The organism is Micromonospora sp. NPDC049301 (genome assembly GCF_040678715.1).
Lineage (GTDB): Bacteria > Actinomycetota > Actinomycetes > Mycobacteriales > Micromonosporaceae > Micromonospora.
Map to the genome: position 1 here is coordinate 539,994 of NZ_JBFAQO010000006.1, position 56,929 is coordinate 596,922.

General features: G+C 71.9%; 49 protein-coding genes and 1 tRNA gene (2 of these 50 only partly in view). 34 read left to right on the top strand and 16 right to left on the bottom strand.

Going from position 1 to position 56,929, the window contains the following annotated elements; translation table 11 throughout:
* The 3 genes from AB0K07_RS21245 to AB0K07_RS21255 form a co-directional block, all read right to left on the bottom strand.
* A protein-coding gene (locus AB0K07_RS21245) for an MMPL family transporter (RefSeq protein WP_363757113.1) crosses the window boundary here: on the bottom strand, positions 1–839 show its 5' end (the start). The gene continues 1,381 nt to the left of window position 1, outside the view; 839 of the gene's 2,220 nt are visible here — the first part of the coding sequence; it begins with the start codon at positions 837–839; the stop codon falls past the left edge of the window.
* Positions 839–1,426, bottom strand: coding sequence for a helix-turn-helix domain-containing protein (locus AB0K07_RS21250; RefSeq protein ID WP_363757114.1), 588 nt, complete (start codon positions 1,424–1,426; stop codon positions 839–841). Before AB0K07_RS21250 ends, AB0K07_RS21245 begins: the two co-directional genes overlap by 1 nt.
* A 101-nt stretch (positions 1,427–1,527) precedes the next feature.
* A complete protein-coding gene (locus tag AB0K07_RS21255) occupies positions 1,528–1,959 on the bottom strand; it encodes a helix-turn-helix domain-containing protein (protein WP_363757115.1) in 432 nt (143 codons plus the stop codon).
* Positions 1,960–2,038: 79 nt separating this feature from the next.
* Between AB0K07_RS21255 and AB0K07_RS21260 the strand changes: the two genes are divergently transcribed.
* Complete coding sequence (locus AB0K07_RS21260) at positions 2,039–3,487, top strand: MFS transporter (protein WP_363757116.1); 1,449 nt, start codon at positions 2,039–2,041, stop codon at positions 3,485–3,487.
* A gap of 31 nt (positions 3,488–3,518) precedes the next feature.
* The gene (locus AB0K07_RS21265) at positions 3,519–4,478 is read left to right on the top strand and encodes an ATP-dependent DNA ligase (RefSeq protein ID WP_363757117.1); all 960 of its coding nucleotides are present in this window, start codon (positions 3,519–3,521) and stop codon (positions 4,476–4,478) included.
* A gap of 73 nt (positions 4,479–4,551) precedes the next feature.
* Here AB0K07_RS21265 and AB0K07_RS21270 read toward each other — a convergent pair whose 3' ends face one another.
* Positions 4,552–5,892, bottom strand: coding sequence for a glycosyl hydrolase family 18 protein (locus AB0K07_RS21270; RefSeq protein ID WP_363757118.1), 1,341 nt, complete (start codon positions 5,890–5,892; stop codon positions 4,552–4,554).
* A gap of 421 nt (positions 5,893–6,313) precedes the next feature.
* On the opposite strand from AB0K07_RS21270, the gene AB0K07_RS21275 reads away from it, so the two are divergent.
* Positions 6,314–6,898 carry a dihydrofolate reductase family protein gene (locus tag AB0K07_RS21275; protein WP_363757119.1) on the top strand — a complete coding sequence of 195 codons (585 nt, stop codon included), beginning with the start codon at positions 6,314–6,316 and terminating at the stop codon, positions 6,896–6,898.
* 139 nt (positions 6,899–7,037) lie between these two features.
* Here the strand turns inward: AB0K07_RS21275 and AB0K07_RS21280 are convergent, their stop codons facing one another.
* The 5 genes from AB0K07_RS21280 to AB0K07_RS21300 all read right to left on the bottom strand — a co-directional run bounded on the left by AB0K07_RS21280 (position 7,038) and on the right by AB0K07_RS21300 (position 11,005).
* Entirely contained in the window at positions 7,038–8,213 is a 1,176-nt protein-coding gene (locus tag AB0K07_RS21280) for an RNA polymerase subunit sigma-70 (protein WP_363757120.1), read from the bottom strand.
* Between the two features lie 126 nt (positions 8,214–8,339).
* Positions 8,340–8,411, bottom strand: a tRNA-Arg gene (locus tag AB0K07_RS21285).
* 197 nt (positions 8,412–8,608) lie between these two features.
* Positions 8,609–9,301: a winged helix-turn-helix domain-containing protein gene (locus AB0K07_RS21290; RefSeq protein WP_279519737.1), complete on the bottom strand. Its 693-nt coding sequence runs from the start codon at positions 9,299–9,301 to the stop codon at positions 8,609–8,611.
* A 229-nt stretch (positions 9,302–9,530) separates the two neighbouring features.
* Positions 9,531–10,199 (bottom strand): DUF305 domain-containing protein, encoded by a 669-nt coding sequence (locus AB0K07_RS21295; protein ID WP_363757121.1) that lies wholly within the window; start codon positions 10,197–10,199, stop codon positions 9,531–9,533.
* A gap of 8 nt (positions 10,200–10,207) precedes the next feature.
* Positions 10,208–11,005, bottom strand: coding sequence for a DUF3105 domain-containing protein (locus AB0K07_RS21300; protein WP_363757122.1), 798 nt, complete (start codon positions 11,003–11,005; stop codon positions 10,208–10,210).
* A gap of 98 nt (positions 11,006–11,103) precedes the next feature.
* Between AB0K07_RS21300 and argS the strand changes: the two genes are divergently transcribed.
* The 9 genes from argS to AB0K07_RS21345 all read left to right on the top strand — a co-directional run bounded on the left by argS (position 11,104) and on the right by AB0K07_RS21345 (position 28,668).
* Positions 11,104–12,771: an arginine--tRNA ligase gene (gene argS, locus AB0K07_RS21305; protein WP_363757123.1), complete on the top strand. Its 1,668-nt coding sequence runs from the start codon at positions 11,104–11,106 to the stop codon at positions 12,769–12,771.
* Between the two features lie 6 nt (positions 12,772–12,777).
* Positions 12,778–14,163 (top strand): diaminopimelate decarboxylase, encoded by a 1,386-nt coding sequence (gene lysA / locus AB0K07_RS21310; RefSeq protein ID WP_363757124.1) that lies wholly within the window; start codon positions 12,778–12,780, stop codon positions 14,161–14,163.
* 8 nt (positions 14,164–14,171) lie between these two features.
* Positions 14,172–15,482 carry a homoserine dehydrogenase gene (locus tag AB0K07_RS21315; RefSeq protein ID WP_363757185.1) on the top strand — a complete coding sequence of 437 codons (1,311 nt, stop codon included), beginning with the start codon at positions 14,172–14,174 and terminating at the stop codon, positions 15,480–15,482.
* Positions 15,483–15,620: 138 nt separating this feature from the next.
* On the top strand, positions 15,621–16,670 hold the full coding sequence (gene thrC, locus AB0K07_RS21320; protein ID WP_363757125.1) for a threonine synthase: 1,050 nt from the start codon (positions 15,621–15,623) through the stop codon (positions 16,668–16,670).
* A gap of 160 nt (positions 16,671–16,830) precedes the next feature.
* Positions 16,831–20,121, top strand: coding sequence for an efflux RND transporter permease subunit (locus AB0K07_RS21325; RefSeq protein ID WP_363757126.1), 3,291 nt, complete (start codon positions 16,831–16,833; stop codon positions 20,119–20,121).
* Positions 20,122–20,275: 154 nt separating this feature from the next.
* Positions 20,276–21,520: an MFS transporter gene (locus AB0K07_RS21330; RefSeq protein WP_363757127.1), complete on the top strand. Its 1,245-nt coding sequence runs from the start codon at positions 20,276–20,278 to the stop codon at positions 21,518–21,520.
* 70 nt (positions 21,521–21,590) lie between these two features.
* On the top strand, positions 21,591–22,529 hold the full coding sequence (thrB, locus tag AB0K07_RS21335; RefSeq protein WP_363757186.1) for a homoserine kinase: 939 nt from the start codon (positions 21,591–21,593) through the stop codon (positions 22,527–22,529).
* 294 nt (positions 22,530–22,823) lie between these two features.
* Positions 22,824–24,887 (top strand): transcription termination factor Rho, encoded by a 2,064-nt coding sequence (gene rho, locus AB0K07_RS21340; protein WP_363757128.1) that lies wholly within the window; start codon positions 22,824–22,826, stop codon positions 24,885–24,887.
* A 298-nt stretch (positions 24,888–25,185) separates the two neighbouring features.
* Positions 25,186–28,668 (top strand): phosphodiester glycosidase family protein, encoded by a 3,483-nt coding sequence (locus AB0K07_RS21345; RefSeq protein WP_363757129.1) that lies wholly within the window; start codon positions 25,186–25,188, stop codon positions 28,666–28,668.
* 51 nt (positions 28,669–28,719) lie between these two features.
* Here the strand turns inward: AB0K07_RS21345 and AB0K07_RS21350 are convergent, their stop codons facing one another.
* A complete protein-coding gene (locus AB0K07_RS21350) occupies positions 28,720–29,616 on the bottom strand; it encodes an AAA family ATPase (protein ID WP_363757130.1) in 897 nt (298 codons plus the stop codon).
* Positions 29,617–29,891: 275 nt separating this feature from the next.
* On the opposite strand from AB0K07_RS21350, the gene rpmE reads away from it, so the two are divergent.
* Positions 29,892–30,116 (top strand): 50S ribosomal protein L31, encoded by a 225-nt coding sequence (gene rpmE, locus AB0K07_RS21355; RefSeq protein ID WP_007464546.1) that lies wholly within the window; start codon positions 29,892–29,894, stop codon positions 30,114–30,116.
* A gap of 115 nt (positions 30,117–30,231) precedes the next feature.
* Positions 30,232–31,320 (top strand): peptide chain release factor 1, encoded by a 1,089-nt coding sequence (gene prfA / locus AB0K07_RS21360; protein WP_363757131.1) that lies wholly within the window; start codon positions 30,232–30,234, stop codon positions 31,318–31,320.
* Between the two features lie 6 nt (positions 31,321–31,326).
* On the opposite strand, the gene AB0K07_RS21365 is transcribed toward prfA, so the two are convergent.
* Complete coding sequence (locus tag AB0K07_RS21365) at positions 31,327–32,874, bottom strand: GGDEF domain-containing protein (protein ID WP_363757132.1); 1,548 nt, start codon at positions 32,872–32,874, stop codon at positions 31,327–31,329.
* Between the two features lie 72 nt (positions 32,875–32,946).
* On the opposite strand from AB0K07_RS21365, the gene prmC reads away from it, so the two are divergent.
* From prmC to AB0K07_RS21385, 4 genes are all read left to right on the top strand, one after another.
* Complete coding sequence (gene prmC / locus AB0K07_RS21370; RefSeq protein WP_363757133.1) at positions 32,947–33,894, top strand: peptide chain release factor N(5)-glutamine methyltransferase; 948 nt, start codon at positions 32,947–32,949, stop codon at positions 33,892–33,894.
* Positions 33,894–34,541: an L-threonylcarbamoyladenylate synthase gene (locus tag AB0K07_RS21375; RefSeq protein ID WP_363757187.1), complete on the top strand. Its 648-nt coding sequence runs from the start codon at positions 33,894–33,896 to the stop codon at positions 34,539–34,541. The genes prmC and AB0K07_RS21375 overlap by 1 nt, the downstream gene beginning before the upstream one ends.
* A complete protein-coding gene (locus AB0K07_RS21380) occupies positions 34,542–35,153 on the top strand; it encodes a phosphotyrosine protein phosphatase (RefSeq protein ID WP_363757134.1) in 612 nt (203 codons plus the stop codon).
* Positions 35,154–35,259: 106 nt separating this feature from the next.
* On the top strand, positions 35,260–37,374 hold the full coding sequence (locus AB0K07_RS21385; RefSeq protein WP_363757135.1) for a transglycosylase domain-containing protein: 2,115 nt from the start codon (positions 35,260–35,262) through the stop codon (positions 37,372–37,374).
* A gap of 12 nt (positions 37,375–37,386) precedes the next feature.
* Here AB0K07_RS21385 and AB0K07_RS21390 read toward each other — a convergent pair whose 3' ends face one another.
* Positions 37,387–38,871, bottom strand: coding sequence for an SDR family oxidoreductase (locus AB0K07_RS21390; RefSeq protein ID WP_363757136.1), 1,485 nt, complete (start codon positions 38,869–38,871; stop codon positions 37,387–37,389).
* Positions 38,872–38,906: 35 nt separating this feature from the next.
* Between AB0K07_RS21390 and glyA the strand changes: the two genes are divergently transcribed.
* From glyA to AB0K07_RS21455, 13 genes are all read left to right on the top strand, one after another.
* On the top strand, positions 38,907–40,196 hold the full coding sequence (glyA, locus tag AB0K07_RS21395) for a serine hydroxymethyltransferase (protein WP_363757137.1): 1,290 nt from the start codon (positions 38,907–38,909) through the stop codon (positions 40,194–40,196).
* Complete coding sequence (locus AB0K07_RS21400; RefSeq protein WP_363757138.1) at positions 40,189–40,614, top strand: hypothetical protein; 426 nt, start codon at positions 40,189–40,191, stop codon at positions 40,612–40,614. The genes glyA and AB0K07_RS21400 overlap by 8 nt, the downstream gene beginning before the upstream one ends.
* A 192-nt stretch (positions 40,615–40,806) precedes the next feature.
* On the top strand, positions 40,807–41,043 hold the full coding sequence (locus AB0K07_RS21405; RefSeq protein ID WP_030488045.1) for an AtpZ/AtpI family protein: 237 nt from the start codon (positions 40,807–40,809) through the stop codon (positions 41,041–41,043).
* Positions 41,044–41,054: 11 nt separating this feature from the next.
* On the top strand, positions 41,055–41,852 hold the full coding sequence (gene atpB, locus AB0K07_RS21410) for a F0F1 ATP synthase subunit A (RefSeq protein WP_363757139.1): 798 nt from the start codon (positions 41,055–41,057) through the stop codon (positions 41,850–41,852).
* Between the two features lie 66 nt (positions 41,853–41,918).
* A complete protein-coding gene (locus tag AB0K07_RS21415; RefSeq protein WP_130404096.1) occupies positions 41,919–42,161 on the top strand; it encodes a F0F1 ATP synthase subunit C in 243 nt (80 codons plus the stop codon).
* A 28-nt stretch (positions 42,162–42,189) separates the two neighbouring features.
* Positions 42,190–42,729, top strand: coding sequence for a F0F1 ATP synthase subunit B (locus tag AB0K07_RS21420; protein WP_328419842.1), 540 nt, complete (start codon positions 42,190–42,192; stop codon positions 42,727–42,729).
* Positions 42,729–43,550, top strand: a complete 822-nt coding sequence (locus AB0K07_RS21425; RefSeq protein ID WP_363757140.1) for a F0F1 ATP synthase subunit delta — start codon at positions 42,729–42,731, stop codon at positions 43,548–43,550. The genes AB0K07_RS21420 and AB0K07_RS21425 overlap by 1 nt, the downstream gene beginning before the upstream one ends.
* A 117-nt stretch (positions 43,551–43,667) precedes the next feature.
* The gene (gene atpA / locus AB0K07_RS21430) at positions 43,668–45,320 is read left to right on the top strand and encodes a F0F1 ATP synthase subunit alpha (RefSeq protein ID WP_363757141.1); all 1,653 of its coding nucleotides are present in this window, start codon (positions 43,668–43,670) and stop codon (positions 45,318–45,320) included.
* 4 nt (positions 45,321–45,324) lie between these two features.
* Positions 45,325–46,254, top strand: coding sequence for a F0F1 ATP synthase subunit gamma (locus tag AB0K07_RS21435; RefSeq protein WP_363757142.1), 930 nt, complete (start codon positions 45,325–45,327; stop codon positions 46,252–46,254).
* Entirely contained in the window at positions 46,254–47,690 is a 1,437-nt protein-coding gene (atpD, locus tag AB0K07_RS21440; protein ID WP_210909711.1) for a F0F1 ATP synthase subunit beta, read from the top strand. Before AB0K07_RS21435 ends, atpD begins: the two co-directional genes overlap by 1 nt.
* Before the next feature lie 219 nt (positions 47,691–47,909).
* Entirely contained in the window at positions 47,910–49,052 is a 1,143-nt protein-coding gene (locus AB0K07_RS21445) for an LCP family protein (protein ID WP_363757143.1), read from the top strand.
* 89 nt (positions 49,053–49,141) lie between these two features.
* The gene (locus AB0K07_RS21450) at positions 49,142–49,423 is read left to right on the top strand and encodes a F0F1 ATP synthase subunit epsilon (RefSeq protein WP_363757144.1); all 282 of its coding nucleotides are present in this window, start codon (positions 49,142–49,144) and stop codon (positions 49,421–49,423) included.
* Positions 49,424–49,435: 12 nt separating this feature from the next.
* Complete coding sequence (locus tag AB0K07_RS21455; RefSeq protein WP_363757145.1) at positions 49,436–49,891, top strand: DUF2550 domain-containing protein; 456 nt, start codon at positions 49,436–49,438, stop codon at positions 49,889–49,891.
* A 145-nt stretch (positions 49,892–50,036) separates the two neighbouring features.
* Here the strand turns inward: AB0K07_RS21455 and AB0K07_RS21460 are convergent, their stop codons facing one another.
* Positions 50,037–50,453, bottom strand: coding sequence for a VOC family protein (locus AB0K07_RS21460; protein WP_363757146.1), 417 nt, complete (start codon positions 50,451–50,453; stop codon positions 50,037–50,039).
* A complete protein-coding gene (locus tag AB0K07_RS21465; RefSeq protein ID WP_363757147.1) occupies positions 50,429–51,001 on the bottom strand; it encodes a cob(I)yrinic acid a,c-diamide adenosyltransferase in 573 nt (190 codons plus the stop codon). Before AB0K07_RS21465 ends, AB0K07_RS21460 begins: the two co-directional genes overlap by 25 nt.
* On the opposite strand from AB0K07_RS21465, the gene murA reads away from it, so the two are divergent.
* Both murA and AB0K07_RS21475 read left to right on the top strand, forming a co-directional pair.
* Entirely contained in the window at positions 51,000–52,433 is a 1,434-nt protein-coding gene (gene murA, locus AB0K07_RS21470; RefSeq protein WP_363757148.1) for a UDP-N-acetylglucosamine 1-carboxyvinyltransferase, read from the top strand. The genes AB0K07_RS21465 and murA overlap by 2 nt on opposite strands.
* Before the next feature lie 79 nt (positions 52,434–52,512).
* The gene (locus AB0K07_RS21475) at positions 52,513–53,361 is read left to right on the top strand and encodes a 3-hydroxyacyl-CoA dehydrogenase family protein (RefSeq protein ID WP_363757149.1); all 849 of its coding nucleotides are present in this window, start codon (positions 52,513–52,515) and stop codon (positions 53,359–53,361) included.
* A gap of 51 nt (positions 53,362–53,412) precedes the next feature.
* Here the strand turns inward: AB0K07_RS21475 and AB0K07_RS21480 are convergent, their stop codons facing one another.
* Both AB0K07_RS21480 and AB0K07_RS21485 read right to left on the bottom strand, forming a co-directional pair.
* Positions 53,413–54,258, bottom strand: a complete 846-nt coding sequence (locus AB0K07_RS21480; protein ID WP_363757150.1) for an ABC transporter permease — start codon at positions 54,256–54,258, stop codon at positions 53,413–53,415.
* Positions 54,255–55,106: an ABC transporter ATP-binding protein gene (locus tag AB0K07_RS21485; RefSeq protein WP_363757151.1), complete on the bottom strand. Its 852-nt coding sequence runs from the start codon at positions 55,104–55,106 to the stop codon at positions 54,255–54,257. Before AB0K07_RS21485 ends, AB0K07_RS21480 begins: the two co-directional genes overlap by 4 nt.
* 151 nt (positions 55,107–55,257) lie before the next feature.
* Between AB0K07_RS21485 and AB0K07_RS21490 the strand changes: the two genes are divergently transcribed.
* Positions 55,258–56,929, top strand: partial view of a protein meaA gene (locus AB0K07_RS21490; RefSeq protein ID WP_363757152.1) — the 5' portion only. 335 nt of this gene lie beyond the right edge of the window; the window shows 1,672 of its 2,007 coding nt (coding positions 1–1,672); its start codon is at positions 55,258–55,260; the stop codon falls past the right edge of the window.

Consider the following 56,929-nt stretch of genomic DNA (forward strand, 5'->3'; position numbering starts at 1 on the left):
CCCGCGAAGACCACGGCGGAGCCGGCCGTGCCCACCGCCCGGCCCACCGCCTCCTCCGGGGACAGACCGTCCATGAGGTTCTGGCGGTGCCGGGAGGTGATGAACAGCGAGTAGTCGATGCCGACCGCGAGCCCGAGCATCAGCGCCAGGATCGGCGCGGTGCTGGTCAACTCGACGACGCTGCTCAGCGCGAACAGGCCGGCCATTCCGGCGCCCACGCCGATCAGCGCGTTGAGCATGGTCATGCCGGCGGCCACCAGCGAGCCGAAGGTGATGATCAGGACGATCGCGGCGACCAGTACGCCGAGCGCCTCGGTGGAGCCGATCTCCGGCTCACCACCCAGCACCTCGCCGCCCGGTGCGACCTGCCAGCCCTGCGCCTCGGCCGCCGCGCCGACCTTTTCGTACGCGGTCTTCTGCTCGTCGGTCACCTCGTCCGCGCCGGTGGAGAACTGGACCTGGACCAGCGCGTACCGGCCGTCCGGCGAGACCGCGCCGACCTGGAACGGGTCGACCGCCCCGACCACGCCGGGCAGCGTCGAGGCCTGCTGGACGATCTCCTGCACCACACCGCGACCCTGCGGGCTGGCCAGTTGGCCGTCACCCGGTGCCTTGACCGCGATGGTCCCCGTGGCGCCACTGGCCGCGGGGAACTGCTGCGCGAGCAGGTCGAGGGCACGCTGGCTCTCGGTGCCGGGCATGGTGAAGTTGCTCGCCGTCGGGCCGCGCAGGGTCGCCGCGGCCAGGCCGGCGACGACGAGTACGACGAGCCAGAGCGCGACGACGAGCCGTCGCCGACGCAGCGCGCCCCGGCCGAGCCGGTAGAGCAGGGTGGCCATCAGGATTCCTTGTCCTCGGTCGTGGGTGGTTGGGGCAGGGGGGACTCGACGGGCTCGACGGCCCGCCGGACGAGGGCGAGCAGGGCGGGGCGCAGCTCGTCGTCGGGAACGTCGACGAACTCGGCGCACGCCTCGGAGATGCCGGCGAGCAGCACCAGCGCGGCGATCCGGGCGCCCGGCCGGTCGGAGTGCCCGGCGAAGGCGTCCCGCAGGCGCTCGGAGATCTGCTGGATGTGCGCGAAGGCCGGCTGGGCCAGCAGCTCCGGGAACTCGCCGCGAAGCAGCGCGATCTCCCGCCGGAAGCGCACCGCGAGGTCGACGAAGCCCACGGCGGCGACCTGCTGGGCGGCCCCGCCGGTGAGGCCGGCGAGCCGGTCGTCGAGCTCCTGCAGGACGGCGATGGCCGGGGCCATCAGCGCGGCGAGCAGCGCTTCCTTGTTGGCGAAGTGGTAGAGCACGGTGGCCTTGGAGCAGCCGACCTCGCGGGCGATGTCCTGCAACGAGGTGCCCCGGTAGCCGGTCACCGCGAACCGCCGCCCAGCGGCGGCGAGGATCTCACCGTGCGTCTCGGACACCGCTCTGGCCATCACCGGTCCACCTCCCGCAGACCAGCATGCCTGACCGATCGGTCAGATCCTGACCGATCGGTCAGATTGCCACGGTGGCGTTCCCCACACCCCGGCCCGGTTTAACCGGCGTGCTCCGCGTCGTACCTGGTCCGCGCCTCGGCGATGCCCCGGCGGTGCCGCTCGGCCCAGTTGGTCAGCGCCATCAGCGACTCGTACAGCTCCAGCGCCATCGGGGTGGCGGTGTACTCCACCTTGGGCGGGACGGTGGGATAGACCGTGCGGTGCAGCAGGCCGTCGCGTTCCAGATTGCGCAGGGTCAGCGTGAGCATCCGGCGGCTGATCCCCTCGATGTGCCGCTCCAGCTCGGTGAAGCGCACCGGGCCGTTCGAGGCGGCCACCAGGATGCCGATGCTCCACTTGCCGCCGACCCGGTCGAGGACCTCGCGGACGGTGCACGCCCGGGCCTGGCCGGGGGTGAACGGCACGTTCCCGGGCGCGCAGGCCAGCTCGGCCTGGACCAGCGCGGACACATCGCTGTTCCTCTGGGACATGACAGTGCCTCCTTCCGCTCCCGCTCATGGTCACAGACGATGACGTCGGTAACAAACCATGCACCAAGGAGGCGTTCCGATGGACCGTGCCGTCCCGTCCCGCTGGCCGGCGCTGCTCGTGCTCTGCGCCGGCAGTCTGATGATCATCCTGGACGGCAGCGTCGTCGCGGTGGCGCTGCCCGCCGTGCAACGCGACCTGGGCTTCACCGCCGCCGGCCTGGCCTGGGTGGTCAACGCGTACCTGGTCGCGTTCGGCGGGCTGCTGCTGCTCTCCGGCCGCCTCGGCGACCTGCTCGGCCGGCGGCGGGTCTTCCTGGCCGGCATCGCGCTGTTCACCCTGGCCTCGGTGGCCTGCGCACTGGCCACCGGGCCGGCCCTGCTGGTCGGCGCCCGCTTCGGCCAGGGCGTCGGTGGCGCGTTGGCCATGGCCGTCAGCCTCGGCATGATCGTCCGGCTCTACCCCGAGCCGGCCGAGCGGGCCCGCGCGATCGCCGTCTTCAGCTTCACCGGGGCGGCGGGCGCGTCGGTCGGCACGGTGGCCGGTGGGGTGCTCACCGAGCTGGCCGGCTGGCGGTCGATCTTCCTGATCAACCTGCCGATCGGGGCGGCCATCCTGCTCGCCGCCGTCCGCCGGCTCCCCGCCGAGCGGGGAATCGGACTGCGGGCGGGCCTGGACCTGCCCGGCGCGCTGCTCGCCACCGCCGGACTGATGGCCGCCGTGCTGGGCATCGTGGGGACCGGCGAGCACGGCTGGACCAGCCCGCGGACCCTCGGTGCGGCGGCGCTCGCCGCGCTGCTGCTCGGTGGGTTCGCGGTCCGGCAGCGGGTGGCGCCCACCCCGCTGCTGCCGGCCCGCGTGCTGCGCGTCCCCGGCCTGGTCGCGGCGAACGCCGTGCAGTTCCTCATGGTCTCCGCGTACTTCGGGTTCCAGTTCCTGCTCGCCGTGGAGCTGCAACTGGTCCTCGGGCTGGACGCGGCGGCGACCGGCTGGGCCTTCCTGCCCACACCGGTGGTGATCGCGGTGGTGTCGCTCGGCCTGGCCGGCCGGCTGATCGCCCGGTGGGGCGCCCGGGCCGTGCTGCTGGCCGGGCTCGGCCTGGCCACCGTCGGCTTCCTGCTGCTCGGCCGGCTGCCCGCCGACGGCGGCTACCTCGCCGACGTGCTTCCCGCGATGCTGATCTTCGGGGTGGCCGGTGGCCTGACCCTGCCGGCGGTCACCACGCTCGCCATGGCCGGCGCGACCGACGCGGACGCCGGGCTCGCGTCCGGGCTGGCCAACACCACCCAGCAGGTCGGCGGTGCGGTCGGTCTGGCCGCGCTGGCCACCCTGGCCGCCACCCGCACCGAGGGTCTGCGGGCCGCCGGCTGGGCCGATGCGGCGGCGCTGGCCGGCGGCTACCGGCTCGCGTTCACCGTCGCCGCCGCCCTGGTGGTCGCCGCGCTGGTGGTCACGCTGACCACGCTGCCCGGCGGCCGGCCCGCGCTGCGCGGAGAAACTGAGCGGCAGCGAAGCGCCGCGTCCAGTTGACCGAGGGCACCGGGGCCGGGAGGGTGAGCGGGTGAGCGAGGCTGACGAAACCCGGGACGGGGTGGCCCTGACCAACCTCGACCAGCCGCTGTCCGACCGCGACGACGCGACCAAGCGGGACCTGGTCGACTACCTGGACGCGGTCCGGGCCCGGATCCTCCCGCAGTTGCGGGACCGCCCGCTGTCGGTGATCCGGGTCCGCCCCGGCCAGCCGCCGTTCATGCAGAAGAACCTGCCCCGGTACACCCCGGACTGGGTTCGCCGGGTGCCGGTCTGGGCGGAGGCGTCGCACCGGGAGGTGTCGTACGCCCTCTGCGACGACCGGCGCACCCTGCTCTGGTTCGCCAACCAGCGGGCGGTGGAGTACCACCCCACGCTGTCCACCACGGCGGACCTGCACCGCCCGACCCACCTGGTGCTCGACCTCGACCCGCCGGAGGGGAACGGGTTCGGCGCGGCGGTCGGCGCCGCGCTGCTGGTCCGCCAGGCGCTCGCCGACGCCGGCCTGGCCGGGGCGGTCAAGACCAGCGGCGCCAAGGGCGTGCACGTCTTCGTTCCGATCGCCGGCGAGCCCACGGCGGAGGAGTTGGCCGCCGCCACCCGGGCGGTCGCCGTCCGCGCCGAGCGGCTGGACCCGGCACTGGCCACGACCGCGTACATCAAGGAGGACCGGGGCGGCCGGGTCTTCGTGGACGCCACCCGGGCCGGCGGGGCGACCGTGGTGGCCGCGTACAGCCCGCGTCTGCGCCCCGGGATGCCGGTCTCCTTCCCGGTCGACTGGGCCGACCTGACCGAGGTGACCCCGGCCGACTTCACCATCCGGACCGTGCCGCCGCTGGTGGCCGAGGCGGATCCGTGGGCCGCGTCGATGCCGGCGCCGCAGCCGCTGCCCGCCGACCTCGTGGCCGAGGGACGGACCATCCCGGTGGCCCGGGTGCAGGCCATGCACGAGGGCAAGCGCCGGGCCCGCGCCCGCCGCGAAGCCGGCTGACGGTACGCCCCGGGGCCCAGCGACCAGCCGTGGTCTCCGCGCTCCCGCGGAGACCACGGCTGTGGTGACCCTGTCAGCGTCCCTGCAGACGCTTCACGTTGTCGCCGAAGGTCCAGCCCTTCGACCCGTCCCAGTTCGCTGACCAGGTCATCAGGCCCTTGAGGCCGGGTACGGAGTTCCACGCCTGCGTGACCAGCGACGTCGACATGTAGCCGCCACCCGCGCCGGTCTGCGCGGGCAGGCCCGGAACCTGCTTGTCGTACGGCACGCGGATGGTGGTGCCCTGGATGGTCAGGCCGTTGTTCAGGCACTGCGTCTGCACCGTGAAGCCCTGCACGGTGCCGGCGGGGTAGGAGTCGCCCGCGCACCCGTACATGCTGCCGTTGTAGTACTGCATGTTCAGCCACCAGAGCCGGCCGTTGTCCGCGTACTTCTTGATGATCGGCAGGTAGGAACCCCAGATCGAGCCGTAGACCACGCTGCCGCCGGTGACGTAGGCCGTCTCCGGCGCCATGGTCAGGCCGAAGTTCGACGGCATCCGGGCCAGCACTCCGTCGATGATCCGGATCAGGTTGGCCTGCGACGTGGACAACGTGTTGATGTTGCCACTACCGGTCAGGCCGGTCTCGATGTCGATGTCGATGCCGTCGAAGTGGTAGGCCGTCAGGATCGGCACGATCGTCGCGATGAAGCGGTCGGCGACGGCGCTGGAGCTCAGGTCGATGCCCGCCGCGGCTCCGCCGATCGACATCAGGATGGTGGCTCCGGCGGCCTTGGCCTGGCACATCTCGGCCGGGGTGGCCACCTTCACGCCAGCGTCCATGCCGTTCTCCCAGAGCACGGTGCCGTCCGCGCGGATCACCGGGAAGGCCGCGTTGATCACGTTGTAGCCGTGCTGGCTCAGCCGGCTGTCGGTGATCGGGATCCAACCGAGGCCGGGATGCACGCCGTTGGAGGCGCCGTCCCAGTTCTCCCAGTAGCCCTGCAGCACCTTGCCGGCGGGCCGCGACTTCACCCCGCAGGTCCCGCCGGTCGGCGGCGGCGTGGTGGGTGGTGGCGTGGTGGGCGGCGGCGTGGTCGGGGGAGGCGTGGTGGGCGGCGGCGTGGTCGGCGGCGGGGTGCCTCCCGAGCACGCGCCCAGGTCACGCCAGAGCGACGGGGTCGCGGCCGGGTTCCAGCCGGCGCCGGGGTGTGCGGTGTGGGTGACCAGAGCCTGGTAGAGCCGGCCGTTGTAGGTGACCTGCGCGCCCGCCTGGTAGGTGTTGCCCTCGGCCCAGGCCGGCGCGGTGCACGCGACCATCAGGGTGGCGTCCGCCGAGGACACGGCGGCCATGCTGCTGGGGACGAAGGCGACGGCCGCCGCGACGGTCATGGCCGCCCCGGCTACCACTGCGAAAATCCGACGGCTTCTCATGGCTCACTCCCCAGGCATCGACGACCCGCGACCTCCACATATTGACGTTCGTGACGTTTAATATCAAGGGTTGTTAACAGATCCGAGGAAGTCGGCGGGGTGGTCCGCGTCGTCGCCGAACCTCCCGCCACCGCTCCCCTTCCGCCATCGGGAAGATCGCGCTCGATCCATGGAACAGTGGGGTCATCGACGCGGCGACGCCACTACTTCCGGCATCAAGCACGATCTTGGGGCCCGGCTGGGAGGGTTGTCGGAATGTCCCGCATGTCGGATCTGCGTACGTCTCATGACCGTCTTCGCCGATGCGGTTGGCTGGCCATGTCTACGCGGTGACCTTGTGTCTGCCAGCAGCGCGCACCGATGAGGGTTTCGCGCAGCGCCCGTCTGTACGTATGAGATCGACTTACGAGAGGCTGGCCTGATGCGGAAACTGACCTTCGGCATGAATGTGACCCTGGACGGCTACATCGCCGCGCCCGGCGACGACCTCGGCTGGAGTGGCGGTGATGGACCGGACTCGTCGCCGAGCGACGAGCTGTTCCAGTGGTGGTCCGACCGGGTGGGGGCGACGGGCCTGGCGCTGTATGGGCGCAAGCTGTGGGAGGCGATGAGTTCCCACTGGCCGACCGCCGACCAGCAGCCCGGCGCCACACAGGCGGAAATCGAGTTCGCCCGCCGCTGGCGGGACATGCCGAAGGTGGTGTTCTCCTCGACGACCAGCACGGTCGACTGGAACACCCGCCTGGTCACCGGCGACGCGGTCACCGAGATCACCCGGCTCAAGACAGAGGACGCCGGCCCGATGGACATCGGCGGCGCGACGCTCGCCGGGGCGGCCATGCGGGCCGGGCTGATCGACGAGTACATGCTGGTCACCGTGCCGGTCCTGGTGGGCGGCGGCACGCCGTTCTTCACCGCGCTGGACAGCTGGGTGAACCTGAACCTCGTGGAGACGCGGACGTTTCCCGGCGGCGTCGTGCTGACCCGATACGAGACGAGGCGATGAGCACGGGCCAGTTGCTCGGTTCGTGAGGCCGGGTCGAAATCCTTCCTGACGTTCTTCGGGCATCAAGATGCCCCGCCGGCAACGCCGGCGGGGCGGTGGTGTTCGCGTTGTCGCGTTGGTGTTCAGCTGGTCGGGGTGCTCATTCCGCGGTGACTTCCGTGACGCCGGCCCGTGGCGCTGCGCTCGGCGACGACGGGGACTTGTCTGATCGCAGTGTCGGGGGCAGGTCCAGCCATGGTTTGTCGGTGGCGTCGAATCCGGTGAGCTCGGCGATCTTCCCGCCGACGATGTGCAGGACCGCGATGTTGAACAACCGGTACTCCGGGTCGTCAGGGGTGCGGAGGTACAGCGCGGCGGCGGGCATGCGGTTGACCGTCGTGGCGATACAGCGCCAGTCGTCGTAGCCGGGCTGGAAGAGCCCACCGGAGACCCAGCCGTCCACCGCGTCCTTGGCCGTGATGACCGAGGTGCCCGCCTCGGGCAGCATCACGAAGCGCAGGTCGTCGCGCAGCAGGGACATCAGCCCGGCGAGGTCGTTGCGCTCATGGGCGTCGATGTACGACTTCACCACGCCGCGCTCGTCATTCGACAGCTCGTGGGCGGCGGGGCTCCGCCAGTCGAGGCGGCGGTCGGGCAGCTGCTCGCGCATCGTCACGCGCGCCCGCTGCAGCGCGCTGGTCACCGATGCGATGGTCAGATCGAGGGCGTCGGCGGCCTTCGACGCCGGCCAGCCGACGACGTCGCGCAGGATGAACACCGCCCGCTGCCGCGGCGGCAGGTGCTGGACGGCGACGATGAACGCCAGCTCGATCGTCTCCCGCGCCACCACCGATTCCTGCGGGTCCTCGGGGAGCATCCGGTCGGGGTACGGCTGCAGGTACAGCACCTCGGAGCCGGAGTCCGACAGCCCGGACGGTACGGGTGTGCGGTTGTTGCGCTTCTTCAGGAAGTCAAGGCAGACGTTCGTCGCGATCCGGTACAGCCAGGTCCGCAGCGCAGCGTGGCCCTTGAACGACTCCCGCTTGTTCCACGCTCGCAGGAACGTCTCCTGCGTCATGTCCTGGGCGTCCTCGTAGTTCGCAAGCATCCGGTAGCAGTGCACCTGCAGCTCACGCCGGTGGCGCTCCGTGATGAGCGCAAACCGCGCCGTATCGCCTGAGCGAACCACCGCGATGAACGAGGCCTCGTCAGCGCCCAGCGGTCCAGCGTCGGTCATGGTCACCAATCCTTCCACCGGCGCGACGGGGCTACCAGAACCGACGACGTGGCGGAAGAATTCTGATCGGTGAAGCCGCTGACACATCAGCCCGTACATCGAGCCAACGCGAGGATGCCCCCAGCCGCTCGGCCGGGGGCATCCTTGGACGTCTACTCGAACGCGAAACTGGCCTCTACGATCAGTGATCGGCCGGTCGCGATGCGCGTTTGCAGTTCTGTGACGTGCCCCCGGCAGGATTCGAACCTGCGCCCCCGCCTCCGGAGGGCGGTGCTCTATCCCCTGAGCTACGGGGGCTCAGCGACTGGAGAAGACTAGCAAACCTCCTCCGCGAACGCCGAATCGGTATCGGTGCCCCGATCGTGTCGCCGATCGCCCGATGCCCCTGGTGGTTGGCACGCGTCCGGCGCGGGCCAGGCTGCGCGCCAGCGCGCAGCGGTCGGCGGTCCGGCGCGTGCGGACCCGAAGCGGTTGGCCCGCCCGGCCCGAGGCGGTCAGGCCGCTACCGCCCGGCCGCAGCTGGGCAGTGGGTGCAGCACGATCCGCCGGGGGAGCCGGCGGGGCCACTCGTTGCGCGGCCACGAGCCGTCCACGATCAGGTGGACGGTGCGCTGCTCCTCGCCGCTGAGGCGCAGCACGAAGTCGCGGGGGAGTGGCGGGTCGACCGTCGGCGTGGTGATCATGAAGCGCACCCGACCGCGGGACGACACGGCGGAGATCACGTCAGCGGCCGGCATGGTGCCGCGCAGCCGTACCCGGCCGATCCAGTAGACCTCGGCGAGGTGCTCCTGGGCCGCCCGGGTGATCGCCGGGTACTCGCTGCGGACCCAGCGCTCGACGGCGCTGACGCAGAGGCCGCAGGCCCGCTCCCGCGGCTCCCGCGGACCCAACCCCCAGGCCCGCAGGTACGCCCCGACCGCGCCCGCGTCCAGCGGCAGGTCGAACCGGCGCTGGATGAGCGTGGTGAGGCTCTGCCGCGTCCACAGCTCCTCGTCCAGGCCGAACTCGTCGGGGTGGACGCCCCGCAGCGTGTCGATCAGTTCGAGTTCCTGTTCGCGGCTGAGCATTCCCGGCTCGCCCTGCCGCTGTCCGCGACGGACGGCTGCCACCGCCCCGTCACCGCCGATGGTGTGGCGTCGGCACCAGCTGGTGACCGAACGCCGTGCGTCTCTGAGTGCAACCCCCACGTCTTGGGCAACGAGCCCGAATCGCAACTGGTCACGATATGTGCGGAGAAAACTCCCGAAGCAACGTAATCGGTTGGACCGGTCAAACCGCCTATAGGGAGCTTTCCCGGACAAAGGCCGCAGACGCTGGCCTGCCATGACGAAGTCGATCAAGCGCGGGCAGCGAAACCGGGCCCGCGCCCCGCCGGCGTGCGGCGGTGACGCGGGCCCGGTGCGCCCGTCCGGTGGATCAGCCCTTGGCCTGCGCCTGGAGCTGCCGGAGGTTGTTCAGCTCGGTCTGCTGGGTGGCCTTCATGGTCCGTGCCACCCGCAGCACCTCGGCGTTGTCGGTCTCGCCGAGCGCTGCGTCGATCATGTGGATGCCACCCAGGTGATGGTTGTACATCAGAGCCAGGAACTGCCGGTCGACCTCGATGCCACGAGCGTCGCGCAGGGCGGCCATCTGCTGCGGCGTGGCCATCCCCGGCATCAGCCCGTCCTTGACGGCGGCGCCGTCGGACATCCACGACATCGGCGGCTGCGACCCGGTCGGGCTCAGTTCCCATTCGCGCAGCCAGGTCTGCATGGCGCCGATCTCGCCCTGCTGCCCGGTGGCGATGTCGACGGCGATCTGCCGCACCTCGGGAAGGGTCGCCGACCGGTACGCGATCAGGCTCATCTCCACCGCCTGCGCGTGGTGGGTCGTCATGTCGCGTGCGAAGCCCGCCTCGACCGACGCGTCACCCGGCCGGGTGAGCCGCGGGGTGAGCAGACCGCCGGCGTAGCCGAGGAGCAGCCCCACCACCAGCATGATGGCGAGCGCCAGCACGCCGTAGCGCGACGCCGGGGCCCGGCCGCCCTCATCCGGGGCGGCCGGGACGTCGTCGTGCTCGGTGTCGGTCGTGGCGGGAGCAGTCATCGCCGTCCTTACTGGGTGGGCTGCTGCGGGAGCTCACGCGGCGTGGTGCCGGTGGCGGTGATGCCCGTGTTGCACAGCGCCGTCGGGCCCTCGGCGGAGGCGTTCACCCGCAGGTCCTTGATGAACTCGTCGATGCGCGAGTCGTCGGCGTTGTCGACCTTGAGCTGGTAGCCCCACGCCTGGAGCGAGATCGGCTTGTCCAGGCCCTCGTACGGGCTCATCAGCGTCTTCTCGACGCCGCGCACCTTGCCGGCGAGCTTGTCGACCTGGTCCTTCGGCAGGTCCGGCCGGTAGGTGACCCACACGGCGCCGTGCTCCAGGCTGTGCACCGCGTGCTCGTTGGCGATCGGGGCGTCGTACACGTCGCCCATGCAGTTCTGCCAGGCGGCGTTGTGCACGCCACCCACCGGCGGCGAGTACTTCCAGGTCAGCGGGCCGGACTTGTGCGACTCGTACTTCAGGCTCTCCGGGTCGGACTTGCGGATGTTGACGATGCCGTCGATGGCGTTGGCCCGCTTGTCCCACGGCTTGGAGCCCTGGAACGACGCCCAGGCGCCGTAGCCGATGATGCCGGCCGCGAGCACGCCCACGGCGACGAAGAGCGCGATCGGGCCCCAGGCCCGACCCTGGCTCACCTTGACCGGGGCGATCGGCTTGCGGGGACCCTTGCCACCTGCCCGCGGAGTGCCCGCCGGCTTGCCGGAACCGGCCTTGGCGCCGGACGCCGGCCGGCCCGCGGCCGGCTTCTTGCCGGTGCTGACCACGGTCGGGCGGCGCTCAGGGCCGCCCGGGGTGCTGATGCTCATCGTGCCTCGTCAGGTCGGTCGGTCAGGGGAGGTGGCGGGCCGGATGACGCGCAGGGTCGCCGCCGAGTGCCCGAGTCTACCCCCGATAACATGGTTCGGTGACTCCTGCAGAACTAGCCTCGGTCGTCCTCACCGCTGCCCACGCCGTCTTCAGCGAGCGTGGCCTGGACCACGCCGCGCTGCCGGAGCGTACGGCGGTGGAGCGACCCCGCAACCCCGAGCACGGCGACTACGCCTCCACGCTCGCCCTGCAGTTGAGCAAGAAGGTGGGCGTCCCGCCGCGCGAGCTGGCCGCCGCGCTTGCCGACGAGCTGAGCCGGGCACCCGGGGTCAAGTCGGTGGAAATCGCCGGGCCGGGCTTTCTGAACATCCGGCTGGACGCGGCCGCCGCCGGCCAGCTCGCCCGGGTGATCGTCGAGGCCGGAGCGGAGTACGGCCGCAGCGACCGGCTCGCCGGCGAGAAGATCAACCTGGAGTTCGTCTCGGCCAACCCGACCGGCCCGGTGCACATCGGTGGCGTCCGCTGGGCGGCCGTCGGTGACGCGCTCAGCCGGCTGCTGCGGGCCACCGGCGCCGAGGTCGGCACGGAGTACTACTTCAACGACGCCGGGTCGCAGATCGACCGGTTCGCCCGGTCGCTGCTCGCCGCCGCCAAGGGTGAGCCCGCGCCGGAGGACGGCTACGGCGGGGCGTACATCGCCGAGATCGCCGCCGAGGTCCAGGCCCGCCGGCCGGACGTGCTGACCATGGACGACGCCGCCGCCCAGGAGGTCTTCCGAATCGAGGGCGTCGCGTTGATGTTCGACGAGATCCGCTCCTCGCTGCGCGACTTCGGGGTGGAGTTCGACACCTACTTCAACGAGAAGGACCTGCACGACCGGGGTGAACTGGACCTCGCCCTGGCCCGGCTGCGCCAGCAGGGGCACCTCTACGAGTCCGAGGGCGCCACCTGGCTGCGCACCACCGACTTCGGCGACGACAAGGACCGGGTGCTGCGCAAGTCCAACGGCGAGTGGACGTACTTCGCCGCGGACTGCGCCTACTACCTGGACAAGCGGGAGCGCGGCTTCGAGCGGGTCGTGATCATGCTGGGCGCCGACCACCACGGCTACATCGGCCGGATGAAGGCGATGGCCGCCTGCTTCGGCGACGACCCGGAGCGCAACCTGGAGATCCTCATCGGCCAGCTGGTCAACCTGCTGCGCGACGGTGCCCCGGTGCGGATGAGCAAGCGGGCCGGCACCGTGGTCACCCTGGAGGACCTGGTCGACGCGATCGGTGTGGACGCCTCCCGGTACGCGCTCGCCCGCTACTCCAGCGACTCCCCGATCGACATCGACGTGGAGCTGTGGACCCGGGCGACCCGCGACAACCCGGTCTACTACGTGCAGTACGTGGCGGCCCGGACGGCGGGTGTCGCCCGCAACGCCGCCGAGATGGGGCTGGTCCAGGGTGACGCGGACGCCTTCCGTCCCGAGCTGCTCGGGCACGAGAAGGAGAACGAGCTGCTCAAGGCGCTCGCCGAGTTCCCGGCGGTGGTGGCCACCGCCGCCGAGCTGCGGGAGCCGCACCGGGTGGCCCGCTACCTGGAGGAGAGCGTCGCCGCCTCCTTCCACCGGTTCTACGACAACTGCCGGGTGCTGCCGTTGGGTGACGAGGAGGTCACCGACCTGCACCGTGCCCGGCTCTGGCTCAACAACGCCACCCGCACGGTGATCGCCAACGGGCTGCACCTGCTGGGCGTCTCCGCTCCCGAGAGGATGTAGTCCCTGATGCGTGCTCACGAGGCTGGTGCGCTGCACGGCGACATCGGCAGCCGGGGGCCGGCCTGGCTGCGTACCCCGGACGACGTCAACGCCCTGATGCCGGCGCTGTGGCCGCGGACCGTGACGCGCGGCGCCGACGGCGCGCTCGCCGTCGCGGGCCTCAGCGTCCGCGACCTCGCGGCCGAGTTCGGCACCCCGGTGTACGTGCTGGACGAGGACGACCTGCGCTCACGCTGCCGGGACTTCCGGGCCGCCTTCCCGAACGAGGACGTGTACTACGCCGGCAAGGCGTTCCTCTGCCGGGCGGTGGTCCGGATGATCGCGGAGGAGGGGCTGCACCTCGACGTCTGCACCGGTGGCGAGCTGGCCACCGCGCTGGCGGCCGGGATGCCGCCGGAGCGGATCGGCTTCCACGGCAACAACAAGTCGGTGGTCGAGCTGGCCCGCGCGCTGGACGCCGGGGTGGGCCGGATCATCGTCGACTCCTTCACCGAGATCGACCGGCTCACCGCGCTGGCCCGCGAGCGGGGGGTCCGTCCCCGGGTGCTGATCCGGGTCACGGTCGGGGTCGAGGCGCACACCCACGAGTTCATCGCCACCGCCCACGAGGACCAGAAGTTCGGTTTCTCGCTGGCCGGCGGTGCGGCCGCCGCGGCCGCGTTCAAGGTCCTCGACGAGGACGTGCTGGAGCTGCGCGGCCTGCACTCGCACATCGGCTCGCAGATCTTCGACGCGAGCGGCTTCGAGGTCTCCGCCCGCCGGGTGCTCGCCCTGCAGGGGCAGATCCGCGACGCGCGCGGGGTGGAGCTGCCCGAGCTGGACCTGGGCGGTGGCTTCGGCATCGCGTACACCACCCAGGACGACCCGGCCGCCCCACAGGACCTGGCCAAGCGGCTCCGTAAGATCGTCGACTCGGAGTGCGCCGCCGAGCGGCTGGCCGTGCCGAGGCTCTCCATCGAGCCGGGGCGGGCCATCGTCGGGCCGGCCGTGTTCACCCTCTACGAGGTCGGCACGGTCAAGGACCTCGACGGCATCCGCACGTACGTCAGCGTGGACGGCGGGATGAGCGACAACATCCGTACCGCGCTCTACGACGCCTCGTACTCGGCGACGCTGGCCTCCCGAGCCTCGACGGCCGAGCCGTTGCTCGCCCGCGTGGTGGGAAAGCACTGTGAGTCCGGGGACATCGTGGTGAAGGATGAATTCCTGCCCGCCGACGTGCAGCCCGGAGATCTTGTCGCGGTGCCCGGCACCGGTGCCTACTGCCGCAGCATGGCCAGCAACTACAACCATGTGCCGCGGCCGCCCGTGGTCGCGGTGCGCGACGGCCAGGCGCGTCTGATCGTCCGGCGGGAAACCGAAGAGGACCTGCTCGCTTTGGATGTGGGATGACGTCACCTGTGCGCTTGGCGCTGCTCGGTTGCGGCACGGTCGGCCAGGAGGTGGTCCGGCTGCTGCACGAGCAGGGGGCGGACCTGGCCGCCCGGATCGGCGCTCCGCTGGAGATCGCCGGCATCGCCGTCCGCCGGCTCGGCCGCGACCGCGGTGACCTGCCGATCGACCCGGCCCTGTTCACCACCGACGCGCTCGGCCTGATCAAGCGCGACGACGTGGACGTGGTGATCGAGGTGGTCGGCGGCATCGAGCCGGCCCGGACCTGGCTGGTCGAGGCGCTGCGCGCCGGCAAGAGCGTGGTCACCGCCAACAAGGCGCTGCTCGCCGAGGACGGCGTGGCGCTGCACGACGCGGCGGCGGAGGGCGGTGGCGACCTCTACTACGAGGCGTCCGTGGCCGGGGCCATCCCGCTGCTGCGCCCGCTGCGCGAGTCCCTGCACGGGGACCGGATCAACCGGGTCACCGGCATCGTCAACGGCACCACCAACTTCATCCTCTCCGCCATGGACGCCACCGGCGCCGGCTTCGCCGAGGCCCTGGAGGAGGCCACCGAGCTGGGGTACGCGGAGGCCGACCCGACCGCCGACGTGGAGGGCTTCGACGCGGCGGCCAAGGCGGCGATCCTCGCCTCGCTGGCGTTCCACACCCGGGTCGGCGCCGCCGACGTGCACCGGGAGGGGATCACCGAGGTGACCGCCGCGGACGTGGCGAGCGCCCAGGCGATGGGCTGCACGATCAAGCTGCTCTGCATCGCGGCCCGGGGTGTCGACCCGGCCGGCCGGGAGACCGTCAGCGTCCGGGTGCACCCGGCGATGATCCCGCGCAGCCACCCGCTGGCCAGCGTCGGCGACGCGTTCAACGCGGTCTTCGTGGAGGCGGACGCGGCCGGCGAGCTGATGTTCTACGGCCGGGGCGCCGGTGGCGCGCCGACCGCCAGCGCGGTGCTCGGCGACGTGGTGGCGGTGGCCCGCAACCGGCTCGCCGGGGTGCGCGCGGCCAGCGAGAGCGCGTACGCCGACCTGGCGGTCCGGCCGATGGGCGAGGCGCTGACCCGCTACCACGTCAGCCTGGACGTGTCCGACCGTCCGGGTGTGCTGGCCGCGGTGGCCGGCGTGTTCGCCCGGCACGACGTGTCGATCGCGACCGTGCGGCAGGGCTCGGCGGGCGGCTCGCCCGGCCGGGACGGCGACGCCGAGCTGGTGATCGTCACCCACGTGGCGCCGGACGCGGCGCTCGCCGCGACCGTGGGCGAGCTGCGCGGCCTGGACATCGTCCGGTCGGTGACCAGCGTGCTGAGGGTCGAGGGCGGGGTGTGAGTCGTTGACCCGGTGGTGGGCCGGTCCGCCCGTCCCGCCAGGTGGGTAATCCGGGGTCCGCCGCCGGCCACTCCGGCAGGCTGGTCCAGGGTGGCCTGATCCCCAGGTCGGCGCGACGCTAGAGGCGAGGAGAGCGACATGTGGCGGGGTCTGATCGAGGCGTACCGGGACCGACTGCCGGTCACCGAGGCCACGCCCGTCGTCACGCTGCACGAGGGGAACACCCCGCTGCTGCCCGCGCCGGTGCTCTCCGCCCGGATCGGGTGCGACGTGCACCTCAAGGTCGAGGGTGCCAACCCGACCGGCTCGTTCAAGGACCGCGGGATGACCCTGGCGGTGTCCAAGGCGGTCGAGGCCGGCAACAAGGCGATCATCTGCGCCTCCACCGGCAACACCAGCGCCTCCGCCGCGGCGTACGCGGCGCGCGCCGGCCTGACCTGCGCGGTGCTGGTGCCACAGGGCAAGATCGCGCTGGGCAAGCTGGCGCAGGCGCTGGTGCACGGCGCGAAGCTGCTCCAGGTCAACGGCAACTTCGACGACTGCCTGGCCACCGCCGCCAAGCTCGCCCAGGACTACCCGGTCGCGTTGGTCAACTCGGTCAACATCGACCGCCTGCACGGGCAGAAGACCGCCGCCTTCGAGATCGTCGAGGCGCTCGGTGACGCGCCCGACATCCACTGCCTGCCGGTCGGCAACGCCGGCAACATCTCCGCCTACTGGATGGGATATTCGGAGGAGCACGCCGCCGGCGCCACCACCCGGGCGCCGAAGATGTACGGCTTCCAGGCCGCAGGCGCCGCTCCGATCGTCACCGGGCAGGTGGTGCCGGAGCCGTCGACCATCGCCACCGCGATCCGGATCGGCAACCCGGCGAGCTGGACGAAGGCGCTGGACGCCCGGGACGCCTCCGGCGGCCTGATCGCGGCGGTGACCGACCGGGAGATCCTGTCCGCGTACCGGCTGCTCGCCCGCGAGGTGGGCGTCTTCGTCGAGCTGGGCAGCGCGGCCAGCGTGGCCGGCCTGCTCCAGCAGGCGGCGGCGGGCGCGGTCCCGGCCGGTTCGACGGTGGTCTGCACGGTGACCGGCCACGGCCTGAAGGACCCGGAGTGGGCGATCTCCACCGCGCCCGCCCCGGTGACCATCGCGAACGACCCGCTGGCCGCGGCCCGCGCCCTCGACCTGGTCTGAGCGACCACCGCGCCACGGGATCCCCGCCGTCCTGGCGGCGATCGGGTGGAACGTGGCCGGCGGTGGGCGGCATGGGGTCCGGCGGGGGTCGGGGTGATCGAGTCAGGCACACTTTCGGGTATCCCCGCCCGCATTCTCTTTTCAGGAGTGAGCCAGGCCGATGTCGCTGCTCGCCAGATTCAGCCTCGCCAACCGAGGGCTGGTCGCCCTCATCGCGGTGGTGACCACGGCGTTCGGAGCGTTCGCCGTGCCGTCGCTGAAGCAGCAACTGCTGCCGTCGCTCGAATTCCCGGCCGCGTTCATCGTGGCTCCCTACCCCGGCGCCGGACCCGAGATCGTCGAGTCGCAGGTCACCGAGCCGATCGAGAACGCGCTCCAGGGCATCCCCGGGCTGGACCAGATCACGTCGACCTCCCGCGAGGGGGCGGCCACCGTCCAGGTGCTGTACGAGTTCGGCACCGACCTGGACGACGTGGTCAACAAGATGCAGACCGCGCTGAGCCGGATCGACGCCCAACTGCCGGAGAGCGTCGACCCGCAGGTCATCGCGGGCAGCACCGACGACCTGCCGGCGGTGGTGCTGGCGGCGACCGGTGCTGCCGACGAGCGGGCGCTGGCCGAGAAGCTGCGCGCGACGGTGGTGCCGGAGCTGGAGGGCATCGAGGGGGTCCGTACGGTCGAGGTGACCGGGACCCGCGACGACGTCGTGGTGGTCACCCCGGACCCGGCGAAGCTGGCCGCGGCGAAGCTCCAGCCGACCGCGATCGGCGCCGCGCTGAAGACCAACGGCGTGTCGGTGCCGGCCGGTGCGGTGGCCGATGGTGGCCTGGCCCTGCCGGTGCAGGTCGGTACGCCGGTCACCACCCTGGCCGACCTGCGCGGCATCGTGGTCGCCCCGGGAGCCGCCCCGGTCCGCCTCGGTGACGTGGCGACCGTCGAGCAGCAGCTCGCCCCGGCCACCGCGATCACCCGGACCAACGGCAAGGACAGCCTCGGCATCGCGGTCACGGCCGCGCCGGACGGCAACGCCGTGGAGATCTCGCACGAGATCCGGGACCGGCTGGCCGACCTGAAGGACGCCTCCGGCGCCGAGCTGACCGTGGTCTTCGACCAGGCGCCGTTCGTCGAGAAGTCGATCGAGTCGCTGACCACCGAGGGTCTGCTGGGCCTGCTGATGGCGGTCATCGTCATCCTGGTCTTCCTGCTGTCGGTGCGCTCGACCGTGGTCACCGCGGTCTCCATCCCGCTCTCCGTGCTGGTGGCCCTGATCGCCCTGTGGATCGGTGACTACTCGCTCAACCTGCTCACCCTCGGCGCGCTGACCATCGCGGTGGGCCGGGTGGTGGACGACTCGATCGTGGTGTTGGAGAACATCAAACGACACCTGGAGTACGGCGAGGAGAAGCGGCACGCGATCATCACCGGCGTCCGCGAGGTGGCCGGCGCGGTGACCGCGTCCACCCTCACCACGGTCGCGGTGTTCGCGCCGATCGCGCTGGTCGGCGGGTTCGTCGGGCAGCTCTTCGCGCCGTTCGCGATCACCGTGACGGTCGCCCTGCTCGCGTCGCTGCTGGTGTCGCTGACCGTGATCCCGGTGCTGGCGTACTGGTTCCTCAAGCCGCGCGGTGGCACCCCGGACGACGAGGCGGTGCGACGCGTCGCCGAGGAGAAGGAGTTGCGCAGCCCGTTGCAGCGGGCGTACCTGCCGGTGATCGGGTTCGCCACCCGCAAGCGGTCCACCCGCTGGATCACCGTCGGGCTCGGCCTGCTGCTGCTCTTCGGCACCTTCGGCCTGGCCCAGAAGCTGGAGACCAACTTCCTGGACGACTCCGGTCAGGACACGCTCAGCTTCCAGCAGGAGCTGCCGGCGGGTAGTGGCCTGGCCACCACCGACGCGGCGGCCAAGCAGGTCGAGGCGGTGCTCGGGCGTACCGACGGGGTCGAGACGTACCAGGTGACCGCCGGCGGCGGGGACAACCCGTGGGCCGGTGGCGGCGGCAACAACGTCGCCACCTGGTCGGTGGCGCTCGACGGGGACACCGACGCGAAGCAGATGCGCGAGGTGCTGCGCAAGGAGTTCGACACGCTCGGCACCGGGCTGGGCGAGATCAGCTTCGGCGGCGGGCAGGACGCCTCGACCAGCCAGCTGGAGGTGATCGTCCAGGCCAGTGACCCGGAGGTGCTGGCCAGGGCCGCGGAGGCGGCCCGGACGGCGATGGCCGGTGTGCCGGACGTCGAGGACGTCTCCACCACCCTGGCCGACCGGGTGCCGCGGGTCGACGTGACCGTCGACCGGGTCGCGGCCGGCCGCGTCGGGCTCACCGAGGCCGCGGTGGGTCAGCTCGTCTCGCAGGCGTTCCGCGGGGCGCCGCTGGGGCAGGTCACGCTCGACGGCCAGCAGCAGAACGTCGTGCTGCGGCTGGGCGCGCAGCCGCCGGTGTCGGTGGAGCAACTGCGGGCGCTGCCGGTAGGCCCGGTCAAGCTGGACGACATCGCGGACGTGACCCAGGGCGAGGGGCCGCAGCAGGTCACCCGGATCGACGGTGAGCGCAGCGTCTCGGTGACCGGCGCGGCGACCGGCTCGAACCTGGGCGCGACCAGCCAGGAGCTGCAGAAGCGGCTGGACGCCATCGACGTGCCGGGGGCGAAACTGACCATCGGCGGTGTGAGCGCCGACCAGGCGGACGCCTTCGGCGACCTGGGCCTGGCGGTGCTGGCCGCGATCGCGATCGTGTTCCTGATCATGGTGGCCACGTTCCGCAGCCTCACCCAGGCGCTGATCCTGCTGATCTCCATTCCGTTCGCGGCGACCGGCGCCATCGGCCTGCTGCTGATCACCGGGACGCCGCTGGGCGTGCCGGCGCTGATCGGCGTGCTGATGCTGGTCGGCATCGTGGTGACCAACGCGATCGTGCTGCTCGACCTGATCAACCAGTACCGGGCCCAGGGCATGGGGGTCCGGGACGCGGTGGTCGAGGGCGGACGGCGCCGGTTGCGCCCGATCCTGATGACGGCGGTCGCGACCATCTTCGCGCTGCTGCCGATGGCGCTCGGGTTGACCGGCGAGGGCGGCTTCATCTCGCAGCCGCTGGCCGTCGTGGTGATCGGTGGCCTGCTCAGCTCGACGCTGCTGACGCTGATCCTGGTGCCGACGCTGTACACGATGGTGGAACACACCAAGGAGTCGCTGCGGGAGTGGCGCCGCCGGCGGCGTACCGGCGAGCCGACGGTGACCGGGCCGACCGACCCGGAGACCGCCGACTCGATCAGCCCGAACAAGGTCGCGGTGCCGAGCGGTGCGCCGGCGCCGGCACAGGCCGAGGGTTCGCAGCCGCAGGCGGGGCGACCCGCCCCGTCGGGCGCGCTGGTGGACGGCACGGACCAGTTCGAGGTGCTGCGGCTGCCCCGTAGCCGCACCTCGCCGCTGCCCCCCACGGAGCCGACCGAGTAGTCGACCGGCACCTCGGAACGCCCCCGGCGGGTTCACCTGCCGGGGGCGTTCCTGCTTTCGCACCCCGGGCCGGTTCCGGGCGGTACCCGGGGGACCCGGTCGTTGCTGCTCGCGAGCGGTATCGAGCGCTGTCGACCGGGTAGCGTCGCGCTACGTGGCGTCCACCCTCTCGGTCCTCACCGGCAACCGGAGCTTCCGCAACCTCTTCCTCGCTGAGCTGGTGGTCTTCGGTGCCGACTGGTTCGTCATGGTGCCGCTGCTGGTGCTCCTGCCCCAGCTGACCGGCAGCGGGGTCTGGGGCGCGCTGGTGCTGGCGGTGGACACCGGCATCGTGGCGCTGCTGCTGCCGTACACCGGCACGGTGGCCGACCGGTTCGACCGGCGGAAGGTCATGATCGCGGCGAACGTGGCCGCGCTGGCGGGCGTGCTGCTGCTGCTCGGGGTCCGGGGCGCCGGGACGGCGTGGCTGGCGCTGGTGGCGATCGGCGTGGTCGCGGTCGCCAAGGCGTTCTACTCGCCGGCCGCCCAGGCCGCGCTTCCCAACGTGCTCGAGCCGCACGAGCTGGCCGCCGGCAACGCGGTGGCCGGTTCGGCCTGGGGCACCATGACGGTGGTCGGCGCCTCGCTCGGCGGCGTGCTCAGCTCGGCCGCCGGCCCGTACGTCTGCTTCTGGGTGGCGGCGGTCGGTCTGGCGCTGGCGGCGGGCCTCGCCGCGCGGATCCGCCGGCCGTTGCAGGCAGCCCGGGACGCCGACCTGCCGGCCCAGCGGACCTGGCCGGCGGTCCGCGAGGCGCTCGGTTACATCGGGCACCGGCCCCGGGTCCTGGCGCTGGTCACGGTGAAGTCGGCGGTCGGCCTGGGCAACGGCGTGCTGACGGTGTTTCCGCTGCTCGCCAGCGTGTACGGGGTCGGCTCGCTGGGCGCCGGCCTGCTCTTCGCGGTACGCGGCGCGGGGGCCCTGGTGGGGCCGATCCTGATGCGACGGGTGTTGACCAACCGGTCCTGGCTGCTTCCCGGGCTGGCGCTGTCCATGTCGCTCTACGGCCTGTCGTACCTGGGCACGTCGGTGGTCCGCTGGTTCCCGCTGGTGCTGCTGCTGGTCTTTCTGGCGCACTTCGCGGGCGGCAGCAACTGGGTGATGTCGAACTTCGCCCTGCAGGGCGAGGTGCCGGACCGGTTGCGGGGTCGGGTCTTCGCCACCGACATGATGCTCGCGACGCTGGCCATCTCGGTGAGTCAGCTGGCGGTGGCCCTGGTGGTGGACGTGGTGGACGAGCGGGTGGTGCTGGCCGGCTGCGGGCTGGTCACCCTCGTGTACGCGGTCGGCTGGTGGATCGCCACCCGCCGACTCTCGCTCACCGACCCGGTCACCGAACCTGTTCCGGACCCGGCCGGTTGAGCGCGTCGGTCCCACGCTGCGGGCGTCGGACCGGATCGTCGGTGCCGACCCCTAGCATGAGCGCGTGCCGATGAACTTCAGCGCCGGGCCGGTCCGGGTCCGGGTCCCCGCGACCAGCGCCAACCTGGGCCCGGGCTTCGACGCGCTGGGTCTCGCCCTCGGGCTCTACGACGACCTGGCCGCCGAGGTCGCGCCGGATGGCGTCCGGGTGACGGTGACCGGGCAGGGTGCCGGTGAGCTGCCCGACGACGACCGGCACCTGGTGGTGCGGGCCATGCGGGCCACCTTCGACGTGCTCGGCGGGCAGCCCCCTGGCCTGATCGTGGAGTGCGTCAACCGGATCCCGCAGGCGCGCGGGCTGGGCTCCTCGTCCGCGGCGATCGTCGCCGGGGTGCTGCTGGCGCGGGGCCTGGTCGCCGACGGGGACCGCCGGCTGGACGAGGCGGCCGTGCTCCGGCTGGCCGCCGAGATCGAGGGCCATCCCGACAACGTCGCGCCGTGCCTGCTCGGCGGCTTCACGCTGGCCTGGTCGGAGCCGACCGGCGCTCGCGCGGTGTCCCTGCCGGTCGCCGACGCGGTGCGGCCGACGGTTTTCGTGCCGGCGGAGCGCGGTTTGACCGCGACCGCGCGGGCCGCGTTGCCGGCCACCGTGCCGCACCGCGACGCCGCGTTGACCGCCGGGCGGGCGGCGCTGCTGGTGCACGCGCTGACCGCGGACCCGTCGCTGCTGCTGCCAGCCACCGTCGACCGCCTCCATCAGGCCTACCGCGCGCCGGGGATGCCGGGCACATCGGCCCTGGTCAACGAGTTGCGAGCGGCGGGTGTGGCGGCTGTTGTCAGTGGGGCGGGGCCGACGGTGCTGGCGCTCAGCGAGCCCCCGCCGAGCTTCCCGGTGGGAACAGACTGGCAGATCTGGCAGTTACCGATAGACGTCAGCGGTGCGCGGGTTGCCCGGGGTAGACTTGGACACGCCGAGCGGGACCCTGTTGCCGCAGGTCGGAAGAGTTGATTACGCTCTAGACCTAGCACAGCCGCGAAGCACGCGATCTCTGCGGGGCGGCGCACCCCCGAAGCTCTCGGCGGTCAGCCCGTCACCCCTGCCAAGGCCCACGCCGCACCGCAGTTTCCACAGGTCGCCGCAGACGGCGAGACCTGCTCACCGACCGTTGGTGAGTCGGGAAACCACCGGCTGCTGTGTCACAGACTCCCGCGACGCGTCCTTGCGAGGCGGGTGCACCGAGGCCGCCCGGCCACCTGAGTTCCGACTCCGGGCAGTCCCGGCCTTATCGAGGGAAGGAATCCATTGAGCGACACCACCGACGTGACGTCGGATGTTTCCAACGTCGCTGGCGATGCCACCACCGCCGCTCCCGCCCGTCGTCGGCGTAGCGGCACCGGTCTGTCGGCGATGCTGCTGCCAGAGCTGCAGAGCCTGGCTGCGTCGCTCGGCATCTCCGGCACGGCTCGCATGCGCAAGGGCGAGCTGATCGCCGCGATCTCCGAGCGGCAGGGCGGCAACGCCGCCGGCACCCCTCGACCGCGGGCCGAGGTCGCGGCCGCGGCCGCTCCGACCCGTGAGGAGGTGCGGGAGACCGTGGACCGTCCAGCGGCTGAGGGACGCACCGAGCAGGCGCCGGCCGAGCCGGCCGCCGAGACCGAGGGCCGGGGTCGTACCCGGCGTAGCCGAACCGCCGCGACGGAGGCGCGTACCACCGAGGCGCGCACCGAGGAGGCGGAGGCCGGCGAGCGGACCGACCGGAGCGAGAACCGCCGGGACCGGGCCGAGCGCCCGGAGCGTGCCGAGCGCGGTGACCGTTCCGAGCGGGGCGAGCGTGCCGAGCGGCCGGAGCGCGGCGAGCGTGGTGACCGTGCCGAGCGGGGCGAGCGTGCCGAGCGCGGTGACCGTGCCGAGCGCGGTGACCGTGCCGAGCGTGGCGAGCGTGCCGAGCGCAACGAGCGGGGCGACCGTGCCGAGCGGGGCGAGCGCAACGACCGGCCGGAGCGTGGTGAGCGGGCCGACCGCAACGAGCGTGGTGACCGTAACGATCGGGGCGACCGCAACGACCGTGGTCAGCGCGCCGAGCGGGACAACGACGACGATGACGGCGAGGGCGGCGGCCGGCGTGGCCGGCGCAGCCGTTTCCGGGACCGTCGGCGTGGCCGTGGCGAGCGCGGCGAGACCAGTGGGGACACCGGTGGGCGCGAGCCGCAGGTCGGCGAGGACGACGTGCTCGTCCCGGTGGCCGGCATCATCGACGTGCTCGACAACTACGCCTTCGTGCGGACGACCGGCTACCTGGCCGGCCCGAACGACGTGTACGTGTCGATGTCCCAGATCAAGAAGTACGGCCTGCGCCGCGGTGACGCGATCACCGGTGCGGTGCGCGCGGCCCGTGAGGGCGGCAACAGCGGCGACCAGCGGCGGGACAAGTACAACCCGCTGATGCGGCTGGACACCATCAACGGGATGGAGCCGGAGGAGGCGCGGCGCCGGCCGGAGTTCTACAAGCTCACGCCGCTCTACCCGCAGGAGCGCCTGCGGCTGGAGACCGAGCCGCACATCCTGACCACCCGGGTCATCGACCTGGTCATGCCGATCGGCAAGGGCCAGCGAGCGCTCATCCAGTCGCCGCCGAAGGCGGGTAAGACCATGGTGCTCCAGGCGATCGCGAACGCGATCACCCGGAACAACCCGGAGTGCCACCTGATGGTGGTGCTGGTGGACGAGCGGCCCGAAGAGGTCACCGACATGCAGCGGTCGATCAAGGGCGAGGTCATCGCGGCCACGTTCGACCGTCCGCCGCAGGACCACACGACGGTCGCCGAGCTGGCGATCGAGCGGGCGAAGCGCCTGGTCGAGCTGGGGCACGACGTGGTCGTGCTGCTCGACTCGGTGACGCGCCTCGGTCGGTCGTACAACCTGGCGGCGCCGGCCAGCGGCCGGATCATGTCGGGTGGTATCGACTCCACCGCGCTCTACCCGCCGAAGCGCTTCCTCGGCGCGGCTCGCAACATCGAGAACGGCGGCTCGCTGACCATCATCGCCACGGCGCTGGTGGAGACCGGGTCCATGGCGGACACGGTCATCTTCGAGGAGTTCAAGGGCACCGGCAACGCGGAGCTGAAGCTGGACCGGAAGATCGCTGACAAGCGCACCTTCCCGGCCATCGACATCAACCCGTCCGGCACCCGTAAGGAGGAGGTCCTGCTCGCGCCCGAGGAGCTGGCCATCATCCACAAGCTCCGGAAGGTGCTGCACTCGCTGGACTCGCAGGCCGCGATGGATCTGTTGCTGGACCGCCTCAAGCAGTCCCGCACCAACATCGAGTTCCTGATGCAGATCGCGAAGTCGACGCCGGGGGAGTAACCACCCTCGGTTGACCAACGAAGGGGCACGGCCACAGCGGCCGTGCCCCTTCGTCATGCCCATCGGCCCCTTTGCTCTGCTTACACCCGCGCAACAGTTCGGGCCGCTTTTCGTTGCGCCCGTTGAAGCAGAGCAAAGGTGAGGGAGGATGGCCGGCCCGCCGGCCCGCTGGCCGGCCGGCCGGCCGGCCAGGGCGGCGGCGTCGCGGCGAGAACCGGCCCGGCCAGATCTGGAGTTTTCCTTCGGTTCAGTCGGTGCATCTTGAAACTTCTATTCAGCATCGGGTTGACTGTCGTCCATGCGTACCCGCAGACGATCCGCCCGCCGCACCGGCGTCCTGCTGCTGACGCCGCTGCTCGCCCTCGCTGTTCCGGCGCCGGCGACAGCCGCACCACCGACCCCGTCCATCGCCCCCGTGGCCAACTCGACCGTCGCCGAGGACGCGCCGCCCGCGTCGTCCCGGTCGGCCGGGTCGATCAGTCTGGCCGCCGACCCGGCCACCGCGACCGCGTCGGCCGCCGCACCCGGCGGCGTGGAGCCGGCCGGCGGCCTGGAGACCACGAAGGCCAGCCGGCCGGTCGCGCCGGGCGTGCAGCTCACCTCCTTCGACCGGTACGACGCCGAGGGCTGGCTGCGTGCCGACGCCCTCACCACCGACCTCACCGGTGGGGCCACCGTCGACTACGTCAACTCCGGGGCGGTCAGCCGGGCCGAGCCGCTGCGGGCGGCGGTGGACCGCTCGCGGGCGGTCGCCGCGGTCAACGGTGACTTCTTCGACATCAACAACTCCGGAGCCGCGCAGGGCGTGGGCATCCGTGACGGCCAGCTCATCCAGTCGGCGGTCAGCGGGCACCGCAACGCGGTGGCGGTCACCGCGGACGGGCTCGGCCGGGTGATCGAGGTGAACTTCGACGGCACCGCCACGCTGCCCACCGGACCGGTGTCGTTGACGCAGTTCAACAACATCGTGCAGGCCGACGGCATCGGCGCGTTCACCGAGCTCTGGGGGACGTACACCCGGGAGCGCGCGGTGGCGGGCGCGACCCGGGTCGTCGAGGTCACCGTGGCCGGCGGGCGCGTGGTCGCGGTGGCCGGCGCGGCCGGCAGCGGCCCGATCGTCGCCGGCAGCACTGTGCTGCTCGGCCGCGACGCCGGCGCGGACGCGCTGGCCGGACTCCGCCCCGGTGACCCGGTGACGGTTGCCTGGCAACCGAAGCCGTCCGACGGCAGCATCCTGCGCGCGGCGGTCGGCGGCAGCAACGTCCTGGTTCGCGACGGCGTGGTGCAGAGCATCGCCGACCCGACGCTGGCCCCACGCACGGCGGTCGGCTTCACCGCCGACGGTCGCAAAATGATCATGTTGACGGTGGACGGTCGGCAGGTCGACAGTCGCGGCGTCACCCAGACCGAGATGGGCCGGATGATGGCCGAACTGGGCGCCCACCACGCGCTCAACCTGGACGGCGGTGGCTCGTCCACCCTGCTGGCCCGGGAGCCGGGCGCGCCGGCCGTGCAGGTCGAGAACACGCCCTCCGACGGCAGCGAGCGGGCCGTGCCCAACGGCCTGGCCATCTACGCGCCGAAGGGCAGCGGCCGGCTCACCGGCTACTGGGTGGAGACCGCGAGCGACCCCACCGTGGCCCCCGGCATCTCACCGGTGCGCGGCGGCCGGCCCGACCGCGTGTTCCCCGGCCTGACCCGCACCCTCACCGCCGCCGGCTACGACGAGACGTACGGCCCGGCGGCCGGCACGCCGACCTGGCGCGTGACCCCGGCGGCCCGTGGCCGGGTCGACCGTGCCGGCGTGTTCCACGCGGGCGTGCCGGGGGCCGGCACGGTCACCGCGGCGCGCGGGCGGGCCACCGGATCGCTGGGCCTGACGGTGCTCGGCCCGCTGGCCCGGGTCGGTTCCACAGTGGAGCGGGTCGGGCTCACCGGCCGGGACGGCAACGCGCTGGTCGGTGTGGTCGGCTACGACGCAGAGGGGAACACCGCACCGGTCGAGCCGGCCGACCTGACCCTCGACTACGACCGGGACCTGCTGCGGATCACCCCCACCGGCGACGGCAACCTCGCCGTCACCGCGCTGCGCGAGACCGGCTCGGGCCTGGTGACCGTCCACGTCGGACGCCACAGCGCGGTCCTGCCGGTGACCGTCGGGCTGACCGACGTCCCGGTGGCGGGCTTCGACGACGCCGCGTCCTGGCGGTTCAGCCAGGCTCGGGCCAGTGGCTCGGTCGCGCCCGCGCCGGGGCACACCGGCACCGGCCTGCGGATGTCGTACGACTTCAGCCAGTCCACCGGCACCCGGGCCGCGTACGCGGACCCGCCGGCCTGGATCGAGGTGCCCGGACAGCCACAGGCATTCGGCATGTGGATCCACGGCAACGGCACGGGGGAGTGGCCCAGCCTGCACCTGCACGACGCCCAGGACACCCAGCACGTGCTGCGTGGCCCGCTGATCACCTGGACCGGCTGGCGGTACGTGGAGTTCGCCGTGCCGGCGGGGGTGCAGTACCCGGTGCGCGTACGCCGGTTCTACGTGGCCGAGACCAACGCCGCCGCGCAGTACACCAGCGAGGTCGTCATCGACGACCTGGTGGCGAAGGTGCCGCCCACGGTCGACGTGCCGGCGGTGGCGCCGCGTACCGATCGGGTGGTGGTCCGTGACGGCACCGTGGACGGCGCGCCCTGGCGGTTCGCGGTGCTCTCCGACGCCCAGTTCGTCGCCGCCGACCCGGACAGCGACCTGGTCGCCCAGGCCCGGCGGACGCTGCGCGAGGTGAAGGCGGCCCGGCCGGCCTTCCTGCTGATCAACGGGGACTTCGTGGACACCGCCTACCCGGCCGACTTCGCGCTGGCGAAGCGGATCCTCGACGAGGAGTTGGGCGACGCTCTGCCCTGGTACTACGTGCCCGGCAACCACGAGATCATGGGTGCGCCGATCAGCAACTTCCAGGCCGTGTTCGGCGCCACGTCGCGGGTCTTCGACCATGCCGGCACCCGGTTCGTCACCCTGAACTCGTCCACCGGGACGCTGCGCGGCGGTGGCTTCGACCAGGTGCGGATGCTGCGGGAGACGCTGGACGCGGCGGCTGCCGACAAGCGGGTCGGGTCGGTCGTCGTCCTGCACCACCACCCGCCGCGCGACCCCAGCCCGGCGCAGGCCAGCCAGCTCGGTGACCGCAAGGAGGCGGCGCTGCTGGAGCAGTGGCTGGCCGACTTCCAGCACCGCTCCGGCAAGGGCGCGCTGTTCGTGGGCGGGCACGTCGGCACCTTCCACGCCGACCGGGTGGACGGGGTGCCGTACGTGATCAACGGCAACGCGGGCAAGACGCCCTCCACCCCGGCGAACCAGGGCGGCTTCACCGGCTGGACGGAGTTCGGCGTGGACCCGGTCAGCCCGGCCGAGGCCGACCGGGCCCGCCGCGACCCGCTCGCCGAGGGCCCCCGCTGGGTCGACGCGGAGGTCCACGCGCACGTGGACCGGCTCGCGGTGGACGCCCCGGCCAGCGTCCCGGTCGGCGTCCCGGCGCCGGTCACCGCCACGCTGACCCAGCCCGGTGGGCGTGCCGTCCCGGTGGCCGCCCCGGTCAGCGCGGACTGGTTCGCCTCGCCGGGGGTGCACATCGGCTCCGCGGCCGGGGTACGCCCGTGGCACACCGCCCACTTCGACCCGGCCACCGGCACCCTGACCGCCCTACGCCCGGGCGCCCCCGTCCGCCTGACGGTCAGCGTCAACGGCGTCCTCGCCGACGCCACCATCACCATCACCCGGTAGTCGTCGGGAAGGGCCCCTCCGGCCCAGGAGGGGCCCTTCCCGACGCCTCCGTCAGAAGTCGCCGTCGGCCACCTGGAAGACGGTGAGACCGAGGGCCCGCCACATCTGGACCACCTGGACGCGGTCGTCGAAGACGCCGACCACCCGGTAGCGGTCCCGGATCTCCCGGTCGTAGATCTCCCGCTTGACGATCGAGTCCTTCCGGGAGTCGCCGACGGCGCGCAGGTGCAGGCCGAGGTAGGGGACGCGGACGTGCTGGGCCAGCCACGCCTCGGTTGCCGCCCGGGCCGAGGCGTCCCGCCCGGAGCAGAAGACCACCCCGTACCCGGCGGCGTGCATCGCCCGGACCGCCGCGATCACCGCCGTGTTCGGCCGGTCCTCGCCCACCCGGGTCATGTCGTACGGGCTGCGTGAGACGGCCAGCGCGACGGTGCCGTCGATGTCCACCAGGACGATCTCCGGTGGCTCGGTCGACGGCGGGTGCACTGCGGCGGGTCGTCCGGTGCGGGCCTGCGGCACCGGCAACGGCAGCGTCCGCCCCTCCAGGTAGCGCTCGTGCAGGCGGCAGATCACGTCCGCGCCGACCCGGTCGGTCTCCGGCCGGGCGGCGTCGCGGCGCAGGCACTCGGCCAGCGGCACGTCGGTGAAGTCGTGCACCTCGAACTCCGCGCCGTACCGGGCGGCCAGGTCGGCCCAGTCCCGCAGGGTCCGCGAGCGCAGGTTGGTGTCGTCCACGCAGACGTCCGCCCGGGCCCGCAGCAGCGCCTCGACCTGCGCCCGCTGCACGACGGTCACCTGCGCCTCGGCCCACTGGGTGAAGAGCCGCTCGCCGTGCAGCATCCGGCGCAGGTCGTCGCGGTTGACCCGGACCACGGACGGCTGGAGGGTCCGGGCGAAGGTCGTCTTGCCGGACGCGGGCAGGCCCCGGGTGGCGATCAGGCGGGTCATCCGCTCCCCTCCGGCTCGGCGGGCGTACCCCCGGCGGGGCACTCGGCGGCGGCCCGCCGAGTGGGTGAATGCCCCGCCGAGCGGCGGGAATGCGGACGGGGAGGCACGTGTTGACGATGCCGGACGAGGTGTGCGGCCCGATTACCGGGTCGGCTCAGGCCCATGGCACACTGGTCAATCGGCCACCGGTTCCGGTTCACGCCCGAGCCCGTCGCGCACGGCGCGACGGGCGGTGACGGCGACCCGGCGACCACCAACGAGAGGACCGAGGCGAGATGAAGGCAAACATCCACCCGGAGTACGTGACCACCGAGGTCAGCTGCTCCTGTGGCAACACGTTCACGACCCGCAGCACCGCCAAGGGCGGGGCGATCCACGTCGAGACCTGCAGCGCCTGCCACCCGTTCTACACCGGTAAGCAGCGCGTTCTCGACACCGCCGGCCGGGTCGCGAAGTTCCAGCAGAAGTACGCCAAGGTTCAGGCCAAGAAGGCCAAGTAACTCCACGTTCGGCGCCCGCGTCCGGTTTTCCACCGGACGCGGGCGCCGTCCGCATTCCGCCTGAGTTTTTCGCCTGGCCCGGCCGGCGCCGCACCCTCGAAGGAGCACCCGCAGCATGAGCAGCGAGCGTCTGGCCGGCCTCCTCGACGAGTACGCCGAGCTGGAGAAGCGGCTGGCCGACCCGGCGATCCACGCCGACCAGGCCACCGCGCGGCGGGTCGGCCGCCGGTACGCCGAGCTGGTGCCGCTGCACAAGGCCGCCGGCGAGCTGGAGCAGGCGCGCGCCGACCTGGCCGCGGCCCGTGAGCTGGCCGCCGAGGACCCCTCCTTCGCGTCCGAGGCGGAGTCCATCGCGGCGTCCCTGCCGGTCCTGGAGGAGCGTCTCGCCGAGCTGCTCATCCCGCGTGACCCGCACGACGCCAAGGACGTGATCGTGGAGATCAAGGCCGGAGAGGGCGGCGAGGAGTCGGCGCTGTTCGCCGGTGACCTGCTGCGGATGTACACCCGGTACGCCGAGCGTCACGGCTGGGTCACCGAGGTGATCGACGCGCAGGACTCCGACCTCGGCGGGGTCAAGGACGTCTCGCTGTCGATCAAGACCAAGGGCGTGCCGGAGGGCGGCAACGGCGTCTGGTCGCGGCTCAAGTGGGAGGGCGGGGTGCACCGGGTGCAGCGCGTCCCGGTCACCGAGTCGCAGGGTCGGATCCACACCAGCGCCGCCGGTGTGCTGGTGCTGCCGGAGGCCGAGGACGTCGATGTCACGATCGACCAGAACGACCTGCGCATCGACGTGTTCCGCTCGTCGGGCCCGGGCGGCCAGTCGGTGAACACCACCGACTCGGCGGTGCGGATCACCCACCTGCCGACCGGCATCGTCGTCTCCTGCCAGAACGAGAAGTCCCAGTTGCAGAACCGGGAGCAGGCGATGCGGATCCTGCGCGCCCGGCTGCTCGCCGCCGCTCAGGAGCAGGCCGACGCCGCCGCCTCGGACGCCCGCAAGGCGCAGGTGCGCACCGTGGACCGCTCGGAGCGGATCCGCACCTACAACTTCCCGCAGAACCGGATCACCGACCACCGGATCGGCTACACGGCGTACAACCTGGATCTGGCGCTCGCCGGCGACCTGGACGGGGTGCTGGACGCCCTGGCCGAGGCCGACCGCGCCGCCCGGCTGGCCGGCGACACCGAGCTGACCCGCCGCTGACCCCGGTCAGCTCGCGCGGGCACGGGACTTGGCCCGCAGCATCTCCCGGTCGGCCTCCTCGAAGGCGACGCTGAGCGCGTCGCGCAAGCCACCCCCGCCGGAGACCTCGGCGAAGCCGATGCTCACCCCGACCGGGGTGCCGGGCACCAGCGACTCCCACTCCTCGGCGCGGACCGCCGTCTCGATCCGGCGGGCCACCTCGGCTGCCTCGGCCATGCCGGTGTCCGGCAGCACCACCACGAACTCGTCACCGCCGTAGCGGGCCACGAAGTCGCCCCGCCGCATCACCCGGTTGATCACCCCGGCGATGCGTTGCAGCACGAGGTCGCCGGAGTGGTGCCCGTGCCGGGTGTTGACCGCCTTGAAGCCGTCCAGGTCGCAGACGCCGATCACCACCCGCTCGCCGCGGGTGACCACGGCGGTGATGTACCGCTCCAACCGCCGTCGGTTGGGCAGCCCGGTGAGCGGGTCGGTCAGCGCCTCGCCCTCGAACCGCGCCGCCTCGCGGCGCATCTCCTCGTGGTCGATCCGGGCGGCGATGCCGTCGATGTAGACGTCGCGCAGCCGGTCGTTGCGCTGCGCGGCGAGCCGGAACGCCAGCCGGTCGGCCCGGTGCGCCGACACGTGGTCCCCGGCCCGGGCCAGCGCGATGCTGCGTAGCCGGGCCGGCTCGGCCGCGCCGAGCGTCTCGGTGGACACCCGGATCGAATCCAGTCGGGTGACCGCCTCGATCGGCCGCCCGGCGGCGACGGCCAGGCAGACCTGGCCGAGTTGACGCATGTCGCGGGCCCGGGCGCTGTCCCCGCCGTGGGCGAGCAGCCGGGACGGCTCGGCCTCTCCGGCGGACTCCACCCGGTCGCCGAGCGCCGCCTGCCGGGCCGCCGCGTAGCCGTACGCGGCGAGGCTGCTCGGCCGCAGCCGGCCGGCGCGGCCGGCACGCCTGAACCGGGCCAGGTCGGCGGCGACGTCCCGGAGCACGCGCAGGCAGCCGTCGCTGTCGCCGTTGTGGTCCAGCGCCACGGCGTTGCGCAGCCGGATGCCCGGCGCGGCGAACGTCTCCTCGGGGATCCCGGCGGTCACCCCGAGCTGCCGGGCCCGTTCGATCGCGCCCAGGGCGTACCCGTGGAAGCTCAGGTAGCTGTACGCCATCGCAAGGTCGTGCCAGCCCCAGGCGGTGTCCCGGTCCGGGTCCTCCACGGCGCCCAGCGCCCGGGCTGCCTTCACCAGGTGCATGACGCAGCGGTCCAGTGCGCCCTGGTGGTGCGCGGCCAGCGCGGCCAGCGCGTTGAGGTGCCCGTGCAGGTAGGGCTCGGCGAGGTCGCGGACCGCCGCCGAGGCCTCCTCGATGGCCCGGGTGAACTCCGCCGTCCGACCGAGATTGATCAGCGCGGAGAGTCGCTGCACCATGGCGTCCGCTCGCGCCGCCGGGTCCGTGGTGGTGCGGATCACCCGCTCCAGCAGGGCGTACGACTCTGCGGAGCGACTTGCTTCCTGCAACGCCCGGGCGTGCGTGAGGGCGTCAACCTGGTCATCGACCCGGTCGAGCCAGCCCACTCGCGACCTCCCGTCGTGTGCGCCGCGACGCACTCGTTCGTGGCGTCGCCCGCGACGCTTCATGATTATGTCGTGACCACTCTGCCGCAACACCCCCCCGAAGGGACAGGGCGGCTCCGTCCGTCCGCCGCGGTGGCCCGGGCGGCCCGCTCGCTCGCCGCGGCCGGGGTCGGCCCGGCCCGCGTGGAGGCCGAGCTGTTGGCGGCGTACGTGCTGGGGGTGCCCCGGGGTCGGCTGGCGCTCGCCGACGACCTGACCGACGACGACCTGGCCCGGCTCGACGAGCTGGTGCGCCGCCGCGCCGGCCGGGAGCCGTTGCAGCACCTGACGGGTCGGGCGGGCTTCCGGCACCTGGAGCTGGCGGTCGGGCCGGGTGTCTTCGTGCCCCGGCCGGAGACCGAACTGCTGGCCGGCTGGGGCGTCGAGCAGGGCCGCTCCCGGCAAGACCCGCTGGTGGTGGACCTGTGCAGCGGCTCCGGCGCGATCGCGTTGTCGGTGGCGCAGGAGCTGCCGGGGGCGCGCGTGGTGGCGGTGGAGCGGTCCCCGGCGGCGCTGGCGTGGCTGCGTCGCAACGCGGCGGAGCGGGCCGGGGCGGGTGACCGCCCGATCGAGGTGATCGAGGCCGACGTCACCGCGCCTGACCTGCTGGCCGACCTGGTCGGCCGGGTGGACGTGCTGCTCTGCAACCCGCCGTACGTGCCGGTCGACGTGGTGGTGTCGCCGGAGGTGGCCGCGCACGACCCGGCGGAGGCGGTCTTCGGCGGCGCGGACGGTCTGGCGGTGATCCGGCCGGTGGTCAGCCGGGCGGCGGCGCTGCTGCGTCCCGGCGGCGTGGTCGGAATCGAGCACGACGACACGCACGGCGCGGCGGTGCCCGGACTGCTCGCCGCGGACGGCCGGTTCGCCGCCGTCGCGGAGCATCCGGACCTCACCGGCCGCCCTCGCTACGCCACCGCGTCCCGACGGGCGGACGGCCAGCAAGCCCCGAGCGGGGCGGCGTGGCAGACTGACTCCTCGTGATGCTCTACGACTGCCGGTCGCCCGCCGATCGGGACCGCGGCATCGCTGCGGCCATCGAGGCGGTCAAGAACGGCGAGCTGGTCGTCCTGCCGACGGATACCGTCTACGGCATCGGCGCGGACGCGTTCACCCCGTACGCGGTCAAGGCGCTGCTGGACGCGAAGGGCCGGGGGCGGCAGATGCCGCCGCCGGTGCTGATCGGCTCGCGGCAGACCCTGGACGGGTTGGTCTTCTCCCTGCCCACCGCCGCGCGCGATCTCGTTGAGGCGTTCTGGCCGGGTGCCCTGACGATCGTGGTCGAGCACTCGCCGAGCCTGCAGTGGGACCTCGGCGACAAGACGGGCACGGTGGCGGTGCGGATGCCGCTGCACCCGGTGGCGCTGGAGGTGCTGCGCGAGACCGGCCCGATGGCGGTCTCCTCGGCCAACAAGACCGGCCAGCCCGCCGCGGTCACCGCGGAGGAGGCGCGCGACCAGCTCAGCTACTCGGTGCGGGCGTACCTGGAGGCCGGGCCCTGCCCGGACCCGGTGCCCAGCACGATCGTGGACCTGACCGGTGAGGTGCCGCAGCTGCTGCGGGCCGGCGCGATCCCACTGGAGAAGCTGCGCGACGTGGTGCCGGATCTCGTCGACGTCCAGGGGGCCTGAGTGCCCCCGTTCACCGTCCTGCACGTCTGCATGGGCAACATCTGCCGCTCGCCGATGGCCGAGCGGCTGCTCGCCCTTGCGGTGCGGGAGCGGTTGGCCCGGCGCGAGCAGGACCCGGCCCGCGCCGAGGAGCTGCTGCACAGCCACAGCGCCGGCACCGGGGGCTGGCACGCCGGCGAGGAGATGAACCCGCCGGCGGCCCGGCAGGTCACCAGCCGGGGCGGGGACGTCGAGGGGTTCGCCGCGCGCAAGCTGCGCTCGGAGCACATCGACGCCGCCGACCTGGTCCTGACCGCGACCGCGGATCAGCAGGAGTACGTGGTGGCGCTTCGTCCGGACGCGGCGGCCCGCACCTTCGTGCTGGGTGAGTTCGGCCGGCTGCTGGCCGCGGTGGACGCCGCCGCGCTGCCGCCGGCCGAATCGACCCCGGAGGCGGTGTACGCCCGGGGCGTGGCCCTGGTGGCGGCGGGCCACGACGCCCGGCTGGGCGCCTCGCTGCTGCCGGGCGACGATCTGGACGACCCGTGGGGTCGCGGCGACCAGTGCTTCAGCCGGGTCGCCGACGAGATCGAGGAGACGGTCCACCCGCTGGCCGGCGCACTGCTTCCCTGAGCGCGGTGCGAGTTTCCTCCGGGTTTGTCGAAAACCAGGGGCGAAAGGGGCATTCCGGGTCATTCTGAACGGGTCCTAGCGTGAACGGCTCCTGCGGGGAGAGCTGATGATCCGGGCCCGTCTCGACAAACTCCTGACCGTGGTGATCGCCGGTGTGCTGGCCGGGTTGGTGCTGGCGGCGGCTGCCCTGCCCGTGGCACTCGTCTTCGGGATCGGCTTCAGCGCCCTGTCCACGCCCTACTCGGAGCTGCCCAACACGCTGCGCACGCCGCCCACCGCCCAGCGCTCCAACCTCTACGCCAACGACGGCACCACCCTGATCACCTCCTTCTACCAGGAGGACCGGGTGGACGTGCCGCTGCAGGAGGTCGCGCCGGTGATGCGCCAGGCCATCGTGGCCGCCGAGGACGTCCGGTTCTACCAGCACAGCGGGGTGGACCTGCGCGGGGTGGCGCGCGCGTTCACCGTGAACAAGCGCGACGGACAGACCCGGCAGGGCGCCTCCACGCTGACCATGCAGTACGTCCGCAACGTGCTCAGCAGCGATCCCCGGCTGACCGAGAGCCAGCGCCAGGCGGCCACCGAGGTCAGCACCGTCCGCAAGATCCAGGAGATGCGGTACGCGCTGGCGCTGGAGCGCGAGCTGAGCAAGGAGGAGATCCTCACCCGCTACCTCAACATCGCGTACTTCGGTGCCGGGGCGTACGGCATCGCGGCGGCCAGCAAGCGCTACTTCTCCCGGTCACCGGCCGAGCTGACCCTGGCCCAGGCCGCGCTCCTGGCCGGGCTGGTCCGGTCGCCGGACAGCGACGACCCGATCAACGGCGACGCCGACAGCGCACTGCGCCGGCGGGGGTACGTGCTGGCGCAGATGGTGGAGTCGAGCCAGGTGTCGGCGGACGCGGCGGCCGCGGCCCGGGCCGAGCCGCTGGAGCTGAAACCGAGCGAGACCCCGAACGACTGCACGGCGGTGCCCGACGGGCACAACGACTGGGGCTTCTTCTGCGACTGGTTCACCCACTGGTGGAGCAGCCAGCCGGCGTTCGGCTCGACGGCCGACGAGCGGCAGCGCACGCTGCGCCGGGGCGGGTTCTCCATCGTCTCGTCGCTGGACCCGGCGGTGCAGCGGGCGACCACCGAGCAGGTGCTGCGGATCTACCGGTCGTCCGAGGCCCGGGCGGTGCCGACCACGGTGGTGCAGCCCGGCACCGGCCGGGTGCTGGCGATGGCGGTGAACCGCAACTACAGCGTGGCGGACAACCCGGTCGGGCAGAAGAACCACCCGAACACCGTGAACCAGCTGGTGGCCGGCGGCGGGGCCATCGACGGGTACCAGGGCGGGTCGACGTTCAAGCTCTTCACCATGCTGGCCGCGCTGGAGTCCGGCATGCCGCTGTCGACCGACTTCACCTCGCCGACCCGGCTGGTCACCCGCTTCCCGGTGACCGGGGAGGCGAGCTGTGACGGCCTCTGGTGCCCGGAGAACTCCAACCCCTCGTCGATGGACGGCCCGCGCACCATGTGGACCGCGTTCGGACGCTCGGTGAACACGTACTTCGCATGGCTCACCGAGCGGGTCGGCGCCGACCGGGTGGTGGAGATGGCCGAGCGGCTCGGCATCGTGCTGCGCGCCGACTCCGACGCCCGGCTGGCCCGGAACGGGGCGAAGAACTGGGGCCCGTTCACCCTGGGCGTCGCCGCGACGACCCCCCTCGACCTGGCCACGGCGTACGCCACGGTGGCGGCCGAGGGGACCTGGTGCGCGCCGCTGCCGGTGGTCTCGATCACCGACTCGTCCGGCCGTGCGGTCGACGCCGCCAAGCCGGACTGCCGGCAGGTGCTCGACACCGACGTGGCCCGGGCGGCCGCCGACGCGGCCCGCTGCCCGGTCGGCGACCAGTCGATGTACGGGAGTTGCGACGGTGCCACCGCACCCGACCTGCGGGCCAAGCTCGGCCGACCGGTGGCCGGAAAGACCGGCAGCTCGGAGCGGTACGAGACGGAGACGGTGGTGGCGTTCACCCCGCAGCTCGCGGTGGCCTCGATGGCGGCGAACCCGGACGACCCACGCGACGCGGTGGGTCAGGCGGTGCAGGCCCGGATGGTGACCGGGGTCGGCGAGGTGCTCGCCTTCGCCCTGCGCGACCAGCCGGTGCGGGACTTCGTCCCGCCCAGCGAGCGGGTCGCCTTCCAGGTCACCGGTGCCCGTACGGGCAACTGACCCCGGCCGGGGTCAGCCGGTGTGCGCGGGACGGTCGGCGGTCTGCTCGGCGCCCCGGGCGATGTTGCGGGCCATCCCGCCGAAGACCACCGCGTGGAACGGGGCCACCGACCCCCAGTAGGCGTGCCCGGCCAGCCCACGCGGCAGGAAGACCGCGCGTTGCAGGTAGCGGCTACGTCCGCCGTCGGCCGGCAGTGCCCGCATCTCCAGCCAGGCCCGGCCGGGCAGCCGCATCTCGGCGCGCAGTCGCAGCAGCTCGCCCGGGACGATCTCCTCCACCCGCCAGAAGTCCAGTGCCTCGCCGACCTGGAGGCGGTGCGGGTCGCGCCGGCCCCGACGCAACCCGACCCCACCGATGAGCCGGTCCAGCCAGCCACGGATCGACCAGGCGAGCGGGAACGAGTACCAGCCGTGCTCGCCGCCGACACCCTCGATGACCCGCCAGAGCGCCGCCGGCGGCGCGTCCACCGTCCGTTCCCGGAGGTCGGTGTAGGCCGTGCCGCCGGACCACTTCGGGTCGCTGGGCAGCGGCTCGGCCGGGGCGTCCGGGCCGCTCGCTGTCGACCAGCGGGTCTCCACCTGGGCGTCGCGCACCTTGGCCAGGGCCAGCGCCACCGCCTGGTCGAAGCCGGTCAACCCGCCCGGGGGGTCCGGCACGTACCGGGCGATGTCGTGCTCGTGTGCGATCGCCTCGTGCACCAGGCTCTCCACCAGTGGGCGGGCGATGGCGTTCGGCACCGGGGTGATCAGGCCGACCCAGTGCGAGGAGAGCGACGGGGTGAGCGGGCGGACCGGCACGATGATCCGCCGGCGCAGGTCGGCCACCCGGGCGTAGCGCTGCATCATGTCGCGGAAGCTGAGCACGTCCGGCCCGCCGATGTCGAAGCCGCGGTTGACCTCCGGCGGCAGCGCGGTGCAGCCGGCCAGGTAGCGCAGCACGTCGCGGACCGCGATCGGTTGGATCCGGTTGCGGACCCAGCGCGGGGTGACCATGACGGGCAGTCGCTCGGTCAGGTAACGCAGCATCTCGAACGACGCCGAGCCCGAGCCGATGATCACCGCGGCCCGGAGCACCGCCGTGGGCACGCCGCTGCCCAGCAGGATCCGGCCCACCTCGGCCCGGGACCGCAGGTGCGGGGAGGGGACCTCCTCGTCGGCCACCGGCTCCGGGCCCCCGAGGTAGACGATCCGGCGTACGCCGGCCGCCCGGGCCGCCGCCGCGAAGTTGGTCGCCGCCGCCCGGTCGGCCGCCTCGAAGTCGGGCCGGCCCAGCGAGTGCACCAGGAAGTAGGCGACGTCCACGCCGGTGAACGCGGCGGGCAGCGTCTCCGGCCGGCTCAGGTCCCCCTCGACGATGTCGGCCGCCGACGCCCAGGGCACGTCGCGCAGCCGCCCGGCCTTGCGGGCCAGGCAGCGCACGGCGTGCCCCTCGCTGAGCAGCAGCGGCACCAGCCGCCCGCCGATGTACCCGGTGGCTCCGGTGACGAGGCATCTCACGGCTTCCAGTGTGCGGCCCCCTAGACTCGTTCGCTGTGGACACCGAGACGAGTACCTTCTGGGGGCCGGATTTCGCCCAGCTCAGGGCCACCGACCCGGAGATCGCCGGGGTGGTCCTCGGCGAGCTGGACCGGCTGCGCGGGGGCCTTCAGCTCATCGCGAGCGAGAACCTGACCTCGCCGGCGGTGCTGGCGGCGCTCGGCTCGACGCTGACCAACAAGTACGCCGAGGGCTACCCGGGCCGGCGCTACTACGGCGGCTGCGCCGAGGTGGACCGGGCTGAGGAGATCGGCATCGCGCGGGCGAAGGAGCTCTTCGCCGCCGAGCACGCCAACCTCCAGCCACACTCGGGCGCGAGCGCCAACCTGGCCGCGTACGCCGCCCTGGTGCAGCCGGGGGACACGGTGCTGGCGATGGATCTGCCGCACGGCGGGCACCTCACCCACGGCAGCCGGGTCAACTTCTCGGGGAAGTGGTTCGCCACGGTCGGGTACACCGTCCGTCCGGACACCGAGCTGATCGACTACGACGAGGTGCGGGACCTGGCCCGCGCGCACCGACCAAAGATGATCATTTGCGGGGCCACCGCGTACCCCCGACTGATCGACTTCGCCCGCTTCCGGGAGATCGCCGACGAGGTCGGCGCGTACCTGATGGTGGACGCCGCGCACTTCATCGGCCTGGTCGCCGGCCGGGCGATCCCGTCCCCGGTGCCGTACGCCGACGTCGTCTGCGCCACCACCCACAAGGTGCTGCGCGGCCCGCGCGGCGGCATGATCCTCTGCCGCGAGTCGCTGGCCCAGCGGATCGACAAGGCGGTCTTCCCGTTCACCCAGGGCGGCCCGCTGATGCACGCGGTCGCGGCCAAGGCGGTCGCGCTGCGCGAGGCCGCCCAGCCCGAGTTCCAGGCGTACGCCAGCCAGGTGGTCAGCAACGCGCAGGCGCTCGCCGCCGGGCTGGCCGCCGAGGGGATGCGCCCGGTCTCCGGCGGCACCGACACCCACCTCGCCCTGATCGACCTTCGCGAGCTGGGGGTGACCGGCGCGGAGGCCGAGGCCCGCTGCGACGCCGCCTCGATCACCCTGAACAAGAACGCCATCCCGTACGACTCGCAGCCGCCCATGGTGGCCTCGGGCATCCGGGTGGGCACGCCCAGTGTCACCACCCAGGGCATGCGGGAGGGGGAGCTGCGGCAGGTGGCCGGGCTGATCGCGCGGGCGGTGCGCACCGATCCCGGTGCCCCGGGTGGCGCCGACGAGCTCACCCGCATCGGTGCCGAAGTGGCCGAGCTGGTCGCGGCGTTCCCGGCGTACCCCCATGGCTGAGCCGACGATCGCCGACGCCGGCACCGACCGACGTTGGCGGCTGCGACACCTGCCGGTGCTCCTGGTGGCCTCGGTGGCGCTGGCCGCGGTCGCGGCGGTCGTGGGTGGCGCGACCGGTGGCATGACGGCCGCGCTCGGCGCGGCGGCCGGGGTCGGCGTGACGGTGCTCAGCTACACCCTCACCACGGTGGTGCTGGCCTGGGCCGACCAGATCAACCCACAGCTGCTGCTGCCCCTCGGGCTGGGCCTGTACGCGCTGAAGTTCACCCTGCTGGGTGTGGTGATGGTGGCGGTGGCGTCGACCGGCTGGCCCGGATTGGTGCCGCTCTGCCTCGGCATCGTCGCCGGGGTGGCAGTGTGGACCGCGGTGCACATCTGGTGGCTGACCACCGTGCACGCACGCCGGCCGCGGGGCTGACCAGGCGATCGACCGGTCGCCGTCCCATCCCTCGGACGCGTGGCAACCTGTCGGCCATCGGTCATTCTTTCACGGGCGGAAGGGGAGTAGCGTGCCCACAGACGACGCGGCCCCCGAGATGCCCACACAACGACGGTTGTGCGGGGGGTGAGGCACAGCCTCGTCTTCCCGGCTGATATCGTTCGCCCCGTCATGGCTGGTGACCAAACCCCCCGTCCCGCCGGCGAACCGGACGACATTCCGTCCGGCGCCGGTCAGGGTTGGACCGCGCTCAGCTACCTCATCGGAGGCATGCTCGTGTGGGGTTTCATCGGCTGGCTGGTCGACCAGTGGCTCGACACCGGCGGCGTCGCCACCGGGATCGGCGTCGTGCTCGGCATGGCCGGGGGCATCATCCTGGTCGTCCGCCGGCTCGGCACGCCTACTTAGGAAGGGACGCGGTGTTCGGACAGGCGAACGTTCTGGCAGCGGGCCAGGCGGCATTCCCACCCACTGTGGAGGACTTCTACCTGCCCAGCATCCTGCCCTGGGGTGCGCACGACTCGTACTGGTTCACCAAGATCACGGCGATGGTCTGGATCGCGGTCGGCGTTCTGATCATCTTCTTCCTGGCGAGCTACCGGAACCCGCAGCTGGTGCCGACCAAGAAGCAGTGGTTCGCCGAGTCGATCTACGGCTTCGTGCGGAACAACATCGCGGTCGACATGATCGGGCACGCGGGCGTGCGGTTCGCGCCGTACTTCACCACGCTGTTCTGCTTCGTGCTGCTGACGAACGCGTTCGCGATCATCCCGTTCTTCCAGATCTCGCCGAACTCGCACATCGCCTTCCCGGCGATCCTCGCGATCATCAGCTACGTGCTGTTCAACTACATCGGCATTCGGCACCACGGCTTCGTGAAGTACTTCAAGAACTCGCTGATCCCGCCGGCACCGTGGTACATCCTGCCGCTGCTGATCCCGATCGAGCTCTTCTCGACCTTCATCGTCCGGCCGTTCTCGCTCGCCGTTCGTCTGTTCGCGAACATGTTCGCCGGCCACATGCTCCTGCTGGTCTTCACGCTCGGCGGCTTCGCCATGCTGAGCGCCAACGCCTGGCTGGCTCCGGTCTCGGTGCTCTCCTGGGTGATGACCATCGCGCTCACCTTCCTGGAGTTCCTGGTGATCTGCCTGCAGGCCTACGTCTTCACCGTCCTCACCGCCAGCTACGTGCAGGGCGCGCTCGCCGAAGAGCACTGATCCACCGCACCAACCGTTGTCGTCCCGCGTGAGAGTCACGCGTGATAACCAGGAGGAACCACACCAATGGACGCTAGCGTTCTCGCCGAGGTCACCGGTAGCACCGCTGCCATCGGCTACGGCCTCGCCGCCATCGGCCCCGGCATCGGCGTCGGCCTGGTCTTCGCTGCCTACATCCAGTCGACCGCCCGTCAGCCGGAGTCGTCCCGGATGACCCTGCCGTACGTCTGGATCGGCTTCGCCGTCATCGAGGCGCTGGCGCTGCTCGGCATCGCCTTCGGCTTCATCTGGGCCGGCTCTGCTGCCTGATCCCGCCCTTTTCGACCGGGAGGTAACCATGTATTTCCTCGCCGCTGAGGGTGGTGAGTCGACCCACAACCCGATCATCCCGCTCTGGCAGGAGATCGTGGTCGGTACGGTCGCCTTCGCCGTGCTCTGCTTCGTGCTGATGAAGTTCGTCTTCCCCCGCATGGAGCAGACGTTCCAGGCTCGGGTCGACGCGATCGAGGGCGGCATCAAGCGCGCCGAGGCCGCCCAGGCCGAGGCGAACCAGCTGCTCGAGCAGTACCGTGCCCAGCTCGCCGAGGCCCGCACCGACGCCGCGAAGATCCGCGACGACGCCCGGGCCGACGCCGAGGGGATCCGGCAGGACGTCCTCGCCAAGGCGCGGGAAGAGTCCGACCGGATCATCGCGGCCGGCAAGGACCAGCTCGCCGCCGAGCGGGCCACCATCGTGCGCGAGCTGCGCACCGAGGTCGGCACCATCGCGGTGGACCTGGCCAGCAAGATCGTCGGTGAGTCGCTGGCCGACGAGGCACGGCGCAAGGGCACCGTCGACCGGTTCCTGAGCGGTCTCGAGAGCACGGGGGCCCGCTGATGCAGGCCGCCAGCCGGGAGTCGTACAAGATCGCGGCCGAGCGCCTCGACGCGTACGTCCGCGGCGCGGAGCCGTCGGCGGTGACCTCCACCGCCGATGCCATCCTCTCCGTCGCGGCCCTGCTGCGGCGCGAGCCGCGGCTGCGCCGTGCGCTGTCCGAGCCGGCACGCTCCGGCGAGGACCGCGGCGCTCTGCTCGGCGACATGCTGGGTGGCCGGATCGGCGCCGACGCGCTCGATCTGCTCGTGGTGCTGGTCTCCGGCCGTTGGTCGGCACCGTCGGAGTTGCTCGACGGCGCCGAGCGGCTGGGCGTGGAGGCGCTGCTCGCCAGCGCCGACAAGGCCGGCGAGCTGGGCGAGGTCGAGGACGAGCTGTTCCGCTTCGGCCAGGTCGTGTCGGGTCAGTCGGCGCTGAGCAACACGCTGGCCGACCCGGTCGCGCCGGTCGAGCAGCGGGCCACCCTGGCCCGTGAGCTGCTCGCCGACAAGGCCCGCCCGGTCACCGTCCGCCTCGTCGAGGTGGCGCTCGGCGGGTTCGGGGGACGCTCCTTCACCGGGGCGCTCACCCGGCTGGTGGAGCTCGCCGCGGAACGGCGGGACCGCCAGGTGGCGTACGTCACCGTGGCAGCCCCGTTGAGTGACGAGGATGAGCGACGGCTGGGCGCGAGCCTCACCGCGATATACGGTCGAGAGGTCTCCGTCAAGCAGACGGTCGACCCCCACGTCCTGGGTGGCGTGAGCGTGCGGGTCGGCTCCGACCTGTACGACGGCACCATCCTGCGCCGCCTCAACGAGACCCGCAACGCGCTCGCGAAGCGCTGACCGGCTCCGCCGCCCAGCGCTGGGGCGGCTCCGCCGCGCAGCGCCCGGAATGACAGACGCCATTCGGACCGGTCGGTACTAGGTATCCCGGGCCCCTGAATTTTAAGGAAGCAGAGGATGGCCGAGCTGACCATCTCGACGGAGGAGATCCGTGGCGCCCTGGAGCGCTACGTCTCCTCCTACTCGACCGACGTCTCCCGCGAGGAGGTCGGCACCGTCGCCGACACCGGTGACGGCATCGCCCACGTCGAGGGCCTGCCCTCGACCAAGACCAACGAGCTGCTGGAGTTCGAGGACGGCACGCTCGGCGTGGCGCTGAACCTCGACGTCCGGGAGATCGGTGTCGTCGTTCTCGGTGACGCCGCCAAGTTGGAGGAGGGGCAGCGCGTCAAGCGCACCGACCGGGTGCTTTCCGTGCCGGTCGGCGACGCCTTCCTCGGCCGCGTGGTCAACGCGCTCGGCCAGCCGATCGACGGCCTCGGCGACATCGCCGACGAGGGCTACCGCGAGCTGGAGCTGCAGGCTCCTAACGTGATGGCCCGGCAGTCGGTGTTCGAGCCGCTGCAGACCGGCATCAAGGCGATCGACGCCATGACGCCGGTCGGCCGGGGCCAGCGGCAGCTGATCATCGGTGACCGGAAGACCGGCAAGACCACGGTCGCCCTGGACGCCATCCTCAACCAGCGGGACAACTGGCGCACCGGCGACCCGAAGAAGCAGGTCCGCTGCATCTACGTCGCCATCGGCCAGAAGGCCTCCACGATCGCCTCCATCAAGGGCCAGCTGGAGGAGGCGGGCGCGATGGAGTACACCACCATCGTGGCCTCCCCGGCGTCGGACCCGGCGGGCTTCAAGTACATCGCCCCCTACACCGGCTCCTCCATCGGGCAGCACTGGATGTACGGCGGCAAGCACGTCCTGATCGTCTTCGACGACCTGAGCAAGCAGGCCGAGGCGTACCGGGCCGTGTCGCTGCTGCTGCGCCGCCCGCCGGGCCGTGAGGCGTACCCGGGTGACGTCTTCTACCTGCACTCCCGCCTGCTGGAGCGTTGCGCGAAGCTCTCCGACGAGCTGGGTGGCGGCTCGATGACCGGTCTGCCGATCATCGAGACGAAGGCCAACGACATCTCGGCCTTCATCCCGACCAACGTCATCTCGATCACCGACGGCCAGATCTTCCTGGAGACCGACCTGTTCAACCAGGGCGTCCGTCCGGCGATCAACGTCGGCACCTCGGTCTCCCGGGTCGGTGGCGCCGCGCAGGTGAAGCCGATGAAGAAGGTCGCCGGTTCGCTGCGGCTCAACCTGGCCCAGTACCGCGAGCTGGAGGCGTTCGCCGCCTTCGCCTCCGACCTGGACAAGGCCTCCCGGGCCCAGCTGGACCGCGGTTCGCGCCTGGTCGAGCTGCTCAAGCAGCCGAACTACTCGCCGTTCCCGGTGCAGGAGCAGGTCGTCTCGGTCTGGGCCGGCACCGAGGGCAAGCTGGACGACATCCCGGTGGGTGAGGTCCGGCGCTTCGAGTCGGAGTTCCTCCAGTACCTGCGGCACAAGCACGCGGGTGTGCTGGCCGGGATCGCCGACAACCAGTGGAACGACGACATCATCGGCTCCCTGGACAACGCGATCAGCGAGTTCAAGCAGGTCTTCCTCGGCAAGGCGGACGAGCGTCGGGTCAACGACGCGCCGGCCGCGCCGCTGGAGGGCGACGAGAACCGCGAGACGGTGACCCGCTTCCGCGACGGCGCGACCGACCGCCCGGTCGAGAGCTGATCCCATGGCGGCCCAGGTACGCGTTCTTCGTCAACGAATCCGCTCGGCGAAGTCGATGAAGAAGATCACCAAGGCGATGGAGCTCGTGGCGACGAGCCGGATCGCCAAGGCCCAGGCCCGGGTGCAGGCGTCCCTGCCGTACGCCCAGGCCATCACCGGTGTGCTCACGGCGCTGGCGTCCAACGCGCGGATCGACCACCCGCTGCTCACCCCGCGCGAGCGGGTGCGGCGGGCGGGCGTCCTGTTGGTCACCAGCGACCGTGGCCTGGCCGGCGGCTACAGCTCCAACGCGATCAAGACGGCGGAGTCGCTGCTCGCACGGCTCCGGGCGGACGGCAAGGAGCCGGTGCTCTACGTCATCGGGCGTAAGGGCGTCGGGTTCTACCGGTTCCGCGACCGGCCGATCGAGGCGAACTGGACGGGGTTCAGCGAGCAGCCGTCGTTCGAGGACGCCCGCACGGTGGGTGAGACGCTGATCAAGGCGTTCACGGCCGGCGCGGACGACGCCGACGGCGGCGCCGGGGCGGACGGGGTGCTCGGCGTCGACGAGTTGCACATCGTCTACACCGAGTTCCACTCGCTGATGACGCAGACGCCGGTCGCCAAGATCATCGGGCCGATGCAGGTCGAGGACCGGCCGCGCTCCGAGGGGCTGCTGCCGGCGTACGAGTTCGAGCCGGAGGCGGAGGCGCTGCTCGACGCGCTCCTGCCGAGGTACATCAACACGCGGATCTACGCGGCGTTGATCGAGTCGGCGGCGAGTGAGTCGGCGGCACGGCGGCGGGCGATGAAGAGCGCCACCGACAACGCCGAAGACATGATCGAGAAGTACACGCGTGAGATGAACTCGGCTCGCCAGGCCGGGATCACCCAGGAGATCAGCGAGATCGTCGGCGGCGCCAACGCGCTGGCCGCGGCGGGAAGTGAAGTGTGATGACTGCACCAGTAGAGACCAAGACGGCCACGGGTCGCGTGGTCCGGGTCATCGGCCCGGTCGTCGACGCCGAGTTCCCGCGCGACGCCATGCCGGCCCTGTTCAACGCCCTGAACGTCGATGTGAACCTGTCCGGCGGTGAGAAGACGCTGACCCTGGAGGTCGCCCAGCACCTGGGTGACAACCTGGTCCGCGCCATCTCGATGCAGCCGACGGACGGCCTGGTCCGCGGCGCGGAGGTGCGTGACCGCGGCGAGCCGATCACCGTGCCGGTGGGCGATGCGGTCAAGGGCCACGTGTTCAACGCGATCGGCGAGGTGCTCAACCTCAAAGAGGGCGAGACCCTGACCCCGGACGACCACTGGGGTATCCACCGCAAGGCCCCGGCCTTCGCGGACCTGGAGCCGAAGACCGAGATGCTGGAGACCGGCATCAAGGTCATCGACCTGCTCGCCCCGTACGTCAAGGGCGGCAAGATCGGCCTGTTCGGCGGCGCGGGCGTGGGCAAGACGGTGCTCATCCAGGAGATGATCACCCGTGTGGCCCGCAACTTCGGTGGTACCTCGGTCTTCGCCGGCGTGGGTGAGCGCACCCGTGAGGGCAACGACCTCATCGCCGAGATGACCGAGTCCGGCGTCATCGACAAGACCGCGCTGGTCTACGGCCAGATGGACGAGCCGCCGGGCACCCGGCTGCGGGTGGCGCTCTCCGCGCTGACCATGGCCGAGTACTTCCGCGACGTCAAGAAGCAGGAGGTGCTGCTCTTCATCGACAACATCTTCCGCTTCACCCAGGCCGGTTCCGAGGTCTCCACCCTGCTCGGCCGTATGCCGAGCGCGGTGGGCTACCAGCCGACCCTGGCCGACGAGATGGGCGAGCTCCAGGAGCGGATCACCTCCGTCCGGGGCCAGGCCATCACCTCCATGCAGGCGATCTACGTGCCGGCGGACGACTACACCGACCCCGCCCCGGCCACCACGTTCGCCCACCTGGACGCGACCACCAACCTGGAGCGGTCGATCTCCGACAAGGGCATCTACCCGGCCGTGGACCCGCTGGCGTCCTCGTCCCGGATCCTCGCCCCGGAGTTCGTCGGCACCGAGCACTTCCAGGTCGCCACCGAGGTGAAGCGGATCCTGCAGCGCTACCGCGACCTGCAGGACATCATCGCCATCCTCGGCATCGAGGAGCTCTCCGAGGAAGACAAGATCACCGTGGCGCGGGCCCGGCGGATCGAGCGCTTCCTCTCGCAGAACACCTACGCCGCGGAGCAGTTCACCGGCGTTCCGGGCTCGACGGTCCCGATCAAGGAGACCATCGAGGCGTTCCGCAAGATCAGTGAGGGCGAGTACGACCACTTCCCCGAGCAGGCGTTCTTCATGTGCGGCGGTCTCGAGGACCTGGAGCGCAAGGCTGAGGAGCTGATGAAGGGCTGACAGCCCCGTCAGATCCGAAACAAAAAGACTGCCCCGGCCATGCCGGGGCAGTCTTTTGTTCATCTTCGCGCCCTATCGTCTTCGCGGTCCGTTACTCGTGGCTCGTCGGTTCCACACGCCCGAGATACGGTCGTTCCGCGCTCACGTGAACGAGCGTTGATCCTTGCAACCTTTCGGCTACGTGCGCCCGTCTCCTCATCGTGGGCGTAACGAACGGAGATGCTCGTGGGTAAGGCCGGCAAAAGTGGCCGCAAGTCGTCCATCTGGCGGGGCGTGCCGCGCTGGGCCAGGATCTGCACGGTGTTCGGCACCGTGCTGACCGTGCTCAGCGGGGCGATGCTGGTCGGCACTGAGGTGCTGCTGGCCCGCTACGAGGGCGCGGTCGGCAAGGCCGACCTCTTCGGCGACCAGGCGGCCGGGGCCCAAACGAAGAAGAGCGACATCAAGGGTCCGCTCAACATCCTGCTGGTCGGCATCGACCCGCGTACGCCGACGGCGGCGCCACTGGCCGACTCGGTCATGGTGCTGCACGTGCCGGCCTCGATGGACCGGGCATACCTCTTCTCGATGCCCCGCGACCTCTACGTCAGCATCCCCGAGTTCCCCAGGTCCAACTTCAACGGCACCACCGACAAGCTCAACGCGGCCATGTCGTTCGGCAGTCGGGTGCCGGGCGAGAACCCGGACGCGGCGCGGGGCTTCGAGTTGCTGGCCACCACGGTGCAGAAGGTGACCGGGATCAAGAGGTTCGACGCCGGAGCGATCATCAACTTCACCGGCTTCCAGAAGATCGTCGACGCGATGGGCGGCGTCGACATGTACGTCGAGCGGGACGTGAAGTCCGAGCACAAGCAGCCGGACGGCAAGCCCCGGCCGGGCAACACGCGCGGTGAGGGCTACGTCGGCCCGCAGGCGGTCTACAAGAAGGGCAACCACCACCTGAGCGGGTGGCAGGCGCTGGACTACGTGCGGCAGCGCTACCCGAAGAACGGTGTCCCGGACGCTGACTACGGCCGGCAGCGCCACCAGCAGCAGTTCGTCAAGGCGATGGTCGGCCAGGCGTTCAGCGCCGACGTGGTGGCCAACCCGCTCAAGCTGGACAAGGTGCTCCGTGCCGCCGGGCAGTCGCTGATCTTCAGCGGTCGTGGCAACAGCGTGGTCGACTTCGGCATCGCCCTGAAGAACATCCGGCCCAACACCATCCAGATGATTAAGCTGCCTGGCGGCCCGGTCTTCGAGGGGTCGAAGTACAAGGGGGAGAAGTTCCAGTCCGGCGTGTCGGACTTCTTCACCGCCCTGCACAATGAACAACTGGACCCGTTCCTGCTGGAGCATCCGGAGTTCCAGAACAAGGCCAAGTAGCCGTGGCGTAGCTCTCCCCACCCGCGTTGGGGGCGGGTCGGCGTCAGGACTAGACTTTCGGCAATCCGTCGCCGCAGCAAGGAGACAGCGTGGCACAGCAGCTTCACGTCGAGCTCGTCGCCGTCGAGGAGAAGGTCTGGTCCGGTGAGGCCGAGATGGTCGTCGCCCGGACGACCGAGGGTGAGCTCGGCGTACTGCCGGGGCACGCGCCGCTGCTCGGGCAGCTGGCCGAGCCCGGCCAGGTGCGCATCAAGCTGGCCGGCGGTGAGCAGGTCTCCTACGACGTAGCCGGTGGCTTCCTCTCGGTGAGCGCCGACGGCGTAACCGTGCTGGCCGAGAGCGCGACCCCGGTCTCCGCGCAGAGTCACTGAGCCGCACCGGGGATGGAGATCGTCGAGGGAATCGGGATCGGCGTAGCCGTCATCCTCGGCGCGCTTCTCATCCTCTTCGTCCGGCGAGCCCTGGTCACCCGCAGCGGTGGCATCATCCGGCTCAGCGTCCGGGTCTCCACCATGCTCGACGGCCGAGGCTGGTCGCCGGGCTTCGGCCGGTTCGCCGGTGACGAGCTTCGCTGGTACCGGATGTTCAGCTTCGCGCTGCGGCCCAAACGGGTGCTTTCCCGCAAAGGGCTCGCCGTGGAGCGCCGCCGGTTGCCCGAGGGCCAGGAACGTCTCTCCATGCCGGCCGACTGGGTGATCCTCCGCTGTACCAGTCACCACGCACCGGTGGAGATCGCCATGGCGCGGTCGACAGTGACCGGTTTCCTCTCCTGGCTCGAGGCCGCCCCTCCGGGGGCGGTCTCGCCGCGTATGGCCTCCCAGGACTGGCCGGCTGCCTGACCCGCCGTCCTTTGGTCGCCGTTGGGGGTTTCCGGGGAGCCCACCCGCTCCGGGCGGTCAGGCTTGATCCCTCCGCGGGCGGGCTCCCCGGAAACCCTGCCCGGGGCGCTGTGCGTCGTTCAGGCGCGGCTTTCGTCAACTGCCGTTACCGGTCGGCGACCAGCTCGACCTCGTATCCCTGATCGTCGGTGAGGTAGGCGGCGTAGGTGTCCGGGCCGCCGGCGTGCGGGTGGCGGTCGGGGAAGAGCAGCGACCAGCCGTGGTTTGGTGCGGCCGCGACCAGCCGGTCCACGGCGGCCGGCGGGCCGGCGTGGAACGCCAGGTGGTTCAGCCCCGGGGCGAGCCGGTCGTGGACCGCCCCGGAGAGCGCCGGTGACTGCTCCAGCACCAGGTAGGTGGTGCCGAGGCGCCAGGAGCGGCCGGCCGGCCAGTCCTGATGGAGCGTCCAGCCCAACTCTCCGAGGAGCCAGCCCCAGCTACGCGTGGCCGCCCCGAGATCGGGAACCCACACCTCCACGTGGTGCAGCGCGCCCACGCTCAGCGCTGCCCGCCGGGCACCCATAGCACATCTCCCGCCGGATTTGCCGTTCTTGACAGGATAAAGAGCAGATCGGAGAGCCGGTTGAGATACTTTGCCGGGAGCGGGCTGGTCCGTTCCGGATCGTGGCTGACCAGCGCCCATGCCGCCCGTTCGGCACGCCGGGCGATGGTCCGCGCCACGTGCAGCAGCGCCGCGCCCGTGGTGCCGCCGGGGAGGATGAAGGAGTCGAGCTTGCTCAGGTGTGCGTTGTACTCGTCGCACCAGCCCTCAAGGCGCTCGACGTACTCCTCGGTCACCCGCAGCGGCGGGTACTTGGGCTCCGGCTCCACCGGGGTGGACAGGTCGGCGCCCACGTCGAACAGGTCGTTCTGCACCGACCCCAGCACGGTCCGCAGTTCCTCGTCGAGCTGGCCCAGGGCGAGCGCGACGCCGATCGCCGCGTTGCACTCGTCGACATCCGCGTACGCGGCGATCCGCGGGTCGGTCTTCGGCACCTGCTCGTTGTTGCTCAGCCTGGTCATGCCGGCGTCGCCGGCCTTGGTGTAGATGCGGGTGAGGTGGACGGCCATGACGCACAGCCTACGGATAGCCGACCTGACGATCCCGGCACGGCCGGACACCACCGCCGGCTGGCCGGCGGTGGTGGGCGCGGGCGATCCGGGTGTCAACGATGTCGACGTCATCCGGGTAAGCGGTGACGCCCGGCTGACCGGCACCGTGCACGTGGTGGGTGCCAAGAACTCGGCGTTGAAGTTGATGGCCGCCGCGCTGCTCGCTCCGGGCCGCAGCGTGATCACCAACGTCCCGCGGATCACCGACATCGCGATCATGGGCGAGGTGCTGCGCCGGCTGGGCTGCGACGTGCGGTTCGACGCGGACGACCCGGTCGATCCGATGGTCGCGCGGGGCGGGGTGGCGCGGTCCCGCTCGGTGACCATCGACGTACCCGAGCAGCCGGGCGCGGACGCGGACTACCATCTGGTCCGCCGGCTGCGCGCGTCGATCTGCGTGCTCGGCCCGCTGCTGGCCCGCCGGGGGTACGTGCGGGTGGCCCACCCGGGCGGCGACGCGATCGGCTCGCGCGGGCTGGACATGCACGTCTCCGGGCTGACCCGGATGGGCGCGGACATCTCCGGTGAGCATGGGTTCGTCATCGCCTCCGCGCCGCACGGGCTGCGCGGCGCGGACATCATGCTGGACTTCCCCAGTGTGGGCGCGACCGAGAACCTGGTGATGGCGGCGGTGCTGGCCCAGGGCACCACGACGATCGACAACGCCGCTCGGGAGCCGGAGATCGTCGACATCTGCACCATGCTCAACCAGATGGGCGCGCGGATCTCCGGTGCCGGAACGTCCACGCTGCGGATCGCCGGCGTCCCCGGGCTGCGCCCGGTGCGGCACGCCACGGTGGGGGACCGGATCGTCGCCGGCACCTGGGCGTTCGGCGCGGCGATGACCCGTGGCGACGTGACGGTGACCGGGCTCGACCCGGCCCTCCTGGAGGTCGCGCTGGACAAGGTGGTGGCGGCCGGCGGCCTGGTGGAGACCCGGGGGGACGGCTTCCGGGTACGGATGGACGACCGGCCCCGGGCGGTCGACGTGGTGACGCTGCCGTACCCGGGCTTCGCCACCGACCTGCTGCCGATGGCGATCGGCCTGGCCGCGGTCAGTGACGGCGCCTCCCTGATCACCGAGAACATCTTCGACGGCCGGTTCATGTTCGCCAACGAGATGATGCGCCTCGGCGCGGACATCAAGACCGACGGGCACCACGCGGTGGTCCGGGGCCGGGACAGTCTCTCCGGTGCGCCCGTGCGTGCCACCGACATCCGCGCCGGGGCCGGGCTGATCATCGCGGGGCTCTGCGCGGACGGGGTCACCGAGGTCTCCCACGTGCACCACGTCGACCGGGGCTACCCGGACTTCGTGGCCGACCTGCGCGCGTTGGGGGTGGCGGTGGAGCGGGGCACCGCGCCGGAGGAGCCATCGCTGGAGATCTGAGGGGCCACTCCCTTAGCTGTCGTTCAGGTCTGCCGACTAGGGTGCAGGCAGGCACTCAAACGCAGCGAGGGAGAAGTAGATGGCGGGTCGACTCGCGGTCGTCGGGGCCGGGCTGATGGGCTCCGGCATCGCCCAGGTGGCGGCGCAGGCGGGCTGGCAGGTGACGCTGCGCGACCTGGACGACGCGGCCACCACCCGGGGGCTCGGCGGCATCCGGAAGTCGCTGGAGAAGTTCGCCGAGAAGGGCAAGATCGAGGCGTCCGAGGTCGAGGCGACCCTCGCCCGGATCACCCCGACCACCGAACTCGAGGCGGCGGCGGACGCGGACATCGTGGTCGAGGCGGTCTTCGAGCGTCTGGAGATCAAGCACGAGGTATTCCGCGCCCTGGACAAGATCTGCAAGTCCGACGCGGTGCTCGCCACCAACACGTCGGCCATCCCGGTCACCCAGATCGCCGCGGTCACCGAGCGGCCCGAGGCGGTCGTCGGCACCCACTTCTTCTCCCCGGTGCCGATGATGCAGCTCTGCGAGCTGGTTCGCGGCTACAAGACCAGCGACGCCACGCTCGCCACCGTACGGGCCTTCGCCGAGGAGATCGGCAAGACGGTGGTGGTGGTCAACCGGGACATCGCCGGCTTCGTCACCACCCGGCTGATCTCCGCCCTGGTGGTGGAGGCGGTCAAGCTGGTCGAGTCCGGCGTGGTGTCCGCGGAGGACCTGGACACCGCCTGCCGGCTGGGCTTCGGGCACGCCATGGGTCCGCTGGCCACCACCGACCTGACCGGCGTGGACGTGCTGCTGCACGCCTCGAAGAACATCTACACCGACACCGCGGACGAGAAGTTCTTCCCGCCGGAGCTGCTCCAGCGGATGGTCACCGCCGGCGACCTGGGCCGCAAGACCGGCAAGGGCTTCTACACGTACTGAGCCGGACGCGACGAGGGGGCGGGCGCACAGCGCCCGCCCCCTCGTCGCGTGTCAGCCGTCGCGCTTGGTGGTCCAGCGGAAGGTCGTCAGGCAGAGCACCAGGCCGATCACGCACCACAGGGCCAGCACCAGCGCGACCCGGCCCAGCTCGAACGAGCCACCCGGCTCCTGGGCGCCGAAGCTCTCCGGCAGGAAGACCGCCCGCAGCCCCTGGCACATCCACTTCAGCGGGAACAGCGCGGCGACCTGCTGCATCCAGTTCGGCAGCTCGGTGAAGACGAAGAACACCCCGGAGATGAACTGGAGCACCAGCGCGACCGGGGTGACCACCGCGGAGCCACTACGGGCGGTACGGGCCAGCGACGAGATGGCGATACCGCACAGGGTGCAGGCGGTGACACCGAGCACGGAGACCCAGCCGAAGGTGAACCACCTGCCTGCGGTGCCCGGCAGATCGAGGTCGAACAGCGCCACCGCGACCGCCAGCAGCAGCGCGGTCTCGGCGATGCCGATCGCCACCACCATGATCACCTTGCCGGCGAACCAGACCCACTTCGGCATCGGCGTGCCCCGGTAGCGCTTGAGCACACCCCGGTCCCGCTCGATCGGGATCCAGATGCCGAGGTTCTGGAAGCTCACCGTCATGAGGCCGGTCGCGATCATGCCGGTGATGAAGTACTGGGTGAACTTGACCCCGCCACCGATCGTGCCGCCGAAGATCGACGCGAAGATCAGGATCATGATGATGGGGAAGCCCATCGTGAAGACCACGGACTCCCGGCTGCGCAGGAACTGCGTGATCTCCAGCCGGCCCTGCCGCAGGGCCAGCGCGCCCGCGCCCAGCCGGCGGCCCTGGGTCGCGGCGACCGGCGTCGCCGGCTTCGTCGTGGTCGTCATCGCGCGTGTCCGATCATCGTGAGGTAGACGTCCTCCAGGGTCGGCCGGGTCACCGTGAGCCCGGGGACCTCACCGCCGTGGCGCGCGGCCAACTCGGCGACCAGGGCCGTCGGCGTCGCGCTCTGCGCGCTCTCCACCGCCCCTTCCGGGGTACGCCAGGAGACCATCGCCAGCGCCTCCTGCCGGTTGCCCAGCCGGTTCGGCGCGGCCACCTCGACCAGCCGGCCGCCGGCGATCACGCCGACCCGGTCGGCCAGGGCCTCCGCCTCGTCCAGGTAGTGGGTGGTCAACACGATCGTGGTGCCGGCCGCCGCGAGGTCGCGGATCAGCTCCCAGAACTCGCGACGGGCCTCCGGGTCGAAGCCGGTGGTCGGCTCGTCGAGGAAGAGCAGCTCGGGGCGGCCGATGATGCCCAGCGCCACGTCGAGGCGGCGCTTCTGCCCGCCGGAGAGCGTGTGCGTGCGGGCCTTCGCCTTGTCGGCCAACCCCACCCGCTCGATCACCTTGGCCGGGTCGTCGGCGTCCGGGTAGAAACCGGAGAAGTGCCGGATCACCTCGGCCACGGTCAGCTCGTCGAACTCGCCGGTGCCCTGGAGCACGATGCCGACCCGGGACCGCCAGCCGGCATCCGGGTGGGCCGGGTCAGCGCCGAGCACGCTGACCTCGCCGGCGTCCCGGCGTCGGTAGCCCTCGAGGATCTCCACGGTGGTGGTCTTGCCGGCGCCGTTCGGGCCGAGCAGGGCGAACACCTCACCCCGGTGGACGTCGAGGTCCACACCCGCCACGGCCACGTTGTCGCCGTACGCCTTGCGCAGCCCCCGGACGGAGATGGCCAGCTCGTCATCCATGGCGTCCAGTGTGCGTCCTGGCTGCGACGACGCGACGCCCGGGGTGTGGCGGTCCGGACCACTGCGCGTGCTTCGGACCCGGACGTCCGCGACATGGACCTGTGTGGTTTTCCACAACCCGTTTTACTGAACGGTAACTTAGACTCCGGCCATGGATGAGAAGGCATCTTCGGGACGGCTGCCGGAGCGGGACCGCCCGTGGGTGATGCGCACCTACGCCGGCCACTCGTCGGCCGCCGCGACCAACGCCCTCTTCCGCCGCAACCTGGCGAAGGGGCAGACCGGCCTCTCGGTCGCCTTCGACCTGCCCACGCAGACCGGGTACGACCCCGACCACGAGCTGGCCGCCGGTGAGGTCGGCCGGGTCGGCGTGCCGGTGGCCCACCTCGGCGACATGCGGGCGCTCTTCGACGGCCTCCCGCTGGCCGACATGAACACCTCGATGACCATCAACGCCCCGGCGATGTGGCTGCTCGCCCTCTACGGCACCGTGGGGCTGGAGCAGAACGCCGAGCTGGCCCGCTGCGCCGGCACCACACAGAACGACATCATCAAGGAGTACCTGTCCCGGGGGACGTACATCTTCCCGCCGGCCGCGTCGCTGCGGCTCACCGCCGACGTGGTGGCGTACACGCTGCGCGAGATGCCCCGGTGGAACCCGGTCAACATCTGCTCGTACCACCTTCAGGAGGCCGGTGCCACGCCGGTGCAGGAGGTCGGCTTCGCGCTGGCCACCGCCGTCGCCGTGCTCGACGCGGTCCGCGACTCCGGCCAGGTGCCCGCCGAGCGGATGGGCGACGTGGTGCAGCGGATCTCGTTCTTCGTCAACGCCGGGGTCCGCTTCGTCGAGGAGATCGCCAAGATGCGCGCGTTCGGCGTGCTCTGGGACGAGATCACCCGGGACCGGTACGGGGTCACCGAGGCCAAGCAGCGCCGGTTCCGCTACGGCGTACAGGTCAACTCGCTCGGCCTCACCGAGGCCCAGCCGGAGAACAACATCCAGCGCATCGTGCTGGAGATGCTCGGCGTGACGATGTCCCGAGACGCCCGGGCCCGCGCGGTCCAACTGCCCGCCTGGAACGAGGCGCTCGGCCTGCCCCGCCCGTGGGACCAGCAGTGGTCGCTGCGGATGCAGCAGGTCCTGGCGTACGAGTCGGACCTGCTCGAATACCCCGACCTCTTCGCCGGCTCACACGTGATGACCGCGCTGGTCGACGAGATCGTCACCGGTGCCCGCGTCGAGTTGGACAAGGTGCTCGAGCTGGGCGGCGTGGTGGCCGCCGTGGAGACCGGCTACCTCAAGAGCGCGCTGGTCGCCTCGTTGGCCGAGCGCCGCCGCCGGATGGAGTCCGGCGCCGACGTGGTCGTCGGGGTCAACCGGTTCGTCGAGACCGAGCCCTCCCCGCTGACCGCAGCCGGAGCCGAGGCGGTCGAGCAGGTCGATCCCGCCGTCGAGTCGGCCGCCGCGGACGGCGTACGCCGCTGGCGGGCCGCCCGGGACGGCAGTGCCGTCGACGCGGCACTGGCCCGACTCCGCGCGGACGCCGCGACCACCACGAACCTGATGCCGGCCACCCTGGAGTGCGTGCGGGCCGGCGTGACGACCGGCGAGTGGGCCGGCGCGCTGCGCCAGGTCTTCGGCGAGTACCGGGCACCGACCGGGCTGGCCGGCGGCGCCGGCACCGGTGGGGACCCGGGCCTCGCGGCCGTCCGCGAGCGGGTCACCGCCACCGCCCGCGAGCTGGGCAGCGGCCGGCTGCGGCTGCTGGTCGGCAAGCCCGGCCTGGACGGGCACTCCAACGGCGCCGAGCAGATCGCGGTAC

What these genes read in the sequence shown, in the direction of transcription:
- AB0K07_RS21250 (WP_363757114.1), bottom strand. Translation starts at nt 1,426, where the DNA reads ATGGCCAGAGCGGTGTCCGAGACGCACGGTGAGATCCTCGCCGCCGCT.
- AB0K07_RS21255 (WP_363757115.1), bottom strand. Translation starts at nt 1,959, where the DNA reads ATGTCCCAGAGGAACAGCGATGTGTCCGCGCTGGTCCAGGCCGAGCTG.
- AB0K07_RS21260 (WP_363757116.1), top strand. Translation starts at nt 2,039, where the DNA reads ATGGACCGTGCCGTCCCGTCCCGCTGGCCGGCGCTGCTCGTGCTCTGC.
- AB0K07_RS21270 (WP_363757118.1), bottom strand. Translation starts at nt 5,892, where the DNA reads ATGAGAAGCCGTCGGATTTTCGCAGTGGTAGCCGGGGCGGCCATGACC.
- AB0K07_RS21275 (WP_363757119.1), top strand. Translation starts at nt 6,314, where the DNA reads ATGCGGAAACTGACCTTCGGCATGAATGTGACCCTGGACGGCTACATC.
- AB0K07_RS21280 (WP_363757120.1), bottom strand. Translation starts at nt 8,213, where the DNA reads ATGTACGGGCTGATGTGTCAGCGGCTTCACCGATCAGAATTCTTCCGC.
- AB0K07_RS21295 (WP_363757121.1), bottom strand. Translation starts at nt 10,199, where the DNA reads ATGACTGCTCCCGCCACGACCGACACCGAGCACGACGACGTCCCGGCC.
- AB0K07_RS21300 (WP_363757122.1), bottom strand. Translation starts at nt 11,005, where the DNA reads ATGAGCATCAGCACCCCGGGCGGCCCTGAGCGCCGCCCGACCGTGGTC.
- lysA (WP_363757124.1), top strand. Translation starts at nt 12,778, where the DNA reads ATGCGTGCTCACGAGGCTGGTGCGCTGCACGGCGACATCGGCAGCCGG.
- thrC (WP_363757125.1), top strand. Translation starts at nt 15,621, where the DNA reads ATGTGGCGGGGTCTGATCGAGGCGTACCGGGACCGACTGCCGGTCACC.
- AB0K07_RS21325 (WP_363757126.1), top strand. Translation starts at nt 16,831, where the DNA reads ATGTCGCTGCTCGCCAGATTCAGCCTCGCCAACCGAGGGCTGGTCGCC.
- thrB (WP_363757186.1), top strand. Translation starts at nt 21,591, where the DNA reads ATGAACTTCAGCGCCGGGCCGGTCCGGGTCCGGGTCCCCGCGACCAGC.
- AB0K07_RS21345 (WP_363757129.1), top strand. Translation starts at nt 25,186, where the DNA reads ATGCGTACCCGCAGACGATCCGCCCGCCGCACCGGCGTCCTGCTGCTG.
- AB0K07_RS21350 (WP_363757130.1), bottom strand. Translation starts at nt 29,616, where the DNA reads ATGACCCGCCTGATCGCCACCCGGGGCCTGCCCGCGTCCGGCAAGACG.
- rpmE (WP_007464546.1), top strand. Translation starts at nt 29,892, where the DNA reads ATGAAGGCAAACATCCACCCGGAGTACGTGACCACCGAGGTCAGCTGC.
- prfA (WP_363757131.1), top strand. Translation starts at nt 30,232, where the DNA reads ATGAGCAGCGAGCGTCTGGCCGGCCTCCTCGACGAGTACGCCGAGCTG.
- AB0K07_RS21375 (WP_363757187.1), top strand. Translation starts at nt 33,894, where the DNA reads ATGCTCTACGACTGCCGGTCGCCCGCCGATCGGGACCGCGGCATCGCT.
- AB0K07_RS21385 (WP_363757135.1), top strand. Translation starts at nt 35,260, where the DNA reads ATGATCCGGGCCCGTCTCGACAAACTCCTGACCGTGGTGATCGCCGGT.
- AB0K07_RS21400 (WP_363757138.1), top strand. Translation starts at nt 40,189, where the DNA reads ATGGCTGAGCCGACGATCGCCGACGCCGGCACCGACCGACGTTGGCGG.
- AB0K07_RS21405 (WP_030488045.1), top strand. Translation starts at nt 40,807, where the DNA reads ATGGCTGGTGACCAAACCCCCCGTCCCGCCGGCGAACCGGACGACATT.
- AB0K07_RS21415 (WP_130404096.1), top strand. Translation starts at nt 41,919, where the DNA reads ATGGACGCTAGCGTTCTCGCCGAGGTCACCGGTAGCACCGCTGCCATC.
- AB0K07_RS21420 (WP_328419842.1), top strand. Translation starts at nt 42,190, where the DNA reads ATGTATTTCCTCGCCGCTGAGGGTGGTGAGTCGACCCACAACCCGATC.
- AB0K07_RS21425 (WP_363757140.1), top strand. Translation starts at nt 42,729, where the DNA reads ATGCAGGCCGCCAGCCGGGAGTCGTACAAGATCGCGGCCGAGCGCCTC.
- atpA (WP_363757141.1), top strand. Translation starts at nt 43,668, where the DNA reads ATGGCCGAGCTGACCATCTCGACGGAGGAGATCCGTGGCGCCCTGGAG.
- AB0K07_RS21435 (WP_363757142.1), top strand. Translation starts at nt 45,325, where the DNA reads ATGGCGGCCCAGGTACGCGTTCTTCGTCAACGAATCCGCTCGGCGAAG.
- atpD (WP_210909711.1), top strand. Translation starts at nt 46,254, where the DNA reads ATGACTGCACCAGTAGAGACCAAGACGGCCACGGGTCGCGTGGTCCGG.
- AB0K07_RS21445 (WP_363757143.1), top strand. Translation starts at nt 47,910, where the DNA reads ATGCTCGTGGGTAAGGCCGGCAAAAGTGGCCGCAAGTCGTCCATCTGG.
- AB0K07_RS21455 (WP_363757145.1), top strand. Translation starts at nt 49,436, where the DNA reads ATGGAGATCGTCGAGGGAATCGGGATCGGCGTAGCCGTCATCCTCGGC.
- AB0K07_RS21460 (WP_363757146.1), bottom strand. Translation starts at nt 50,453, where the DNA reads ATGGGTGCCCGGCGGGCAGCGCTGAGCGTGGGCGCGCTGCACCACGTG.
- murA (WP_363757148.1), top strand. Translation starts at nt 51,000, where the DNA reads ATGACGCACAGCCTACGGATAGCCGACCTGACGATCCCGGCACGGCCG.
- AB0K07_RS21465 (WP_363757147.1), bottom strand. Translation starts at nt 51,001, where the DNA reads ATGGCCGTCCACCTCACCCGCATCTACACCAAGGCCGGCGACGCCGGC.
- AB0K07_RS21475 (WP_363757149.1), top strand. Translation starts at nt 52,513, where the DNA reads ATGGCGGGTCGACTCGCGGTCGTCGGGGCCGGGCTGATGGGCTCCGGC.
- AB0K07_RS21480 (WP_363757150.1), bottom strand. Translation starts at nt 54,258, where the DNA reads ATGACGACCACGACGAAGCCGGCGACGCCGGTCGCCGCGACCCAGGGC.
- AB0K07_RS21485 (WP_363757151.1), bottom strand. Translation starts at nt 55,106, where the DNA reads ATGGATGACGAGCTGGCCATCTCCGTCCGGGGGCTGCGCAAGGCGTAC.